Origin of the sequence: Cupriavidus pauculus (assembly GCF_022179805.1) — a bacterium.
In the GTDB taxonomy this organism is placed as follows: Bacteria; Pseudomonadota; Gammaproteobacteria; order Burkholderiales; family Burkholderiaceae; genus Cupriavidus; species Cupriavidus pauculus_E.
Genome location: NZ_BPUO01000016.1, coordinates 1 through 55,558, shown reverse-complemented (window position 1 = coordinate 55,558; position 55,558 = coordinate 1). Strand labels below are relative to the sequence as shown.

General features: G+C 65.5%; 54 protein-coding genes and 1 riboswitch (1 of these 55 cut by a window edge). Of the genes, 30 read left to right on the top strand and 24 right to left on the bottom strand.

All coding sequences use genetic code 11. The features are described from left to right. Positions 1-458: the 3' portion of an IclR family transcriptional regulator gene (locus MFF62_RS25415; protein ID WP_238265905.1), read on the top strand. 403 nt of this gene lie to the left of the window's left edge; 458 of the gene's 861 nt are visible here — the last part of the coding sequence; the start codon falls outside the window, past its left edge; its stop codon occupies positions 456-458. 24 nt (positions 459-482) lie between these two features. On the opposite strand, the gene MFF62_RS25410 is transcribed toward MFF62_RS25415, so the two are convergent. Then, entirely contained in the window at positions 483-974 is a 492-nt protein-coding gene (locus tag MFF62_RS25410; protein ID WP_238265904.1) for an MgtC/SapB family protein, read from the bottom strand. A 91-nt stretch (positions 975-1,065) separates the two neighbouring features. Between MFF62_RS25410 and MFF62_RS25405 the strand changes: the two genes are divergently transcribed. The 3 genes from MFF62_RS25405 (at position 1,066) to MFF62_RS25395 (ending at position 2,305) form a co-directional block, all read left to right on the top strand. Beyond that, on the top strand, positions 1,066-1,434 hold the full coding sequence (locus MFF62_RS25405) for a 5-carboxymethyl-2-hydroxymuconate Delta-isomerase (RefSeq protein WP_238265903.1): 369 nt from the start codon (positions 1,066-1,068) through the stop codon (positions 1,432-1,434). Positions 1,435-1,544: 110 nt separating this feature from the next. Continuing rightward, on the top strand, positions 1,545-1,784 hold the full coding sequence (locus MFF62_RS25400; protein WP_238265902.1) for a DUF2789 domain-containing protein: 240 nt from the start codon (positions 1,545-1,547) through the stop codon (positions 1,782-1,784). Between the two features lie 152 nt (positions 1,785-1,936). Beyond that, positions 1,937-2,305 (top strand): hypothetical protein, encoded by a 369-nt coding sequence (locus MFF62_RS25395; RefSeq protein WP_238265901.1) that lies wholly within the window; start codon positions 1,937-1,939, stop codon positions 2,303-2,305. Positions 2,306-2,345: 40 nt separating this feature from the next. On the opposite strand, the gene garD is transcribed toward MFF62_RS25395, so the two are convergent. After that, positions 2,346-3,935: a galactarate dehydratase gene (garD, locus tag MFF62_RS25390; protein ID WP_238265900.1), complete on the bottom strand. Its 1,590-nt coding sequence runs from the start codon at positions 3,933-3,935 to the stop codon at positions 2,346-2,348. Between the two features lie 16 nt (positions 3,936-3,951). Beyond that, a complete protein-coding gene (locus MFF62_RS25385; protein ID WP_238265899.1) occupies positions 3,952-5,319 on the bottom strand; it encodes an MFS transporter in 1,368 nt (455 codons plus the stop codon). A gap of 433 nt (positions 5,320-5,752) precedes the next feature. On the opposite strand from MFF62_RS25385, the gene kdgD reads away from it, so the two are divergent. Then, on the top strand, positions 5,753-6,667 hold the full coding sequence (gene kdgD, locus MFF62_RS25380) for a 5-dehydro-4-deoxyglucarate dehydratase (protein ID WP_238265898.1): 915 nt from the start codon (positions 5,753-5,755) through the stop codon (positions 6,665-6,667). Between the two features lie 374 nt (positions 6,668-7,041). After that, positions 7,042-8,034, top strand: a complete 993-nt coding sequence (locus MFF62_RS25375) for an isopenicillin N synthase family dioxygenase (RefSeq protein WP_238265897.1) — start codon at positions 7,042-7,044, stop codon at positions 8,032-8,034. Between the two features lie 30 nt (positions 8,035-8,064). Here the strand turns inward: MFF62_RS25375 and MFF62_RS25370 are convergent, their stop codons facing one another. The 3 genes from MFF62_RS25370 to MFF62_RS25360 all read right to left on the bottom strand — a co-directional run bounded on the left by MFF62_RS25370 (position 8,065) and on the right by MFF62_RS25360 (position 11,048). After that, a complete protein-coding gene (locus tag MFF62_RS25370; RefSeq protein ID WP_238265896.1) occupies positions 8,065-9,618 on the bottom strand; it encodes a hypothetical protein in 1,554 nt (517 codons plus the stop codon). A 187-nt stretch (positions 9,619-9,805) separates the two neighbouring features. After that, positions 9,806-10,267, bottom strand: a complete 462-nt coding sequence (locus MFF62_RS25365) for an HU family DNA-binding protein (protein ID WP_238265895.1) — start codon at positions 10,265-10,267, stop codon at positions 9,806-9,808. A gap of 283 nt (positions 10,268-10,550) precedes the next feature. Next, complete coding sequence (locus MFF62_RS25360) at positions 10,551-11,048, bottom strand: Mpo1 family 2-hydroxy fatty acid dioxygenase (RefSeq protein ID WP_238265894.1); 498 nt, start codon at positions 11,046-11,048, stop codon at positions 10,551-10,553. Between the two features lie 161 nt (positions 11,049-11,209). On the opposite strand from MFF62_RS25360, the gene MFF62_RS25355 reads away from it, so the two are divergent. The 3 genes from MFF62_RS25355 to MFF62_RS25345 all read left to right on the top strand — a co-directional run bounded on the left by MFF62_RS25355 (position 11,210) and on the right by MFF62_RS25345 (position 14,891). After that, positions 11,210-12,157, top strand: coding sequence for an arylamine N-acetyltransferase family protein (locus tag MFF62_RS25355; RefSeq protein ID WP_238265893.1), 948 nt, complete (start codon positions 11,210-11,212; stop codon positions 12,155-12,157). Between the two features lie 180 nt (positions 12,158-12,337). After that, positions 12,338-13,102, top strand: coding sequence for an SDR family oxidoreductase (locus tag MFF62_RS25350; RefSeq protein ID WP_238265892.1), 765 nt, complete (start codon positions 12,338-12,340; stop codon positions 13,100-13,102). 28 nt (positions 13,103-13,130) lie between these two features. Further along, entirely contained in the window at positions 13,131-14,891 is a 1,761-nt protein-coding gene (locus MFF62_RS25345) for a class I adenylate-forming enzyme family protein (RefSeq protein WP_238265891.1), read from the top strand. A 75-nt stretch (positions 14,892-14,966) separates the two neighbouring features. On the opposite strand, the gene MFF62_RS25340 is transcribed toward MFF62_RS25345, so the two are convergent. From MFF62_RS25340 to MFF62_RS25330, 3 genes are all read right to left on the bottom strand, one after another. Beyond that, positions 14,967-15,443 (bottom strand): CreA family protein, encoded by a 477-nt coding sequence (locus MFF62_RS25340; protein ID WP_238265890.1) that lies wholly within the window; start codon positions 15,441-15,443, stop codon positions 14,967-14,969. Then, positions 15,440-15,928 (bottom strand): acyl-CoA thioesterase, encoded by a 489-nt coding sequence (locus MFF62_RS25335; protein WP_238265889.1) that lies wholly within the window; start codon positions 15,926-15,928, stop codon positions 15,440-15,442. The genes MFF62_RS25340 and MFF62_RS25335 overlap by 4 nt, the downstream gene beginning before the upstream one ends. 179 nt (positions 15,929-16,107) lie before the next feature. Then, positions 16,108-16,389, bottom strand: a complete 282-nt coding sequence (locus MFF62_RS25330; protein ID WP_008651272.1) for an HU family DNA-binding protein — start codon at positions 16,387-16,389, stop codon at positions 16,108-16,110. Between the two features lie 561 nt (positions 16,390-16,950). Between MFF62_RS25330 and MFF62_RS25325 the strand changes: the two genes are divergently transcribed. Beyond that, positions 16,951-18,153, top strand: coding sequence for an ammonium transporter (locus tag MFF62_RS25325; protein ID WP_238265888.1), 1,203 nt, complete (start codon positions 16,951-16,953; stop codon positions 18,151-18,153). Between the two features lie 250 nt (positions 18,154-18,403). Then, a complete protein-coding gene (locus MFF62_RS25320) occupies positions 18,404-19,264 on the top strand; it encodes a mechanosensitive ion channel family protein (RefSeq protein WP_238265887.1) in 861 nt (286 codons plus the stop codon). Between the two features lie 8 nt (positions 19,265-19,272). On the opposite strand, the gene MFF62_RS25315 is transcribed toward MFF62_RS25320, so the two are convergent. Then, entirely contained in the window at positions 19,273-20,487 is a 1,215-nt protein-coding gene (locus tag MFF62_RS25315; protein WP_238265886.1) for a Bcr/CflA family multidrug efflux MFS transporter, read from the bottom strand. Positions 20,488-20,749: 262 nt separating this feature from the next. Between MFF62_RS25315 and MFF62_RS25310 the strand changes: the two genes are divergently transcribed. Then, positions 20,750-21,331: a hypothetical protein gene (locus MFF62_RS25310; protein ID WP_238265885.1), complete on the top strand. Its 582-nt coding sequence runs from the start codon at positions 20,750-20,752 to the stop codon at positions 21,329-21,331. 255 nt (positions 21,332-21,586) lie between these two features. Here MFF62_RS25310 and mdoH read toward each other — a convergent pair whose 3' ends face one another. After that, positions 21,587-24,193, bottom strand: a complete 2,607-nt coding sequence (mdoH, locus tag MFF62_RS25305) for a glucans biosynthesis glucosyltransferase MdoH (protein WP_238265884.1) — start codon at positions 24,191-24,193, stop codon at positions 21,587-21,589. Then, positions 24,166-25,755, bottom strand: a complete 1,590-nt coding sequence (locus MFF62_RS25300) for a glucan biosynthesis protein G (RefSeq protein ID WP_404990835.1) — start codon at positions 25,753-25,755, stop codon at positions 24,166-24,168. The genes mdoH and MFF62_RS25300 overlap by 28 nt, the downstream gene beginning before the upstream one ends. 489 nt (positions 25,756-26,244) lie before the next feature. Here MFF62_RS25300 and MFF62_RS25295 point away from each other — a divergent pair, with 489 nt between their 5' ends. Beyond that, positions 26,245-26,646 carry an RT0821/Lpp0805 family surface protein gene (locus MFF62_RS25295; RefSeq protein WP_238265883.1) on the top strand — a complete coding sequence of 134 codons (402 nt, stop codon included), beginning with the start codon at positions 26,245-26,247 and terminating at the stop codon, positions 26,644-26,646. A 31-nt stretch (positions 26,647-26,677) separates the two neighbouring features. Here MFF62_RS25295 and MFF62_RS25290 read toward each other — a convergent pair whose 3' ends face one another. The 3 genes from MFF62_RS25290 to MFF62_RS25280 all read right to left on the bottom strand — a co-directional run bounded on the left by MFF62_RS25290 (position 26,678) and on the right by MFF62_RS25280 (position 29,387). Continuing rightward, positions 26,678-27,289, bottom strand: coding sequence for a surface-adhesin E family protein (locus tag MFF62_RS25290; protein ID WP_238265882.1), 612 nt, complete (start codon positions 27,287-27,289; stop codon positions 26,678-26,680). 173 nt (positions 27,290-27,462) lie between these two features. Then, positions 27,463-28,149, bottom strand: a complete 687-nt coding sequence (ribB, locus tag MFF62_RS25285; protein ID WP_238265881.1) for a 3,4-dihydroxy-2-butanone-4-phosphate synthase — start codon at positions 28,147-28,149, stop codon at positions 27,463-27,465. Positions 28,150-28,276: 127 nt separating this feature from the next. Continuing rightward, a riboswitch (FMN riboswitch) is annotated at positions 28,277-28,440 on the bottom strand. A gap of 68 nt (positions 28,441-28,508) precedes the next feature. Continuing rightward, positions 28,509-29,387 (bottom strand): helix-turn-helix domain-containing protein, encoded by an 879-nt coding sequence (locus tag MFF62_RS25280; protein WP_238265880.1) that lies wholly within the window; start codon positions 29,385-29,387, stop codon positions 28,509-28,511. 270 nt (positions 29,388-29,657) lie between these two features. On the opposite strand from MFF62_RS25280, the gene MFF62_RS25275 reads away from it, so the two are divergent. The 5 genes from MFF62_RS25275 (at position 29,658) to MFF62_RS25255 (ending at position 33,607) form a co-directional block, all read left to right on the top strand. Continuing rightward, positions 29,658-29,849: a hypothetical protein gene (locus MFF62_RS25275; protein ID WP_238265879.1), complete on the top strand. Its 192-nt coding sequence runs from the start codon at positions 29,658-29,660 to the stop codon at positions 29,847-29,849. Then, on the top strand, positions 29,846-30,193 hold the full coding sequence (locus MFF62_RS25270) for a HigA family addiction module antitoxin (protein ID WP_238265878.1): 348 nt from the start codon (positions 29,846-29,848) through the stop codon (positions 30,191-30,193). Before MFF62_RS25275 ends, MFF62_RS25270 begins: the two co-directional genes overlap by 4 nt. 110 nt (positions 30,194-30,303) lie before the next feature. Next, complete coding sequence (locus MFF62_RS25265; RefSeq protein WP_238265877.1) at positions 30,304-31,617, top strand: hemolysin family protein; 1,314 nt, start codon at positions 30,304-30,306, stop codon at positions 31,615-31,617. 405 nt (positions 31,618-32,022) lie between these two features. Beyond that, a complete protein-coding gene (locus MFF62_RS25260; protein ID WP_238265876.1) occupies positions 32,023-33,360 on the top strand; it encodes an EAL domain-containing protein in 1,338 nt (445 codons plus the stop codon). A 115-nt stretch (positions 33,361-33,475) separates the two neighbouring features. Then, positions 33,476-33,607, top strand: a complete 132-nt coding sequence (locus MFF62_RS25255; protein WP_215531086.1) for an entericidin A/B family lipoprotein — start codon at positions 33,476-33,478, stop codon at positions 33,605-33,607. Between the two features lie 136 nt (positions 33,608-33,743). Here MFF62_RS25255 and MFF62_RS25250 read toward each other — a convergent pair whose 3' ends face one another. The 3 genes from MFF62_RS25250 to MFF62_RS25240 are packed head-to-tail and all read right to left on the bottom strand — an operon-like array spanning position 33,744 to position 36,672. Continuing rightward, a complete protein-coding gene (locus MFF62_RS25250; protein WP_238265875.1) occupies positions 33,744-34,394 on the bottom strand; it encodes a bifunctional 4-hydroxy-2-oxoglutarate aldolase/2-dehydro-3-deoxy-phosphogluconate aldolase in 651 nt (216 codons plus the stop codon). 58 nt (positions 34,395-34,452) lie between these two features. Then, the gene (locus MFF62_RS25245) at positions 34,453-35,388 is read right to left on the bottom strand and encodes a sugar kinase (RefSeq protein WP_238265874.1); all 936 of its coding nucleotides are present in this window, start codon (positions 35,386-35,388) and stop codon (positions 34,453-34,455) included. 15 nt (positions 35,389-35,403) lie between these two features. Beyond that, the gene (locus tag MFF62_RS25240; protein WP_238265873.1) at positions 35,404-36,672 is read right to left on the bottom strand and encodes an amino acid deaminase; all 1,269 of its coding nucleotides are present in this window, start codon (positions 36,670-36,672) and stop codon (positions 35,404-35,406) included. A 125-nt stretch (positions 36,673-36,797) separates the two neighbouring features. Here MFF62_RS25240 and MFF62_RS25235 point away from each other — a divergent pair, with 125 nt between their 5' ends. The 7 genes from MFF62_RS25235 (at position 36,798) to MFF62_RS25205 (ending at position 44,260) form a co-directional block, all read left to right on the top strand. Next, positions 36,798-37,703 carry a MurR/RpiR family transcriptional regulator gene (locus MFF62_RS25235; RefSeq protein ID WP_238265872.1) on the top strand — a complete coding sequence of 302 codons (906 nt, stop codon included), beginning with the start codon at positions 36,798-36,800 and terminating at the stop codon, positions 37,701-37,703. Positions 37,704-37,705: 2 nt separating this feature from the next. Then, positions 37,706-39,166 carry an N-acyl-D-amino-acid deacylase family protein gene (locus tag MFF62_RS25230; protein WP_238265871.1) on the top strand — a complete coding sequence of 487 codons (1,461 nt, stop codon included), beginning with the start codon at positions 37,706-37,708 and terminating at the stop codon, positions 39,164-39,166. A gap of 62 nt (positions 39,167-39,228) precedes the next feature. After that, on the top strand, positions 39,229-39,621 hold the full coding sequence (locus MFF62_RS25225) for a RidA family protein (RefSeq protein ID WP_238265870.1): 393 nt from the start codon (positions 39,229-39,231) through the stop codon (positions 39,619-39,621). 145 nt (positions 39,622-39,766) lie between these two features. Further along, positions 39,767-41,122: a GntP family permease gene (locus tag MFF62_RS25220; protein WP_238265869.1), complete on the top strand. Its 1,356-nt coding sequence runs from the start codon at positions 39,767-39,769 to the stop codon at positions 41,120-41,122. A 263-nt stretch (positions 41,123-41,385) separates the two neighbouring features. Continuing rightward, positions 41,386-42,567, top strand: coding sequence for an ABC transporter substrate-binding protein (locus MFF62_RS25215; protein ID WP_238265868.1), 1,182 nt, complete (start codon positions 41,386-41,388; stop codon positions 42,565-42,567). A gap of 125 nt (positions 42,568-42,692) precedes the next feature. Continuing rightward, positions 42,693-43,952, top strand: a complete 1,260-nt coding sequence (locus tag MFF62_RS25210; RefSeq protein WP_238265867.1) for a PQQ-dependent sugar dehydrogenase — start codon at positions 42,693-42,695, stop codon at positions 43,950-43,952. Then, positions 43,949-44,260, top strand: coding sequence for a c-type cytochrome (locus MFF62_RS25205; RefSeq protein ID WP_238265866.1), 312 nt, complete (start codon positions 43,949-43,951; stop codon positions 44,258-44,260). Before MFF62_RS25210 ends, MFF62_RS25205 begins: the two co-directional genes overlap by 4 nt. Positions 44,261-44,300: 40 nt before the next feature. Here the strand turns inward: MFF62_RS25205 and MFF62_RS25200 are convergent, their stop codons facing one another. The 4 genes from MFF62_RS25200 to MFF62_RS25185 are packed head-to-tail and all read right to left on the bottom strand — an operon-like array spanning position 44,301 to position 47,611. Then, a complete protein-coding gene (locus MFF62_RS25200) occupies positions 44,301-45,020 on the bottom strand; it encodes an ABC transporter ATP-binding protein (protein ID WP_238265865.1) in 720 nt (239 codons plus the stop codon). Continuing rightward, positions 45,013-45,765 carry an ABC transporter ATP-binding protein gene (locus MFF62_RS25195; protein ID WP_238265864.1) on the bottom strand — a complete coding sequence of 251 codons (753 nt, stop codon included), beginning with the start codon at positions 45,763-45,765 and terminating at the stop codon, positions 45,013-45,015. Before MFF62_RS25195 ends, MFF62_RS25200 begins: the two co-directional genes overlap by 8 nt. After that, positions 45,762-46,748 (bottom strand): branched-chain amino acid ABC transporter permease, encoded by a 987-nt coding sequence (locus MFF62_RS25190; protein WP_238265863.1) that lies wholly within the window; start codon positions 46,746-46,748, stop codon positions 45,762-45,764. Before MFF62_RS25190 ends, MFF62_RS25195 begins: the two co-directional genes overlap by 4 nt. Then, complete coding sequence (locus MFF62_RS25185; RefSeq protein WP_404990837.1) at positions 46,745-47,611, bottom strand: branched-chain amino acid ABC transporter permease; 867 nt, start codon at positions 47,609-47,611, stop codon at positions 46,745-46,747. Before MFF62_RS25185 ends, MFF62_RS25190 begins: the two co-directional genes overlap by 4 nt. 170 nt (positions 47,612-47,781) lie before the next feature. Between MFF62_RS25185 and MFF62_RS25180 the strand changes: the two genes are divergently transcribed. From MFF62_RS25180 to MFF62_RS25160, 5 genes are all read left to right on the top strand, one after another. Further along, complete coding sequence (locus MFF62_RS25180) at positions 47,782-48,702, top strand: aldo/keto reductase (protein WP_238265861.1); 921 nt, start codon at positions 47,782-47,784, stop codon at positions 48,700-48,702. A gap of 12 nt (positions 48,703-48,714) precedes the next feature. Further along, the gene (locus MFF62_RS25175; RefSeq protein WP_238265860.1) at positions 48,715-50,067 is read left to right on the top strand and encodes an NTP/NDP exchange transporter; all 1,353 of its coding nucleotides are present in this window, start codon (positions 48,715-48,717) and stop codon (positions 50,065-50,067) included. A gap of 100 nt (positions 50,068-50,167) precedes the next feature. After that, positions 50,168-51,274 carry an S-(hydroxymethyl)glutathione dehydrogenase/class III alcohol dehydrogenase gene (locus tag MFF62_RS25170; RefSeq protein WP_238265859.1) on the top strand — a complete coding sequence of 369 codons (1,107 nt, stop codon included), beginning with the start codon at positions 50,168-50,170 and terminating at the stop codon, positions 51,272-51,274. Positions 51,275-51,285: 11 nt separating this feature from the next. Then, on the top strand, positions 51,286-52,134 hold the full coding sequence (fghA, locus tag MFF62_RS25165; protein ID WP_238265858.1) for an S-formylglutathione hydrolase: 849 nt from the start codon (positions 51,286-51,288) through the stop codon (positions 52,132-52,134). 12 nt (positions 52,135-52,146) lie between these two features. Then, positions 52,147-53,628, top strand: coding sequence for an amidase (locus MFF62_RS25160; protein WP_238265857.1), 1,482 nt, complete (start codon positions 52,147-52,149; stop codon positions 53,626-53,628). A gap of 219 nt (positions 53,629-53,847) precedes the next feature. Here the strand turns inward: MFF62_RS25160 and msuE are convergent, their stop codons facing one another. After that, complete coding sequence (gene msuE, locus MFF62_RS25155; protein WP_238265856.1) at positions 53,848-54,411, bottom strand: FMN reductase; 564 nt, start codon at positions 54,409-54,411, stop codon at positions 53,848-53,850. A gap of 146 nt (positions 54,412-54,557) precedes the next feature. After that, a complete protein-coding gene (locus tag MFF62_RS25150) occupies positions 54,558-55,370 on the bottom strand; it encodes a MetQ/NlpA family ABC transporter substrate-binding protein (RefSeq protein WP_238265855.1) in 813 nt (270 codons plus the stop codon). Positions 55,371-55,558: the final 188 nt, after the last annotated feature.

The window sequence follows — 55,558 nt, the reverse complement described above, 5'->3', positions numbered from 1 at the left end:
CACTGATCGTGCGCGATCGAGGCCGCATGCTGATCTACGAGAACTGCCAGTCGGAGAGCTACCTGACGTTGCGCGTGCCGGTGGGCAGCCGCGTTTCGGGCCTGACCACCGCCGCCGGCCGCGCCTATCTGCTGGCCTTGTCGCCGGCCGAGCAGCGCCAGGCACTGACGGCGTTCCGGGGCGACGACAAGGTGAATGCCGCCCAGGCCGAAGGCATCCTGTCGAACAGCCGCGACGAACAGCGACGCCTGGGTTGCACCACGTCGTTCGGGGAATGGCTGCCGGATATCAATTCGATCGCGCTGGCATTCCGACCGGGTTCGTCGCTGCCGCCAATGACGCTGAGCTGCAGCGGCCCCAACGCGCTGGTGCCGCCCGCCCATCTGCTGGAAAAGGTCAGGCCGCTGCTGCTGCAACACATCCGGGGCATCGAAGCCGCCCTCGGGGTGGCCGCCTGATCCTGGCCCGGTGCCGCCACGCGCTTAGAGTGGCGGCAGGTCACCCTCATCGTCGCGCTCAGGCGGCAGCTTCTTCGTGAGCCGGCCGTCGAAGCGCGCGTGCAGGCTGGTTTCGAACCGGCCGCCCAGCCTTAGCAGCAAGATGCCAAGCACGAGCGAGATCACCACGATCGCGTAGTAGCCGGCGCCCGCCGCCGCACCCAGGATGGCGGACAGCCAGATGGCCGCCGCCGTGGTCAGTCCCTGCGGGCGATCATGCGCGCCATGCCGGGCAATGACCCCTACGCCCAGGAAGCCAACCCCCGTCAACAGCCCCTGCAGCACGCGCGACATGGCGTCGGACGGGTGTCCGTTCAGGGCCACCACGCAGACGGCGGCCGCCGCGCCCAGCGAGACGATCCCCAGCGTGCGCATGCCGGCCGCCTTGCCGTGCAGGTTACGGTCCAGGCCGATGATGGCACCGGCGGCAAGCCCGCCCAGCAGGCGCAGGAAGAGTTCGAGCGAGAATTGTTCCATGCCGCACAGCTTAACGCGTGGCACGCCGACATGACAGCCAGGATTTGCCGTACGATGCGGGATCTCCTGCCTTCCAACGAAAGCCGCCCCCATGCCGCATCTGATCATCGAAATCACCGAAAACACGCGCCTGACCTGCTCGCAGGAAGAACTGCTCGACGAAGCCAATGCGGCGCTGCTGTCGAGCGGCCAGTTCCAGGAGCCCGACATCAAGTCGCGCTGCGTCATGCTGCCGATCTTCCGCCAGGGCACGGAACAGGCCGATCGCGCCTTCGTGCATGCCACGTTGCAGATCCTGGACGGCCGCGAGCAGGCCGTGCGCAAGCAGCTTGGCGAACTGGTGGTCAACGCGATTTCGGAAATGGTGCGCCCGGGCGCCGCCGGACAAACCGTGCAGGTCACGGTGAACGTGGTCGAAATGGAACGCGCCACGTTCTCGAAGCAGATCATTGGCGGCTGATTTCGCGTACCCCGATTTCAGCGGCAGTCCGACTACCGACTCGCCCAACCTGGCCTAAGCTGGAAGCTGCCACGGCCGCACCGGCGGCCAGCCACCCCAAGGACGACGCCATGGATACGCCATTTCATCAGTTCTCGGACCTGTTCGCGCAGCTCGGCCTGCCGTCCGACGAGGCCAGCATCCGGGCCTTTATCGGCAGCCATTCTCCGCTGGCGTCCGACGTCGACCTCTGGGATGCGCCGTACTGGACGCCGGCGCAGGCTACGCTGCTGCGCGACGAGATCATGGAGGATGCGGACTGGGCCGAGGCAGTGGACCAGTTGAACCTGGCATTGCGCGCGCCGGCCTGAGCGGCCCGTACGATCCGCTGCGGCCGGCACCGATGGTCATGGACGGCCATGTGGAATCGGCGCTACCATCGTTTCAGCCACCAGACCGGTGGCCCGCAACCCGCCTTCCGCCGCACCGCAGCGGAACGCGAGTACGTGCCTGGGAGACTTTCATGCTGCTGCGCCGTCACGCATCGCAACTTGCGTTGCTTACCGTGTTGTTTGCTGGCCTGACGCCCCTGTTCCATGGGCACGCACAGACGCCGCAGCCTTCGTCGGCCGGCGACGCCGCCATCAACGATGCCATCAACGACGCAGTGCGCCAGGGATCGATCCGGTTCCAACCCACGCCGTCCACCCCGCCGTCGCTCGAAGATCAGTGCGACCAGCTGGCCCTGCAGATCGGCGAGACGCCAAGCCGCAGCTATCGGCCGTCGAACGCGCCGGTGGAAAACAGCCAGGGCAATGAAATTTCGACCGTCGAGCGTGACCGGACGCGCCGGCAGCTCCAGCGCGTCTATCGGGAAAAGTGCATGCAGTAGGCCGGGCTCCGGCCGCCCCAGGCGGCCGGGACGATAACGCTCAGGTCACCGGCGCCGGGTTGAACAGCGCCAGCGAGTTGTGCAGCCCGTGGTGCTCGGCCCAGGTCTTCTTGCGGCCGCTGGCCACGTCGATCATCAGGCGGAACAGCTCCCAGCCCACGTCCTCGATCGTGGCTTCGCCCGTGGCGATGCGGCCGGCGTTCACGTCCATCAGGTCGTGCCAGCGGCGTGCGAGGTCGCTGCGCGTGGCCACCTTGATCACCGGTACTTCGGCCAGGCCGTAGGGCGTGCCGCGGCCCGTGGTGAAGATGTGCAGGTTCATGCCGGCGGCCAACTGCAGCGTGCCGCAGATGAAGTCGCTGGCCGGCGTGGCGGCGTAGATCAGGCCGCGCGTCTTGACCTTCTCGCCCGGCGCCACGACGCCCGAGATCGGCGCGCTGCCCGACTTCACGATCGAACCCATGGCCTTTTCGACGATGTTCGACAGGCCGCCCTTCTTGTTGCCCGGCGTGGTGTTGGCGCTGCGGTCCACGCGGCCACGGTCCAGGTATTTGTCGTACCAATCCATCTCGCGGATCATTGCCTCGGCCACTTCGGGTGTGGCGGCGCGCGAGGTGAGCTGGTCGATGCCGTCACGGACCTCGGTCACTTCCGAGAACATCACCGTGGCGCCGGCACGTACCAGCAGGTCGGTGGCAAAGCCCACGGCCGGGTTGGCCGTGACGCCCGAGAAAGCATCGCTGCCGCCGCACTGCACACCCACTACCAGCTCGGAAACGGGCACCGTTTCGCGCTGGCGGGCGTTCAGCTTTTCCAGATGCGGGATGGCCATCTCAAGGATCGAATCGATCATCGAGCCAAACCCCACGTGCTTGTCGTCCTGCAGGCAGACCACGCCCACCTGCACTTCGCCCGCGCCGGTCTGGATCGGAATCGTGCCCGGCGGCATCAGGCGGTCCGGCTGCAGCTTTTCGCAGCCCAGGCTCACCATCATCGCGGTGCCGCCAAAATTCGGGTTCAGCGCGATATTGCGCAGCGTGCGGATCGGCACCACGGCGTCGGGTGCGTCGATGGCGACGCCGCAGCCGTAGGTGTGCTCCAGCCCCACCACGTCATCAACGTTCGGATACTTCGGCAGCAGTTCGGCCTTGATGCGCCGCACCGCGTGGTCGACCACGCCGGCCACGCACTGCACGGTCTGGGTGATGGCCAGGATGTTGCGGGTGCCCACCGAGCCGTCCGGATTGCGGAAGCCTTCGAACGTATAGCCGTCCAGCGGCGGCAGCGGCTCCGGCAGGCGCGTGCTGATCGGCAGGTCGGTCAGGCCCGGCGCCACCGGCATTTCGATCACGCGCTCGTTGACCCAGCTGCCGCGCGGCAGGTCCTGCAGCGCGTAGCCGATGGTCACGTTGTAGCGCGTGACGGCATCGCCCTTCTTCAGGTCGACCAGCGCCACCTTGTGGCCCTGCGGCACGCGTTCCACCAGGGTCAGGCCGCACGGAAACACTGTGCCGGCCGGCAGGCCGCCGTCGTTGGCGACGATGGCCACGTTGTCACTGGCGTGGATGCGGATGTACAGCGGCGGGCGTTGCTCCGCAGCCTGGGCGTTTTGTACCGACAGGTCCGACATGATGGGGATTCCTTCTTTATTGGGGGTGCTTCAGTTCGACGCGGCGGATGTCCTTGACGATCACCAGGTAGCTCAGCACGCAGACCAGGGCATTGACACCCACGAACACCAGCGCGCCGTTGAACGAGCCCGTGGTGCTCAGGATATAGCCGATCACGATTGGCGTCACGATGCCGGCGATGTTGCCGAACGTGTTGAAGATGCTGCCGGCCAGGCCGATCACTTCCTTGGGCGCCGTATCGGCCACCACGGCCCAGCCCAGCGCGCCAATGCCCTTGCCGAAGAACGCCAGTGCCATGATGGCCACCACCAGCCACTCGGCATCCACGTAGTTGCAGGCCACCATCGTCACGGACAGCAGCATGCCGGCCACGATGGGTACCTTGCGCGCCACGGTCAGCGAATGGCCACGGCGCAGCAGCGTGTCGGAGATCACGCCGCCCAGCACGCCGCCCAGGAAACCGCAGATCGCCGGCAGCGAGGCCACGAAACCGGCCTTCAGGATCGACATGCCGCGCGCCTGCACCAGGTACACCGGGAACCACGTCAGGAAGAAGTACGTCAGCACGTTGATGCAGTACTGGCCCAGGTACACGCCAGCCAGCATGCGGTTGGTCAGCAGTTGGCGGGCGTAGAACCAGCCGGCCGGGTTGGCGCTCTTCGCGGCCTTGCCCTCGCCTTCGCCTTCGCCCATCTGGATCAGGCCGCCGCCCTGCGCGATGTGGTCGAGCTCGGCCTGGTTCACGCCCGGGTGCGTGGCCGGGCTGCGCATGACCTTGAGCCACACCAGCGCCAGCAGCATGCCCATGATGCCCATCCACAGATAGACGTGGTGCCAGCCCCAGCTATGGACGATCCACGCCATCAGCGGCGTGAACACCACGGCCGCAAAGTACTGCGCGGCGTTGAAGATGGCCGATGCGGTACCGCGTTCGGCGGTCGGGAACCAGCTTGCCACGACCTTGGCGTTGGCCGGAAAGGCCGGCGATTCCGCCAGGCCCACGGCAAAGCGCAGGGCAAACAGCACGGTAATGGCCTGGCCGAAGATGGCCAGCGCGCCAATCCAGCCCTGCAGCAGCGTGAAGAACGACCAGAGGAAGATGCTGAACGCGTAGATGCGCCGCGCGCCGAAACGGTCGAGCAGCCAGCCGCCCGGAATCTGCGCCATCACGTAGGCCCAGCTGAAGGCAGAGAAGATATAGCCCATCTGCACGGCCGAGAAGCCGAACTCCTCGCGCATGGCGGGGCCAGTGATGGACAACGTGGCACGATCCGCGTAGTTGATCGTGGTCACGATGAAGATCAGTGCCAGGATCCAGTAGCGGACATTGGTGCGGCGGGCATCGGATGCCACGGCAGCGCTTGAAGTGGGTGTTGCGTTCATCTGGGTCTCCTCACAGCCGGTAGACCTGGATGCGGGAATGCGTCGGGACCGGCTTGTGATATGTCGTCGTACGACCGGAATTATAAGGACGGGGTTCCGTCCACCGCAGTGCGCGTTTACCCTGCCCTGGTGCAAATTGCCATGTTGCAGTGCATCGCAAAAATTCCTTTGCTTTCAATTGGCTTGCGGCTCTCCGGTCGTTCAGACCACCGCTCCGCCCTCACGTGTTGGCATGCCAGCGCTGGCCGGAACGCCACCTTCCAGACCCTCCCAACCGGGGTTTTCCCTCGGTTTCGTCCATACCGCTTGCATGGTCAAGTTGTTAGTTGTACGATGACTTATCTCGAAACATCCAGAACGATGGAGCGAGGTACTACCAGCCTTGTTCCACACCTAAACCATCATTCGCCATGTGGCGATCAGGAAGAGCGACATGACTACACCGCAAGAACTTAAGCAGATTATTTCCGAAGGCCTGCTCTCGTTCCCCGTCACCGATTTCGATGCGCAAGGCAACTTCCGCGCCGACACCTATACCGAGCGCCTGGAATGGCTGGCTCCGTACGGCGCCTCGGCCCTGTTCGCCGCTGGCGGCACTGGTGAGTTCTTCTCGCTGACGCAGCAGGACTATTCGAACGTGATCCGCACCGCGGTGGAAACCTGCCGTGGCAAGGTGCCCATCCTGGCCGGCGCCGGCGGCCCGACCCGCGTGGCCATCGAATACGCAAAGGAAGCCGAGCGCCTGGGCGCCCACGGCATCCTGCTGATGCCGCATTACCTGACCGAAGCCAGCGAAGACGGCATTGCCAACCATATCGAAGAGGTTTGCAAGGCCACCAAGTGCGGCGTGATCGTCTACAACCGTGCCAACTCGCGCATCGGCGCCGACCTGCTGGCCAAGGTGGTGGACAAGTGCCCGAACCTGATCGGTTTCAAGGACGGCGTGGGTGACATCGAAGCCATGGTGCGCGTGCGCCGCAAGCTCGGCGACCGCCTGGCCTACCTGGGTGGCCTGCCCACCGCCGAAGTCTATGCCGCTGCCTACAAGGCACTGGGCGTGCCCGTGTACTCGTCGGCCGTGTTCAACTTCATCCCGAAGACCGCGATGGACTTCTACCGTGCCGTGGCCGCTGACGACCACGCCACCATCGGCCGCCTGATCGACGACTTCTTCCTGCCGTACCTGGACATCCGCAACCGCAAGCATGGCTACGCCGTGTCGATCGTCAAGGCCGGTGCCAAGCTGGTGGGCCACGACGCAGGTCCGGTGCGCGCCCCGCTGACCGACATGACCGAGGAAGAACTCGGCATGCTGGACGCCCTGATCAAGAAGCTGGGACCCCAGTAAGCTGGCAGTAACCGTATCGAGTTGAAGCGTTGGGAGCCGACACAGTCGGCTCCTTTTTTTTGGCCCAACCGTTCGCGCCAACCCTTTGCACCAACGCCGGCGCTACGGTGCACCACACTGGGCATGCCGCGCGCCATCCCGGTGAAAGCCGGCGCCGTTTCGGGCACAAACGGCTGGCCTGAAACCTGCGTTGTCTCAACCCGAAGAGTAGAAGCGTTCAACCACCCCCCTGTTCCGCTCGGATCAGGCAGGCGGCAGGAAATTGCTCTTGATGTCCGCCATCGCCGCGGAACTCGAGCGCCCTGCTTCCGCCATCAGCCTTCAGTTCCACGGTCGGCCGGACCCGTTCAACCATTCCTGAACCCCGGAACGACATGACCGACACCACCCTGTCCCTGCACGAACTGACGCGCGAATCGCGCATGGGTGCCCACGGCACCGAAACCGACACGCGCGAGATTCGCCGTATCGACCTGTCCGACTTCGACCGCCGCAAACCCGAGATTGCCGATCAACTGTGGCAGGCCGCCGTCGATATCGGCTTCTTCCAGCTTGAAAACCACGGTATAGACCTGGCCGCCGTGCGCGAGGCGTTTGCGATGACCGAACGGTTCTTCGCGCTGCCCGAGTCGGTGAAAGCGCAATATCCGCTGCAGAAGGCCAATAACGCCGGATGGGAAACACGCGCCCAGGTGCGCCCGTCCACGGGCACGCCCGACCAGAAGGAGTCGTACCAGATCACGCGGCCGCATATGGCGCCGCTATGGCCTGCCGAGGCGGAACTGCCCGGGTTCCAGGCGACGATGCTCGCGTTCGAGCGGCAATGCTGGGACGTCGGCATGAAGGTGCTGTCCTGCTTCGCCGACAAGCTCAGCTTTGACGCCGGCTTCTTCGCGCGTGCCCACGACCCCGCCGCCCCCGACTACCAGAGCACGCTGCGCCTGCTGCACTACTACGCGATTCCGCCCGAGGCCCAGGACAAGCTCGATCTCTGGCGCGCCGGCGCGCATACCGATTTCGACTGCCTGACGCTGCTGTTCCAGCGGCAGGGCCAGGGTGGCCTGCAGGTCTGCCCGGGCAAGGAAATGGAAGCGCAGGCGTGGACGCCTATTCCGCCCGACGAGGATGTCATCACCTGCAATATCGGCGACATGCTGATGCGCTGGAGCGACGACGTGTTGCCGTCGAACTTCCATCGGGTACGCAATCCGGTGCCGGGCGAATACATGGGGCCGCGCTACAGCCTGGCGTTCTTTTGCCAGGCGAATCGCGAAGCCGTGATCGAGGGGCCGGGCAAGCGCTATCCGGCCATCGCCGCCGGAGAATTCCTGCGGCAGCGGGTGGCGGCGAACTTCAAGGCCTATTGAGTCCGTCCGGCCGCCCGCAGCCGGTGGGCCCTATCGCTTGAGCTGTGCCGGGTCCGGTTGGAGCAGGACCCGGTCATGCATGGCCAGCAACTGTTGTTCTTGCTTGTCATCATTGCGGCGCAAGCCGTCCTGTTGCTCGGCGGCCTTGACCAGCGCCAGCACGTCGACCGTGTTGGACTTCGATTCCGGTGTGGTCGTGTCGCTTTCCAGGCGGCCCATCATGTATTGCTGCGTGCGCCGCGACAGGTCGGCCGACTGGGTCAGCGTGGCCTTGGCCAGCTTGCCGTCGTCATACGAGAACTCGGCCCGGCTGCTGGCCTTGTCGTGGATCTGATCGTAGAAATAGCTCTGGGAGTACGGGCTTTCCGTCAGCCATAGCGTCGTATCGGCGTACAGCGAGCGGTGGTAGCTGGCATCGAGGGTCGACTCCTGCTGTTGAATCGCGCCGCGATCGGACTGGCCCGTGCCCTGCACCTGCGTGGCCTGGGAAACCGTGTAGTCGAACGTATCGCGTTCGTCGGACTTCAGCGGATTGACCGCCTCGGCGGTCTGCGAGATCGACGCCGAGAAGTCGGCCAGCCCGGTCAGCATGCCGTGATCGCCGGCGCTCAGCTTCACGGATGACTGCTGTGACTGCTGGGCACCGCCGGTGCCATACTGGCTGTGCAGCGCGCTGAACGCATCCTTGAACATGGACATCAGCGCGGCATCGCCCTGGCCGCGCCCTTTCGCATCATCGAACTGCTTCAGGTAGGCGCTGATGGCCTTGGCCTGCTGCTCCGCCGTGCCGAGAATGGCCGGCGACGTCGTATCGACCTTGAGCTTGACCGTGCCAGTGGGTCCCACGGCGGTCAGCGAACGCTGCTTGTCGTCGGCCTGGAAGTCGAGCGTCTGGAATTCGTGGTTGCCCAGCGCGATGCTGGCCTGCAGCTTCACGGACGACAACTGGGTGGCGTCGTACTGCATCAGGTCGCTGACATCGACGCGCGGCGGCACCTCCGACAAGGCATCGACTGACTTCTGGAACGCCGCCGACAGCTTGCCCACCGCCTCGCGCTCGGCGTCGGTCAGTTCACCGCCGGCCACAGACGTCTGCACACGCAACCGATCGCCATCGCTGCCCAGCGTGATGGCCACCGTCGCGCCGCTGCGCGTACCGATCGTCAGCGAAATCTGGTTGTCCGATTGGGCCTGGAAGCGCGACGACGCGATGCCCTCCACCGATCCGCCAGCCGTCGGCTGGATCACCGATTGCGAAAACGCGCCGCCGCCCTTGGCGATCTGGCCCAGCAATGCCTCGCCAAGTCCGCCAAAACGCGTGGCAAGCCCGGTCGCGGTGATGTTTCCCGCCATGCGCAGCGAGATGGCGTCGGATACCGCGTGCTCCCATAGCGGCGCGGATGCATCGCCCGGTACCGTGTATGTCGGCCAGTTGGGCGGCACCGATGCGTTCTGGCCCAGCGTGACGCTGGACGACTGCGTCGCCGTGTTCTGTGCCGGGGCGCCGGCAACAGTTGCCGTCGATGTCGAAGCGGCCTGCGCGCCGACGAAACCTTGCGAGCCTACGGAAGAGATAGCGACCATGCGATCCACCACGCGTTAAACGATGTGAACCATCAACGACATCCTGGCCGCGAACTTGAGGGAATCCGAGAGGGGTGCGACAACAAAAAACCCCGCGCTCTTTCGAGACGCGGGGTCTTAAGCCGCCCGCTGCCTGCACTGGGCAGACTGCGGACTGGCGACTACAAGACTACCAAAGGGTGTGCGATCAGGCCGCAGCGTCCTTCAGCTTCTTCAGCGGACGGACCTTCACCTTGACGCTGGCCGGCTTGGCCGGGAACCAACGCTCTTCACCCGTGAACGGGTCCTTGCCGAAGCGCTTCTTCTTGGCCGGCACTTGCTGTGCGGTCACCTTCAGCAGGCCCGGCAGCGTGAATTCGCCAGCGCCCTTCTTGTTCAGCGCGCTAACGATGGTGTTTTCCAGATGGGCCAGCACCGTCTTCACGGCCTTCGGCTCGAGCTGGGTTTGCGCTACCAGGTGAGCGACCAGGCTCGACTTGTTGAAGGTGTCCTTCAGCGGCTTCACGGTCGGAGCAGCGGCGGGAGCAGCCTTCTTGGCCGGAGCGGCGGCCTTCTTTGCGGCAGCCTTCACGGGTGCCTTGGTTGCTGCGGCCTTCTTGGCGGCAGGCTTGGTTGCAGTCTTCGCGGTCGGTTTCGCTTTGGTCGCCATATCGATATTCGAGAGTTGAAGATTGATGTCCCGGCCTCTCTGCAATCCCTCGCAAAGACAGCGTCTGCTTCGTTGCGATTCGTGCTGGCCGGCACGCACTGAATCATAGCGGAAACGGCTAGAAGTAAAGGGGTTTTCTCACATGCGGCAGGTCAAACCAAGTGAAAACCCGGGCTTTTTAGCTGCTTTGTCGCTGGTTTGCGTCAGCAAAAACGCTACGGAGTGCTACGTCCCCCCACTTTCGCAAGTGAAAGACGCCGTGCGCGCGCAAAAGTTTCCGCGTTCAGTGCGCGTGCGCGGCCACCGCATCGCGCGTTTCGCGCGCCAGTCCCAGCGCGAAAGCGGTCTCCGCCACCAGGAAAAGCGGGCCTACCAGCAGCCCGACGAGGTCATCGACAAACGCCGGCTTGCGCCCCTCGTAGTAGTGGCCGATGAACTGGATGATCCAGCCGGCCACGAACAGTCCGATGCCGCTGGCCAGCCACGCAGTGGTGGACAGTGCCGCGATCCACGCGCCCGCCCAGACGAACATGGCCAGGATCGCCGCCATCGCCACGCCGAATCCGAACGACAGCCGCAGGTAGAACAGGCACGACAGCAGGTAGACGATCACGGCCGGCGTCAGCATCAGCGCGCCGTCGCCCAGCGGCATGGCGGGCCGGCCCAGCAGCGCGGTCACGGCCAGTACGATCATCGGGATCCCGATGAAATGCGTGAACACGTTGCGGCCATCGCGGTGGTACGCGGCGTACTGCGACAGATGATCGATCAGGGTTTTCACGGGGCAGTCTCCTTGGTGTTTTTTTCAGCCGGCCGGCGACGTTAAACCACGCTGGCGGCCCGGATTTGATGTGGATTTATATTAGTGATGTGCCGCGTGCTCTGGAAGAGGACTTCCCCGCCATTCGAGCCGCCCCACTAATTTTCTTCGCCCCCACCGCCATGCGCACCGTCGACGAGATTCCCGCCCTGACCCCCGACCAGCGCGACGCCTGGTTGCACCGCATCGGCATCGACGCCGTACCGCCGCCCACGCTGGCCACGCTCGACCTGCTGATTGCCGCCCACCTGACGCATCTTCCGTTCGAGAACCTGACACCGCTGGTGGGCTGGCGCGTGGATATCGGCCTGCAAGCCGTGTTCGACAAGCTCGTGCTGCAGGGCCGTGGCGGTTACTGTTTCGAACTGAACACACTGTTCTGTGCCGGGCTGAAAGCACTGGGTTTCACGGTCACGCCGCTGGCGGCGCGCGTGCGCTGGAACGTGCCGGACGAGCGCCCCACGGGCCTGTCGCACATGCTGCTGCGCGTTGAAGTGGCGCACGAAAGCCATGTGGCCGATGTCGGCTTCGGCGGCCCGACGCCCGACCGCGCGTTGCCGCTGTCGCTGCCCGACCACGCCGATTCGCCCTACCGTTTGCTGCCAACCCCGCCCGAAGTGGCCGGTACCGGCTTCCACAGCTACGACCTGGCCGTGCGCAATCCGGAGGCCCCGCAGGCGACGCAGGGGGCGCAGTCGGCGAAAGGGACCATCGCTGATGATGCAGACACGTGGCGCGTGCTGTACCGGTTCGACCTGACACCCCAGCCGCAGATCGACTATGTGTCGCGCAACTGGTACGTATCGACACATCCCGACAGCCATTTCACGCAAACGCTGGTCGCCGCCCGTACCGAAGCCGATAGCACGCGCCTGTCGCTCGGCAATGGCAGCCTGACGGCACGCGCGCCCGACGGCACCGTGCGCAAGACCGAGCTGTCACTGAGCGACGATGCCGGCGCCGTCATCGACCTGCTGGCCAGCCGCTTTGGCATCCGGATCGACGACGACCTGCGCGCGGCCCTGGCCGCCCGGCTGCCTGCCTTGTCCGCACCGCCGGCGGCGCGCTAGGCATTCCGCGCTGCGGCACGATCCATGCATCGCGTGAATTGCCTACAGAAAGTTTCCTGATATCGGCCTTGCGGCACCAGTCGGGCTGTGGACTGAGGGGGTGGGCCTGCCCATAATGTCCCGGCCAATTCACGATTCGGCGGCGGCCAAGACCGTCGCCTACCTATATCAGGAGACACCATGTCATTGTTCGATCTGTCGGGCAAGGTTGCCATCATCACCGGGTCGTCGCGCGGCATCGGCCGGTCCATTGCCGAACAGATGGCCGTCCAGGGCGCAAAGGTCGTCATTTCGTCGCGCAAGATCGAGGCTTGCCAGGAAGTGGCCGACGCCATCAACGCGCAGCACGGCGCCGGCACCGCGCTGGCCGTGGCCGCCAATATCTCGTCGAAGGAAGCCCTGCAGCACCTGGTGGACGAAGCCAACCGCACGTTCGGCAAGGTCGACATCCTGGTCTGCAACGCCGCCTCCAACCCCTACTACGGCCCGATGAGCGGCGTGACCGACGACCAGTTCCGCAAGGTGCTGGACAACAACGTGATCTCCAACCACTGGCTGATCCAGATGGTGGCGCCGCAGATGATCGAGCGAAAGGAAGGCTCCATCATCATCGTGTCGTCGATTGGCGGCCTGCGCGGGTCGCCCACCATCGGCGTCTATAACGTATCCAAGGCAGCCGACTTCCAGCTCGCGCGCAACCTGGCCGTGGAGTTCGGGCCGCATAACGTGCGGGTGAACTGCATCGCCCCGGGCCTGATCAAGACCGACTTCGCCAAGGCGCTCTGGGACGACCCCGTGCGCTACAAGCAGTCCACCGAAAACGCCCCGCTGCGCCGTATCGGCGAACCAGTGGAGATCGCGGGCGCGGCGTGCTTCCTGGCATCGGCCGCCAGCACGTTCATGACCGGCCAGGCCATGGTGGTGGATGGTGGCGTAACGATCTGATCTTTCCAACTTGCGCGGGAGGCAACGCATGTCGCAGCATCCGCAGCAAACTTCGCAGGCCGGCCCGCAGTGGCCGGTCATGTCGATTGCCGAGGCGCATGCCCGGCTGACCGCGCCCGGCGCGCCGTTCGAAACCGAGACGCGCGTGATCCGGGGCATCCCCACCACGGTCTGGAAAAACGCGCCGCCCACGTTGCGCGACCTGTTCCTGGTGGCCGCAGCCTGGGGCGACAAGACCTTCGTGGTCTACGAGGAGGAACGCGTCAGCTATCGCGCGTTCGCGCAGGCCGCCACCACGCTGGCCCATCAACTGGTACGCGACGGCATCCGCAAGGGCGACCGTGTGGCGATTGCCATGCGCAACCTGCCTGAATGGCCGGTGGCGCTCTACGCGGGCCTGCTGACCGGGGCCATCGTCACGCCGCTCAACGCGTGGTGGACCGGACCCGAACTCGAATATGGCCTGACCGATTCAGGCAGCCGCATCGCCATCGTCGACCACGAGCGGCTCGACCGCATCCTGGAGCACCTGCCCAATTGCCCGGCGCTGGAACGCATCTACGTGTCGCGCGCGCCGGCCGATGCCGCGTTCGACGATCCGCGTGTCGTGCCGCTGGCCGGCGTAATCGGCGAATCCGATGCATGGCCGACGCTACCGTCGCAATCGCTGCCGCTGGTGCCGCTGGACCCGGAAGACGACGCCACGATCTTCTACACGTCGGGCACCACGGGCAAGCCGAAGGGCGCCGTGGGCACCCATCGCAATGCCTGCTCGGTGGCGGTCTGCGCGCAGTTCAGCCCGCTGCGCAACCTGCTGCGCCGTGGCGAACCGGTGCCGGAACCGGACCCCGCCGCGCCACAAAAGGCTGCATTGCTGGCCGTGCCGTTCTTCCACGTCACCGGCTGCATGTCCGTGCTGAACGGCGCACTGGCCAGCGGCGGCAAGCTGGTGCTGATGTATCGCTGGGACACGCTGCGCGCGATGGAACTGATCGAGCGCGAGCGCTGCACGTCGGCGGGCGGCGTGCCCACCATCGCATGGCAGATCATCGAGCATCCTCGTCGTGACGATTTCGACCTGTCGTCGCTGGAAAACATCCACTATGGCGGCGCGCCGGCATCACCCGAGCTGGTCCGGCGCATCAAGGAGGCATTTCCGCAGGCCGCGCCCGGCATCGGCTGGGGCATGACGGAGACGTCGGCCACGTTCACAAGCCATAGCGCCGACGAGTACATCCACCGGCCCGACGCCAGCGGCCCCACCCTGCCGATCGGCGAGATGAAGATCGACGATGGCTTTGGCAAGGCGCTACCCGTGGGCGAGGTGGGCGAGTTGATGGTGCGCGGGGCCAACGTCGTGCACAGCTACTGGAACAAGCCCGAGGCCACGGCCAAGACGTTTGTTGACGGCTGGCTGCATACCGGCGACGTGGCGCGCCTGGACGACGAAGGCTTTCTCTACATCGTCGACCGCATGAAGGACATGCTGATTCGCGGCGGCGAGAACATCTACTGCATCGAGGTGGAAAGCGCGCTGTATGCCCATCCGGCCATCATGGATGCGGCGGTGGTCGGCATCGCGCATCGCACGCTGGGCGAGGAACCCGGCGCCGTGGTGAGCCTGAAGCCCGGCGCGCATGCGACCGAGGCAGAACTGCAGGACTTCGTGCGCCAGCAACTGGCGGCGTTCAAGGTGCCGGTACGGATCATCGTCCGCGACGACATGCTGCCGCGCAACCCGAACGGGAAGATATTGAAGTCGAATTTGCGGAAGTTGTTCGAGGCGTAGCCGCAGCCGGTGTTTGGCTGTTTGGCTCCCCTCTCCCGCTTGCGGGAGAGGGGAGCAAACCAACAGGGATCGGTCTTACTTCACCGGAATCACCGTCTCCGCCGGCACCGGCACCGCCGTCACCGCGTTCTGCGGACTCCCACTGACGATGCGATCCGAATAAGTCAGATACACCAGCGTATTCCGCTTGCGGTCCACGGCGCGCACCACGTGCAGCGTCTTGAACAGCACCGACATCCGCTCCGAGAACACGTCTTCCTGCTGCTTGACCGGGCCCTTGAACGCGATCGTGCCCACCTGGCGGCAGGCAATCGATGCCTCGGGCGGGTCTTCGGCCATGCCGAGCGACCCCTTGATGCCACCGGTGCGGGCACGCGACACGTAGCAGGTCACGCCTTGCACCTGCGGGTCGTCGTAAGCCTCGATCACGACCTTGTCGGATCCGGTGACACGGAAGTTGGTGGAAACGCTACCGATTTCCTCGGCATGGGCGACGGCGGCCAGCGTGGCCAGCCCGCAGGCCGAGGCGATGCGCAACAGCCGGGCCGTCATTCGGTGGTTGCCCCTTTGATCTCGTCGTGGCGGCGCTCCATTTCCTGGCGCAGCGCACGGCGTTGCTTGGCCGCCTCGAAGCGCTGGCGCTCCACCTCGTCGCGCGGCTGCAGCGGCGGCACTTCGGCCGGCGAGCCGTTGTCGTCCACGGCCACCATCGTGAAATAGCAGCTGTTGGTATGACGCACGACCTTGCTGCGGATGTTCTCGGTCACCACCTTGATGCCGATTTCCATCGAGCTGCGGCCCGTGAAATTTACGGCGGCCAGGAACGTCACCAGTTCCCCCACGTGGATCGGCTGGCGGAACACCACCTGGTCGACCGACAGCGTCACGACATAGCGGCCGGCATAACGGCTCGCGCACGCATAGGCCACCATGTCCAGGTACTTGAGGATGGTGCCGCCGTGGACGTTGCCAGAAAAATTGGCCATGTCCGGCGTCATCAGCACGGTCATGGAAAGCTGGTGGGACAGATCGTTCATCGCAGAAAATCCAGAAATCGAGCCTGAGGCGCGGGCAGTTTAACCCGCTGCGCCGTGCAGCGGCATACCGGATGCGGCGATTTCTGTCGCGGTGGGCAAAACGGCCTGCATAACTGGCCCGCCCAAATAGAAAAGCGGCCCCGCAGGCCGCTTTCTAAACATGCTGAGACGCGATGCGCTTACTTCTTCTTGTTCACGGCGTCCTTGAAACCCTGACCGGCGGAGAACTTCACCGTCTTCGCGGCCGGGATCTTGATCGTTTCGCCGGTACGCGGATTGCGACCGGTACGGGCAGCACGCTTGCCCGAGCTGAAGCTGCCAAAACCCACCAGCGTGACGGAGTCACCCTTGGCCACTGCCTTCTTGATACTGTCCAGCGCAGCGTTCAGCGCGCGCTCGGCGGCGGCGTTGCTGAGTTCTGCTTCCGCGGCGATGGCCGATACCAGTTCACCTTTATTCATGGCTGATTTCCCTTGTTTGGTCGTCGTCACCGGACTTTTGCCACTTGGCAAAAGTCCGATCGGCGCAGTCTAATCTGCCCTTTGCGGCTTGGGCAATCCCCAGTGGCACCGATGCAACGAAAACCGCCGGAAATCGTTCTCTGGCAAGACTTAGCGGGGTTTTTACCCCTCTGTTTTTTGAATTGGCGCGTCACTTTTCAACCGCATGACGTATCGGACGGCGCACTTTATAAAACCGGCAGATTGTTGCCGTTTTGATCACTAATCGCGCAATTTCCTTGTCCGGCTTTCGCTACCGCAGCGCATTCGCACGATGCGCATTTACGGTGCGAAAACCGATGACGCACTGATACGGTGCCATTTTGCCCTGCAGCATGCGTCATTTTAGCGCAGCGATGCCCCATGTTTGCGCATCGACCAAAACGGGCGCTCGGCACGCAATCGTCACCCAAGCCAATATCGGTGCGATGCGCACTGTATTTGCGCGGCATTCCCCGTTTTGCAGCCAAAACTGGAACGCAAATTGCTTGCTCGTGCTCCCATTTTGAGCATGAGGTAACGATGGACAACCTGAAGACAGGCACGGATGCGCTGTTCATCCTGCTGGGTGCAATCATGGTGCTGGCAATGCATGCCGGCTTCGCATTCCTGGAACTTGGCACGGTCCGCAAGAAGAACCAGGTCAACGCGCTGGTAAAGATCCTGGTCGATTTCGCGGTGTCGACGCTGGCCTACTTCTTCATCGGTTATACGATTGCCTACGGCGTGCAGTTCTTTTCCGGCGCCGAGACGCTGGCCGAAAAGAACGGCCACGAACTGGTCAAGTTCTTCTTCCTGGCTACGTTTGCCGCCGCCATTCCGGCGATTATCTCGGGTGGTATTGCCGAACGCTCCCGATTCAATCCGCAACTGGTAGCCACTTTCATCCTGGTGGGTTTCGTCTACCCGTTTTTCGAAGGCATCGTCTGGAACAACCGTTTGGGCGTGCAGGACTGGCTGGCGTCGGTGACCGGCGCGCCGTTCCATGACTTCGCGGGTTCCGTGGTGGTGCATGCGGTGGGCGGCTGGATCGCCCTGCCCGCCGTGCTGCTGCTGGGCGCGCGCCGCGGCCGCTACCAGAAGGACGGCCGCATCAGCGCCCACCCGCCGTCGAACATCCCGTTCCTGGCGCTGGGCGCCTGGGTGCTGGCCGTGGGCTGGTTCGGCTTCAACGTGATGAGCGCGCAGACCATCGACAAGATCAGCGGCCTGGTGGCCATCAACTCGCTGATGGCCATGGTCGGCGGCACGCTGGCCGCCTGGGCGGCCGGCCGCAACGACCCGGGCTTTTCCTATAACGGCCCGCTGGCCGGACTGGTGGCGGTTTGCGCGGGGTCCGACATCATGCATCCGCTGGGCGCGCTGGTGACCGGCGCCGTGGCGGGCGTGCTGTTCGTCCATCTGTTTACGCTGGCCCAGAACAAATGGCATATCGACGATGTGCTCGGCGTCTGGCCGCTGCACGGGCTCTGCGGTGCTTGGGGCGGGATTGCCGCGGGCATCTTCGGCACTCGTTTGCTGGGCGGCATGGGCGGCGTGTCGCTGGTGTCGCAGGTGGCCGGCACGCTGCTGGGCATCGTGGTTGCCCTGATCGGCGGCACCGTGGTCTACGGTGCGCTGAAGAAGCTCGTGGGAATCCGGCTGGACCCGGAAGAGGAGTTCAACGGTGCCGACCTGACGCTGCACCGCATCTCGGCCACGCCGGAGCGCGAAACGAACTGGTAAGTCCCGGATTCGCAAGACGATTCCAGAAAAATCGCCCTGCAAATTGTGTGAAAAACGGCCGGCATATTGCCCGGCCGTTTTTACTTGGCGCCTCCAAAAGATTGTCTTGAACTTTCACGGGCGCGCGCCCAATAATGCCCTTGCCGCTTCTCTGAAACGCCGACACAGGCGTGCCTTGTGGTCCTGACATTATCGACAGCCGTTTTGGCTGCCTTGATTTTTCCTGCCCGTCAATCACAGGAGCATGTTCATGGATACCACCTCGCTGCAAAGCATCCGCGACGTCATCTACGGCTACGCCACCGTCTTCGGCATCAAGATCCTGGCCGCGCTGGCATTCTGGGTCGTCGGCCGCTGGCTGATCCATTTCGTCGTGCGGCTGGTGCAGGGTTCGCTCGCGAAACAGAGCGTGGACCCCACGCTGCTGCGCTACGTCGGATCGATCGTCACCGTGACGCTGAACGTCGTGCTGGTGATCGGCATCCTTGGCTACTTCGGCATCCAGACCACCACGTTCGCCGCGCTGATCGCCGCCGCCGGCGTGGCCATCGGCATGGCGTGGTCCGGGCTGATGGCGAACTTTGCCGCCGGGGCCTTCCTGGTGGTGCTGCGGCCGTTCAAGGTGGGCGACTTCGTGACCATCGGCGGCGTGACCGGCACGGTGCGCGAAATCGGCCTGTTTGCCACCTCGCTCGACACACCGGACAACGTGCTGACCACGATCGGCAACAACAAGATCTTCAGCGACACCATCCAGAACTTCACGGCCAACCCGTTCCGGCGCGTCGAACTGAAGGCGCAACTGGCCGGCACCACCGACGCGGCGGCAGCCATCGCACTGCTCAAGGAAAAGGTGGCGGCAATCCCAAACGTGCTGACCGATCCGCCGGTGGACGTCGAGATCCTGGAATTCACGCTGGTGGGGCCAGTGCTGGCGGTGCGTCCGTACTGCCATAACGACAACTACTGGCAGGTCTACTTCGACACCAACCGCACGATCCGCGACAGCTTTGGCGCGGCCGGATTTGCCGCGCCCATGCCGGCGCAGCTGGTGGTCATGCAGAACCCGCCGGCAATGCCGCTGACCCAGCCCGCCAACCAGGCGGCCTGACCCGGGATTTACCCGGGCTGGCGCATGCCGGCCCGGCCGTACAGGCGCAGCAGCACCGCGCCGCTGCCGCAGATCGCCATGACCACGGCCAGCGGCAGCGCCGTACCGTCGTGCCAGACGCTGACTGCGGCGCCAGCCAGCGTGCCGAAACCGAATTGCAGCGTGCCCATCAGCGCCGATGCGGTGCCGGCACGGTGGCTTTGATGCGCCAGCGCCAGCGCCGAAGCGTTGGGGGTGATGCAGCCCAGCCCGGCCAGGAACACGAAGAAGCAGCACAGCAGTACCGGCAGCGTGGCCACGCCCAGCAGCGCGGTTGCGGCCAGCGTCAGGCCCGCCAGGCATGGCGCGAACAGCGCGGTGCGCAGTACGTCGTCCAGTGCGCGCGCCCGCACCAGCTTTGCGTTGACCTGCGCCATGGCGATCAGGCCGAATGCATTGGCCCCGAAAACAAAGCCGTAGTGGGAGGGATCGATGCCATGCAGTTCGATCAGCACAAACGGCGACCCGGCGATGTAGGCGAACATGCCGCCCTGCACGCAGCCCGCGGACAGCGAGTAGCCCAGGAATTCCCGATCGCGCAGCAATTCCCAGTAACCGCCCAGCACCGTTGCCGGATGCAGCGTGCGGCGGCGCGCCGGGTCGAGCGATTCTTCCATGCGGGCGTGCACCAGCCAGAGCAGCAGCACGGCGGCCACGCTATGGATCCAGAAGATCGCGCGCCAGCCGGTGGCCGCCAGCACGGCGCCGCCGATCAGCGGCGCCAGGATCGGCGCCAGCCCCATTACCAGCATCAGCGACGAGAACGCCCGGGCCGACTCGCGGGCTTCCAGCCGGTCGCGGATGACCGCGCGCGACACCACCAGCCCCGTACACCCGCCCAGCGCCTGCAGGAACCGCCAGGCCATCAGCGATTCCACGCTCGACGCCAGCGCGCAGCCGGCGGCGGCCACGCCATAGATCGTCAGACCCGCATAGAGCGGCGCCTTTCGCCCGAACCGGTCGCTGATCGGGCCATAGAACGCCTGCCCGATGGCCAGACCCACCAGGAACGTGCCCAGCGTCAGCTGTACCCGCCCGATATCGGTATGCAGGTCGGCCGCCAGCGCCGGAAAGCTGGGCAGGTACATGTCGATGGAAAGGGGCGCAATGGCGGTCAGGGACGCGCAGATCAGCAGCCAGAGCGGAAAGCGCGCGTTGGAGTGCGTGCTTGCGGAGGACGTCATGAAAAGGTTCCGGTAGGGCAAGACGCAATTGTTGCATAGCGCCTAAGCGCTTGGCGGCGCAGGCGTCAAGTCACCAGAAGTACCGTGGAAAATCCGCCGCAAACCGGCTACGGGTGCGGCATCACGGGTGGCGCCGCTTTCACGTGCACCAAGGTGAAGGGTACAATGCGTGCCTGTCGGGACTGATGAATGCCCAGACCACGCAGTCAGACGCATCGCGGAAGACGGACCACGGGAACCGTCCCCGGCAACGTTATCCTGCATGACCATACGACATACGACGTTTATTGTTTCGCTGAGCCTGGTTGCGATGGCTGCCTTGCCGTCGTTGCCTGCATCGGCAGCGCCAGGCAAGCCATCTGCCGTGGCGCCGGCATCGTCGCCCACGCCCGTGGTGATCGACGAAGCCGAAGCCTTGTCACGCATGCTCAAAGGTGCGGCGACCGGACAGAACACCGGCGCGGCCGGCGTTCCTGAACTGCTGCGCAGCACCAACCGCCCGGACAGCGTGCTGGCACGCGCCTGCCGCCAGCTCAACGACGCCCTGCCCATCGAGATCGACGGCGAGACCCGGCTGCGCCGCTGCCAGTCGATCCCGGGCAAACACGTACTCTTCCAGCTCGAACTGACCAATTTCCGTGGGCCGATGCTGGACCTGGCCAGTTTCGAGGTGAATTATGCCGCGCCGCTCCAGCGCAATATCTGCGCCAACCGCGACGTGGAAATCCTGACCAAGATCGGCGTCAGCATGATGTTCCGCTACATGACCCGCAACGACCGCGGTGAACGCCGGGTTGGGGATGTTTATATCAATGCGCCGATTTGTGTGTCGGCGTTGCGGTGAGCGGAGGCGTTTGAAACACTGAGGGTTGCCTCCCCTCTCCCCACCTGGTTGGCTCCCCTCTCCCGCGTTGCGGGAGAGGGGTTGGGGGTGAGGGCATGAGGCTCTGCTTGCCGATCAGTCGCAATTTGGACCGCCCGGCCCTCACCCCCTGCCCCTCTCCCGCCTTGCGGGAGAGGGGAGCTAAATCAGGGAAGCAGGTAGCAATAAAAAAACGGCAGGCCCTTCGGCCTGCCGTTTTTCATTCCACCACCACCCTCAAGCCGTACGTGGCCGCAGCGGCAGTACGTTCGGCGCCCGGCGCATCAAAATCCGCGTTTCCTTCCAGGCAGCATCGGCCAGCGGCGAACCCCAGACCAGTTCATGCAGCTTCGACAGCGCGAACGGGTCGCCCAGCAGCACGTGCTTCTGCGCCGGCGACAGCGAGCCCGGACCATGGGTCAGCGCATGCTGCACCAGCGACGCGTGCTGCATGCGTGCCGGTTCGGGCTGGACCGTGCGCGCCGTGGCGGTGGCGCACATCAGCGCATTGGTAACCGGGTCGACCACGGCGTCGACAAAGCGCGGCGTTTCCTGGGCGCTTTCCACGTGCTGCTGCGTCTCCACGATTTCCCGTGGCACGAAGGTTTCCTCGGGGATCATGAACAGCCCCGCGCGGCGGGCGCCTCGGCCCAGCGACACCCGCGACAGCATCACCGACAGCGGAATCGACATCGCCAGCGAGCCGACGATCGGCAGCAGCCACCAGATAAAGCCCGGGCTCAGCCAGTACACGCCCGCGCCCCAGCCCAGGCCCAGCACCGTGTGCCAGCCGTGGCGGCGGAACGCCTCGCCCCAGGTGGTCTCGGCATCCTCGCGCGGAGGCGATTTCCAGGAAATGCCCCAGCCGCTGTAGGCCGCGATCACGAACTTGGTGTGGAACAGCATGCGCGTCGGCGCCAGCAGCGCGGACAGCATCATCTCGATCACCATGCTCAGGAACAGGCGCACCACACCGCCGTACTGCTTCGCGTCCTTGAGCAGCAGGATCACGCTGGCCAGCTTGGGCAGGAACAGCAGCGTGGCCGTAGCCGAGAACAGCGCCAGCGCCTTCTCCGGATGCCATTCCGGCCAGGTCGGGAAGAGCTGGTATTGCTTGGTGAAGTACTCGGGTGGCACCAGCGCATGCTTGGCCAGCGCGGCGGTGGACAGCACCAGGAACAGGAACCAGAGCGGTGCCGACACATAGGCCATGATGCCGGTCAGGAATACCGCGCGATGCACCGCATGGAAGCCCTGCTTCATCCACAGCCGGAAGTTCATCAGGTTGCCCTGGCACCAGCGGCGGTCTCGCTTCACCTCGTCCAGCAGGTTCGGCGGCAGTTCCTCGAACGATCCCGGCAGGTCGTACGCAATCCATACGCCCCACCCCGCCCGGCGCATCATGGCCGCCTCGACGAAGTCGTGCGACAGGATTTCGCCAGACAGCGGCCCCTTGCCGGGCAGCGGCGCCAGGCCGCAATGCTCCATGAACGGCTTGATCCGGATGATGGCGTTGTGGCCCCAGTAATGCGATTCGCCAAGCTGCCAGTAATGCAGGCCGGCGGTGAACAGCGGCCCGTAGACGCGCGTCGAGAACTGCTGCACGCGGGCGTACAGCGTCTCGCGGCCCACGGCCAGCGGTGCGGTCTGGATGATGCCGGCGCCGGGATTGGCTTCCATCAGCCGCGTCAGCGTGGCCAGGCAGTCGCCGCTCATCACGCTGTCGGCATCGAGCACGATCATGTAGCGGTACTTGCTGCCCCAGCGGCGGCAGAAATCCGCCACGTTGCCGGTCTTGCGCTTCACGCGATGCCGGCGCCAGCGATAGAAGATGCGGCCAAACCCGCCGACGGCGCGGCAGAGTTCGATCCAGGCATCGTGCTCGGCGGTACGCAGGTCGGGATTACCGCTGTCCGACAGCACGAAAAAATCGAAGTGCTGCAGCTCGCCGGTACGTTCGAGCGATTCATAGGTGGCACGCAGGCCGGCAAAGACCCGCGTCACATCCTCGTTGGCGATCGGCATGATGATCGCCGTGCGGGCAGACGGGTCGATGGGCGCATCGGGCGCCGCCGTGCGTGAGATCAGGTGCTTGTCGCCGCCCTTGGCCAGTACCAGGAAGCCCATCATCGCCGTCCAGAAACCGGCGGACACCCAGGCGAACAGGATTGCGAACAGCGACAGGATGGCCACTTCCAGCGGATCGGCGCCGTGATACGGCAGCACGTTCGACATGAAGTAGGTGGCCGTGATGGTCTGCACAATGACCAGCGCCAGCAACACCCAGCGGCGATGCGAACCGGCCGGGTGCCATTTGCCCTCGGCGTCGGGGCCGTCGTGCAGCGTGTCCCAGGTTTCCGGCACTTGCGGGCGGCCCAGCAGGCGGCGCCAGGTATTGCGGATGCCGCCCCAGATGATGTGCGGCGGCCACTGGCGCGGCACCATCGACGCGCGCTCGGGCTCGGGCCCGGTATTGACGCGCACGGTGCCGTCGTCGTGCCGCTGCAGCAGCGGCTCGCCATCGACCTGCGGGTTGCCATAGGCCATCGCAAAGCGACGGCCCACCGATGCGTAAGTTGCCCCACCGGGGGCGCTACCGTAATTCAAATCGGAAGCTTCCTTGTCCTTCGGGTCGCGGCCAGCCAGGCGCGTCTGCAATTCAATCATGGCCGATGGCACTTCGATACCCTCGGCCGGCACGCTGGATATCAGCGACTTCGGGGTATCGGCCAGCAGCTCGCTACGCATTTCGGGCGAGGCCGGCAGGCGATCGACATAGCGCTCGCATGCCGCCGCGGCCTGCGCGGGTCGCTGCTTCAGCCTGGAGGTAGGATGTAGCTCCATGTCTCGGATAGGGTTGTATTGCCGTTGCGAAGATAGCCGCGCAACTCAACCGGCTTGTTCTCGTCCTTGCGCCGCATGAACATCGTCATGCGCCAGCCACCCGTGGCCTCGTTACGCTGGACTGTTGTCTTGAGCAGTTCGCCGTTGGCGTCCGCCGATACCACCGGGTCCAGTCGCGCCTCCTCGGGCAGCTTCTTGAACGCCGGTCCTTCGAAATCCACCACCAGCGAGAAGCTGGTGTCTTCTGGCTTGCGCGTCAGGCCCTGGCCGCGGCGGGTCTGCGTGACCCACGACAGCGGCGGCAGGTTCTCGCCGTCCTTCTGCCATTTCAGGCGGTATTCGTAGTCGAATGCCTGCTTCGGCTTGGGCGGGCTGTCCGGCACCCAGAACGCCACGACGTTGTCGTTGGTCTCGTCGGGCGTGGGAATCTGCACCAGCTCCACGCGGCCCGAGCCCCAGTTGCCCTTCGGCTCGACCCATCCGCTCGGGCGCCGCTCGTACCAGCTGCCGATTTCCTGATAGTTGTCGAAGCTGCGGTCGCGCTGCATCAGGCCATAGCCTTGCGGGTTGTTCGCGGCGAACGACGTCACCAGCAGGCGCTTGGGATTGACCAGCGGGCGCCAGATCCATTCGCCGGTGCCAAGCTGCACCGACAGTCCGTCGGAGTCGTGCACCTCGGGGCGGAAATCGGCGCTGGCGGACGGCTGGTTCTCGCCGAACAGGTACATGCTGGTCAGCGGCGCCAAGCCAAGCTTGGTCACGTTTTCACGCAGGAACAGGCGCGACTTCACCTCCATCACCGTCTCGTTGCCGGGCTTGATGATGAAGCGATAGGCCCCGCTCATGCGGCGCGAATCCATCAGCGCATAGATCGTCAGTTGCTTGTCATTGGCCGACGGCCGCTCGATCCAGAATTCGGTGAAGCGCGGGAATTCCTCGCCCGAGTTCAGCGCGGTATCCACGGCCAGGCCGCGTGCCGAAAGGCCGTACCACTGGTCCTTGCCCAGCGCGCGGAAATAGCTGGCGCCCAGGAACGAAGCCAGTTCGTCCTTGCGCTTGCCCTGGCTTAGCGGATACAAAAGCCGGAAGCCGGCAAACCCAAGTTGCTTGAGCTTGGCGGGGTCTACCTTGTGCGAACCGTAGTTGAACGCGGCCGGGTCGAAGCGGAACTCGCGCACGCTGTTGTTCACCACCTCGTTGATCCGCACCGGCTGGTCAAAGACCATGCCTTCATGGAAGAACGAGATCTCGAACGGCAGGCGCGCGCCGCGCCAGGCAAAGCGCTCGGGCTTGTACTCGATCTCGCGGTAGCGGTCGTAGGAGAGTTCTTTCAGTTCGCGCGGCAGTTCCTGCGCCTTGGGCGGCTTGTACGGCGATGCCGACAACTGGCGTGCCCGCGCCGCCACGGTCTCGAAATCGAACGCGTGCGCGGTCAGGGCCAGCACGGCCAGCATGCCGCCACCAATCCAGCGCCCCAGCCCTGACATCCTGCCGGATAAGCGTCGCGTGGGTGCGGCGGTCGGGCTTTGGATCGGGCGGAACGACGTTGGATAGGCGGACATGAAAGCCGTAGGCAGGGTTGGCGGGAACGCGGGCGGCGGACCGATGCGGTCGCGCCCGATGGCGTCGGAGTACTTCAACGAATGGTTACAGCAAAAGACGGACCAGCGTGCGGCGCAACGGGCACGGCAATCAGGTAACGACACCGGCACATCGATGCAAGACGTCAAACACGCTTGTCGGGATTGTTGCAATGCGATGCGAAACCTTAACAATTCGAGACTTAAAAGTCACGTTTCGGCGCCGCAACGTTTGCAACAAAATGTCTCACCTGTCGATGGAAAGCCGCTCCGCGCGTGCGCTCCAAGGCTGAAGTCGAGCATAGACCATGCGATGGCCGAGCGATGGAAGACCTTTCAGGTGCCAGATCGCGGCCCCGGAATCAGGCAGGCTGCTGCGCTGTTGTGCATCGCGATGCACCGCAGTGCGCATGACGCGCTTACAATCGCCAACGTCACTCAACCGATGTTTTCAGCCGCGAGGAAATCGTCATGCACGCTCGACGCCAAACCCGTCTGGCCCTGGCCGCCAGCCTTGGCTGCGCCCTGCTCCTGGGTACCGCGCAACCCGCGTTCGCTTATTTTCAGACTTATCTGTCAGGCAGCATCATCGGCACGCTGACCAAGAAGGAAGCGGCCTCGCTCCAGCAATCGGTAGCCAAGGCGCTGAACGACACGGAAGACAATCAGGTGGTGGAATGGCATTACCCGGCCGATGGCCGCCGCCAGGCCATCGACGGTACGATCAGCCCGGTGGCTACCAAGACCGACCAGGATCAGAAATGCCGCCGGCTGAAGTCTGACCTCAAGCGTGGCAGCGCCACGGAGGCGTGGTCGGGGTGGTTCTGCAAGCAGTCGAACGGCACCTGGCGCGCGCGCCACGTGGCTGACTGAGAATCTTGAGCAAGCGCCGGGACACCGACGCTCAGTGACAGAGGCGGTTCATCAGTTCGCCCGGCAAGGTCCCCGAACTCACGGGCTGGGGCATGCCGGCCTGCGGGCCGCGCATCGTATAGAGCGACTCGCCGCGCGCGTAGCGCTTCGAGTAAAGCGTTTGCTCGACCACCGCGTACATCGACGTGGCGCAGTTCAGCACCATCCGCTTCAGCGACGAGCGGATCGTGTCGCCGCTGGTGGTCTTGATCACGCCCGCCGGCGCATTGTGGACCAGCGCCACGCCTACCTCCGGGCCACGGCGGCGGATCGAAGTCTGGTCGAGATAGGAAATCACGCCATTCATCCCCATCAGCGGCGACCAGCGTTGCGGGTCTGGCGCGGAGGGATCAGGCGTTGTCACAAGCGTGCAGCCCTCGCGCGGCGAGGCACGGAAGATGGTGCCACCGTTGGGCCCCTGGCACTGGTACAGGGCACCCGCCGCAACCGGGCGGACGCTGGCGCCGACGTTGGCGCTGACGTTGGCAGCCGGGTTGTTGAAAGCCGGCGTGCCATTCGATTCGGCATGCGCTGCGACACTGAAACACGCGCCGGCGAGCAGGGCCGTGCGTGCGAGAAAGCGGGAAAACTTCGGGGAAAACATCGGGAATGACCCTCGTAAGGACGGGAAGAGCCCGCGCATTCTCGCACAGCGCAACCCCATGACGACAGCCCCATGACGCGCGGATTTGCCTGACAAGACAAATGCGCACGTCATTTCTGCGCGATATTCGCGCGCGGCTTGCCCGGGATCAGGTTGTTTTCAACCCCTCGCCTTCAGCCCTGCTGCTCGCGCCAGGCCACCAGGTCGGCGATGGTCAGCACGGGCAACTGGTACATCCCGGCGAATGCCAGCGCCTCGGGGCGACGCGCCATCGTGCCATCGGGATTCATCAGTTCGCAAAGCACCGCCGCCGGCGCCAGGCCAGCCATGCGGGCCAGTTCCACCGAGCCCTCGGTATGGCCCCGGCGCTGCAGTACGCCACCATCGACAGCCACCAGCGGGAACACATGGCCTGGGCTGACCACGGCATCGGTACCCGCGTCGTCGGCAATCGCCGCACGGATCGTGGTGATGCGGTCGGCCGCGCTGACGCCAGTGGTCACGCCCTCACGCGCCTCGATGGACACCGTGAACGCCGTGCCGTACTGGCTGCGGTTGTTCTCGACCATCGGACGCAGCCCAAGCTGGCGCACCTTGTCGGCGGTCAGGCACAGGCAGACGATGCCGCTGCATTCGCGGATCATCATGGCCATGTTGGCGTTGGTCAGGCGTTCAGCGGCCAGGATCAGGTCGGCCTCGTTCTCGCGATCGTCATCGTCGAGCAGCACGACGGGACGGCCCTCGCGCATGGCGTCGAGCGCCTGCGCGATGCGCTCGGCAAGCGGACGCGGGTCGGCTTCGGTCACGGCGCAATCGGCGGCAACCAGGTCGGAAGTGTGGCTTTGATTGAGAGTCAGCATTGATGAAACGCTCCGTGCAATGAATTTTCATGGGCGTTTCAGGGGAACGATCAGCGCAAGCCGGCACAACGCTCCGCCAGCGCGGACGGCAAGCGCCGTTCGCGCATGGGGTTGCCATGCGGATTCCGCCCATCTTCTTTCATCCGGACTATGACCGTCGGCCCTGGCTTCTCACCAGGTCTGCTGACCCCGCACACAAGTGCGGGCGCTCGCGGGCTCGTGGCGCCCCTGTCCTGGGGACAGTTGCCACATACCGCCGGTGGGGACTTTCACCCCGCCCTGAAGACGTAACGATGCCGTTGCGGATCAAGTCCACAACGGCCCGGCGATGTTAGCACGACTGTTCTTTTTTGGCCGAACTACCATTTCGAGGGAGTGGTCGGCGCCGCCGCCATCGCCTCGAACAGGTGCTTCGTGGCGTCATCGGCCGGATAGAAGCACTCGATGCGCAGTTCCTGCAGCGTGACGTCCTGCGGATTACCCAGCGTGGTCAGCGTGGAAAACAGCGAGGCGCGAAAGCGTCCGGCGTGCACGACCACGGGCAGCACGGGCGGCGGCGAGCCCTCGGCGGGATCGTCCTCCACCAGCAGCACGCCGCCCGGCCCCACCATGTCCGGATGCCAGGCCGCGATCCGGCTGAAGATCTCGCGCGCGGTCTGGTCGTGGGCGTGTACCTGCAGCTCCTGCCACACGCGGCGCAACAGGTAGCGCCCCACCTGCCGCGCGTTCTCGATCAGGGGCCACAGGCCATTGGGATCGAACACGGCCAGCATCAGGTTGATCCGGCCGCCCTCGCCTTCCAGCGTGGCGGGCCGGCGGCTGCCCATCAGGGCATCCAGCATGAGGCAATAGGCGTCGTTGGCTTCGATCAGGTGCCAGAAGCGGTCGAGCACCACGGCCGGATAGGGTTCCTGCTTGGCCAGGATCAGCGAGATCGCATGGCGCACCATCTGCATCGCGGGTGCCGCCAGCGTGTTCTCGCTGTAGGCCGGCGCGTAGCCGCTGGCCAGCAGCAGCCGGTTGCGCTGCCGCAGCGGCACGCCAAGCCGCTCCGCCAGCGCCAGCACCATCTCGCGGCTGGGCCGCGCGCGGCCCGATTCCAGGAAGCTGATATGGCGTTGCGAGACACCGGCGGCCAGCGACAGTGCCAGTTGGCTGTAGCCGCGCTTGCCGCGCCAGTAGCGCAACAGTCCAGGGAAGTCGAGGGCAGCTTCGGAGGCAGGGGTCAGCGTTTCCATGTGGCGCATTACAGCACAGGGCCGGCGGCGATACGACTACCTCGGAGGTAATGACGCCGATTCCGACTCCCGCCCTCCAGCTTTCAGAATCGTCGCATTCCACTGGCCGCGATGCTTGCCTACGATGGCCCTGTTCGTTCCATCAGGGAGTTGAAACCGTGATCCGATCCATCGCCAACAAGACCACCGCCGCCGTGTTTTGCGGCCACTACGTCCACACGCTGCCCGCCGGCATCCAGCCCGGCGCCCTGCGCCCTGCGCAAGCTCACCATGCTGGACGCGGCATCCTCCGCGCCCGACCTGCTGGCCGCGCCCACCAACAATTTCGAGCCGACGCCGGGGCGCCGCCGCGCGCTATGGCGGGTGCGGATCCGGGGCGACTGGTACGTGCGCTTCCGCTACGTCGATGGCGAAGCCTGGGACGTGGAGATTGCCCATTGCCCGCCGGAGGTAGTGGCATGAGCATCAAGCGAGACGACTTCGAAAGCGAGGACTACAGCAGCGTGACCACCGGCGTGGACCTTGCGCCAGTGGCGCCCGTCGCCGTGCTGCTGCACGAATTCATGACGCCCAACGACTTGTCGGCGGGATCGCTGGCCGTGGCGCTGCGGGTGCCGGTGACGCGCATCGAGAGCATTCTCTGGCGCGAACGCATCATTTCGCCGGAAACCGCATTGCGGCTGGCCCGCTTCTTCGGCACCACGGCCGAGTTCTGGACCCGCCTGGAAGCCAACTACGCCTTGCGCATTGCCCGCGCACAGGCCGGCGCCACCATCGATCGCGACGTGAAGCCGCATACGGCATGATTCGTGCACATGCATCTAGGTGACGTTGACGCCACTACGGCGATGCAACGTCACATGCGGATGGTATGCTCTGATTTTTCAATTCCCGCGCGCACAGGGCGCGCACCCTGATGGAAATAGCCATACTGCTGGCGCTTATCTTGCTGAACGGTCTGTTCGCCATGTCGGAAATCGCGCTGGTGACCGCCCGCAAGGCCCGCCTGCAACGCCAGATCGAGGCCGGTGACCGCGGCGCAATAGCGGCCGTAAAGCTGGGCGAAGACCCGACCCGCTTCCTGTCCACCGTGCAGATCGGCATCACGTCCATCGGCGTGCTCAACGGCGTGGTCGGCGAGTCCACGCTGGCCGCGCCCCTTGCCACCTGGCTGCAAGGCTTTGGCATTTCCACCACCACTGCCGGCTACATGGCCACGGCCATCGTCGTGGCAGGCCTGACCTATTTCTCGATCGTGCTCGGCGAGCTGGTGCCCAAGCGGCTGGGCCAGATGGCGCCCGAGACCATCGCCCGCCTGGCTGCGCGTCCGATCTCGTTTCTCGCCGTTGCCTCCACGCCGTTCGTCAAGCTGCTGTCCGGCTCCACGCGACTGGTGCTGCGCCTGCTGGGCGTCGACGCCAATCGCAGCCCGGCCGTGACCGAGGAAGAAATCCACGCGCTGCTGGTGGAAGGCTCGGAAGCGGGCGTCATCGAGCACCACGAGCACACGATGGTGCGCAACGTGTTCCGGCTGGATGATCGCCAACTGGCATCGCTGATGGTGCCGCGCGGTGACGTGGCATACCTCGACATCGAACTGACCGAGGAAGAGAACCTGCGCCGCATCGAGGCATCCGACCATTCGCGGTTTCCGGTGGTGCGTGGCGGCATGCACGACATCCTTGGCGTGGTCAGCGCACGCCAGTTGCTCGCCCGCCGCCTGCGTGGCGAGAAAGCCGACCTGACGGCGGTGCTGCAGGCCGCCGTATTCGTGCCGGAGAGTGTCACCGGCATGGAACTGCTGGAAAACTTCCGCTCGTCGGGCGGCCAGATCGCCTTTGTCATCGATGAATACGGCGAAGTGCTGGGCCTGGTGACGCTGCAGGACCTGATCGAGGCGATTACCGGCGAGTTCAAGACCGAGACGGCTGGCGAGGAGTGGGCGGTGCAGCGCGACGACGGTTCCTGGCTGCTGGACGGCCTGATTCCGATTCCCGAGCTCAAGGACCGCACGGGCCTGCGCGCCGTACCAGAGGAAGACAAGGAGCGCTACCACACGCTGTCCGGCATGCTGCTGCTGTTGCTGGGCCGGCTGCCGCAGACCGCCGATACGGTGCGGTGGGAAAACTGGAAGTTCGAGATCATCGACATGGACGGCAAGCGCATCGACAAGGTGCTGGCATCGCGCGTGCCGCCGGAGGATGGCCCGGAGGCAGACACCACGGGCTGAGTAGTGGGTTGAGCAACAGGTTGAATCCCAGCAAGACGGGCGCTACGGCGCCCGTTTTTCATTGGTGAATCACGGCATTGCACCCAGCATTGCAACCCGCCCTATCGTCATTGGCGCCCGGTGGTCAAGACGACAATCGTGGCGACAAGACAGAGCGTTGTTTGAAATCAAACACGAGCGACGCCCGCGCCACGTCGACATAGTCGTTTAACGAAATTGTCTGTGGCTGCCGTATGATCTGACCTGTGCGACTTGACAACTACGTACTACTACATAGTCGCACTGCAACAACTGAAAACGAGTCGCGCCAGCTAGAGCGCGCCGAATCACGCTTGAACGGGAATGCAGTCCGGGTATCGCGGGCGGCCAATGCAGACATGAAATCGCTGCCAGCACGGTTAATCGATGGATCCTGACACCAACGACACGCCAGCTCCAGGGGTCGGTGACAGTGGGTCACCTGCCGACGCACCAACCACCGCCCTCCAGCCGGTGTCCTTTCTGGCCGCGCTGGAAGAACATCGCGCCCATTTCGGCGCCGCGCTGCTGCTGGCCGTGCTGGTGGTGCGGCTCGACCGCTTTGCCCACACCTGCGACAGCATCGGCCCGCAGCGCGCGCACCAGTTGCGCGCCCACGTCAAGACACGCGTCACCACAGTGGCATCGATGCCGGTGGCCATGCAATGGCTCGGGCCGGCGGATCTTGGCGTGGCCTGCGTGCTGCCCGAAGGCGCGGAAAACGCCCATGCGTTGAGCCAGGCCATTGCCGCCGCGCTCAATCGGCCATTCCAGGTCGACGGCTACGAAGCCTTTCTTTCGTGCAGCATCGGCAGCGCCGTGGACCTGCACGATACCGGCACGGAACGGCTGCTGCAGCAGGCGTTCGACGCAATGCTCCAGGTGAACCGGCGCGGCGGCGCAGGCATCGGCACGGCCAGCCGGCCGTCCACGCCGCGCATGGCCACGTTGCTGGCGGCATTGCCCAGTGCGATCGAGCGTGGCGAACTGAGCCTGCAGTTGCAGCCCCGCGCCTCGATGGCCACCGCCGCGATCACCGCCTACACGGTGCGGCTGCGCTGGCAGCATCCGGTGCTGGGCCGCGTGGCGCCGCAAGACTTCCTGCCGGTCGCCGAGGCGCTCGGGCTGATGAATGCCATCGGCGGCTGGACCCTGCACCAGTTGCTGCAACTGATGCGCGAAGCCGCACCGTTGGGGCCGCTGCAATTTACGCTGCTGGCCACCAGTTCGCAGATGCAGGCGGACGACACGATCTGCATGCTGCGTCGCGCCATCGATCACCATCACGTCGGCGCCGGACAGATCTGCGTCGAGGTGCCCGTCGACATCGTCCCCGATGCCATGGAAACCACCGACAAGGCCCAGCGCCTGCGCGACGGCGGCGTGGATATCGCCCTGGCCGATTTCACCGACGCCGGTGCCAGCCGGAAGGCCCTGGCGCTGGTGCGGCCAGACATGGTCACGCTCGATGCGCGCCATCTCGGCCATGCCAGCCAGAAGCCCGATATGGCGACGAGCCTGCGCAACGCTTGCAAATGGGCCAAGGGGCAAGGTGTGGGCGTCTGCGTCAAGGGCATCGAGACACAAGCCCAGCTCGACGTCGTGCGCGGCTGGCAGTGCGACACGATGCAGGGCTTCCTGCTAGCCCAGCCCTTCCCTGCGCCATGGCTGCTGCAAACCCACGCCGCGATTGCCCAGCGCGCCCGCCTTCTACTGAAGGGTTAGGACGCTGCCTGTCAGACATTGTCGTACTGACAAATGGGCACATATCCTGCATCGACGGAGGTTGGGGCGACGATAAAATGTGCCCACTTCCTACTGTCCCTGAAAGGAGCCTCTGATGAAAAAAGGATGGATCTGGTGTGTACTGGTTGCCTCGCTGCTCGCAGGTTGCAACACGATGTCCGGTCTTGGCCAGGATGTGCAGAAGGGCGGACAGAAACTGGAAAACTCGGCCGAGAAATCCAAGTAATCTCCAGCTGATCTTCCGCAATCGCGGCTAGACAAAGCACAAAGGGCGCCCATCGCGCCCTTTGTGCTTTTGTGACTCTCCATCCGGGATGTCATCCGGACGGAAAATTGTAATTCTTACTCGCTCTTACTTGCCCTTACTTGCGCGGTTGACCACGCAGTTGCGCAGCTTCCTCGGCGAGCTTGCGGATGCGCCCCCAGTCCTTGGCCGCCACCGCATCCTTGGGCACCACCCACGATCCGCCCACGCACACCACGTTCGGCAGCGCCAGGTAGTTGGCTGCGCGGGCCAGATCAATACCGCCCGTGGGACAGAACTTCAGCTGCGACAGCGGGCCATGCAGCGACTTCAGCATCGGCACGCCACCCGCCGCCTCGGCCGGGAAGAACTTCAGGAACGAAAACCCGCATTCGAGCGCGAACATCGCCTCGCTGGCCGTGGCCACGCCCGGCAGCAGCGAAATGCCGGCATTGCGGGCGCCATCGGCCAGCTTCTGGGTCAGCCCCGGCGACACGGCGAACTGGGCGCCGACATCGCGCACCGCGTGCAGTTGCTCGACTGTCAGCACCGTGCCGGCACCGACCACGGCCTCCGGCAGCGCCTTGGCTACAGCTTCCATCGCCTGCAGGGCCACCGGCGTACGCAGCGTGATTTCCAGCATGGGCAGGCCGCCCGCCACCAGCGCTTCACTGATATGCAGCGCGTCGTCGACCGAGTGGTATTCCAGCACGGGAATCACCGGCACGTTGGTCAGGCGTTCGATCAGCGGAGAAGGTTGGATTTGCATGTCAGTCTTCTGAAAATTCGTGGTCTCGACCGTTGGGACGCCCAGCGTCCCACACGGTTCAGGCAATCACCGAAACGCCTCGCTCCAGGCGGGCCAGGACGGTTTCGGCAGTAGGAATCGGCGCCACCGCGCCATAGCCGGTGGTGGACAGCGCCGCCGCCACGTTGGCATAGCGCGCCGCCTCGAACGGATTGGCACCGGCGGCCAGCCGTGCGATGAAACTGCCGCCAAAGCAGTCGCCCGCACCGGTGGCGTCGAGCGGGCGCACCGGATACGGCTCCACCAGCGCGCGCGATTCGGGCGTGGCCACATAGCTGCCCTCCTCGCCCAGCTTCAGCGCCACGATGCTCACGCCGCATGACAGCAGGTAGTCCACGATCGCGTCGCGGTCGTCGAGCCCGGTCAGCACCGTGATGTCGTCCCAGCTCGGCAGGCAGATGTCGGTCAGCGAGAATGCCTCGCGCATGATGCCGCGCGCCCGGGCCAGCGACCACAGCCGCAGCCGCAGGTTGGTGTCGAGCGACACCTGCACGCCGGCCTTGCGCGCATGCTCCATCGCCGCCAGCCCGGCATCGCAAGCCGATGTGCTGATGGCCAGGCTGATGCCGGACAGATGCAGGTAACGCGCCTGCGCGATGGCCTGCAGCGGCAGTTGCTCGTGGTGATACCGGCTGGCCGCCGAGCCTTCGCGCAGATAGTCGAAGCGGTGGCCGTGGCTGTCGTGCGAGACGAAGTACACGCCGGTGGGCGCCGCGGCATTGATGCTCACATGGCGCGTATCCACGCGCTCGTGCGTCCACAGCGCCAGCAGCCGCTCGCCAAAGCTGTCGGCACCCACCGCGCTGACGTAGCCGGTGCTCGCGCCTTGGCGCGCTGCCGCAATCGCAAAGTTTGAAGTGTCGCCGCCAAAACCCTGCAGGTAGCGGGCGGAATCATCGGGCTGCTGGTTGAATTCGACCAGCGGCTCGCCGTAGGCAAGGATATCGATACTCATGAATGCGCGCCTCTCTCAGAAGTACGTCTGCACGATGTCGATGACGCGCAACTGGCTGTCCAGCACGGGGATGTGGCGCCACTTGTCGAACGTCAGGCAGGGATGCGAGATATCAAAGGCAATCATATCGCCGACCCGCACGTCGTCGCCAGCGTCGATCTCCAGGTACGCATGCTGGTCCATCATGCCGGTCACCTTCCAGCCGGCCGGCACCGCCACCGGGGCTTCCGTGCCCGGCCGGTACAGCTGCGCCGGGATCGGCATGCCCGCGTCGAACGCCGCGTCACGCTTGCCCAGGCCGATGATGGCGCGGCGCGCCTCGGGAATCGACTGCACGTAGGCCCAGAGCTGCAACGCCGGCAGCAGCCCTTCGCGCATCTTCTGCGCCACGGGATTGCTGGACAGGATACGCTCCTGCGCCGCGCGATAGATGCCCACGTCGTGGGTCAGGTAGCAACCGGGCCGCAGCACGATATCGATCGGTGCGCCGATATCGGTGCGCGCGAATTCCTCGGCCACCACGTCGTACCAGGCCGATCCCGCGCCCGACATCACCACCGGACTGCGCCCGAAGCGGCCGGCGGCGGCCAGTTCGCGCGTCACGGCCACGGTGCGGCGCAGGAACTGGCGGATATCGGCCTCTTCCTGCAGCACGCCTTCATAGATCTCCACGCCGGCCAGCGACAACGCGTCGGGCCAGCGCGACAACGCGTCCAGCACATCGGCCTGCTGCGCGGCGTCGCGCACGCCGGTGCGGCCGCCCGTCACGCCCAGTTCCAGCAGCACCTGCAGCGTCTGGCCGCGCTCGCGGAAGTACGCGCCAAGCTGGTCCACCAGCGCGGCGGAATCCACCAGCGTGAAAAATTCGAAGCCCGGATCGCGCAGCAGATCGGCAACGATCTCCATGTTGCGGCGGCCCACCAGCTGGTTGGCCATCAGCACCCGCTTCACGCCATGCGCGGCCGCTGCCGCGGTTTGTTGCGCAGTGGCCAGCGTGATGCCCCACGCGCCCTCGGCCAGTTGCCGGGCAAACAGCTTGGGCGCCATGGTCGTCTTGCCATGTGGCGCCAGCTGCACGCCGTATTCGCCCATGAAATTGCGCATCCACTGCAGGTTGTGCACGAGTCGATCTTCGTACAGCACCGCCGCCGGCAGGCTCAGTTCCTCGCGCAGCAGTTGCCAGCCCGGCTGACCGGCCTCGGCGGGTGCCAGCGGCGCCTCCAGACGACCCAGCGCCTTGTTCAGCGGATCGATGATTCCTGTCTGGTACTTTATTTCACGCATGGCCGACATCACCCTGTAAAAATTCGATTGACGTAATCATAGCCTTGAAACTACGATATTTCATCCTTGTTAGAAAGTAACACGCTGTGTCAGCCCAAGGGCCGGACAGCACGACGCCGCCTGCCATGACCGCGCCCTTTGACATCCTGACCCGCATCGCCGAGCGCGGCCCGTCGCTGCGTCTGGCCGAGCAAAAGGTGGCGCAGGTGATTCTTGAGGATCTTGGCGGCGCGGCGGCGGCCAGCATCAACGAACTGGCGCGCAAGGCGGCCGTCAGCGAAGCCAGCGTGACCCGCTTCGCCAAGGCCATCGGCTGCCGCGACGTGCGCGACCTGAAGCTGCGACTGGCGCAGGCCACTGCCGTCGGCACGCGCTTCCTGCAGCCCGCACCGGCCGCGACCGATTCCGATTCGCCGGCCTCGCTGGCCGAGCGCATCCATGCCGACGTCCTCACCACGCTCGAAGTCAACCGCAAGCTGATCGATCCGGAACGCATCGCCGAGGCGGCGCGCCTGTTGCTGGGCGCACGCATGGTCTACGCTTTCGGCATGGGCGGCGGCTCCACGCTGATGGCCGACGAGGCGCGCTACCGCCTGGCACGGCTGGGCGCGCCGGTGGCGACCTATCACGACGCGCTGCTGCAGAAGATGGTGGCGGCCACGTTGTCGCGCGATGACGTGGTGCTGGCCTTTTCCGCCAGCGGCAACGTGCCGGAGATGCTGGCCAGTTGCGATACCGCGCGTGAATACGGCGCCCGGCTGGTTGCCGTGACCGCGCTGGGATCGCCGCTGGCGGCACGCGCCGATGTGCTGCTGCCCGTGCGGACGCTGGAGACCGATTTCATCTTCAAGCCATCGGCCTCGCGCTACGCGATGCTGCTGGTCATGGACGTGCTGGCCACGCAATGCGCCATGCTCCAGCAGGAGCAAAGCAAGGAAAAGCTGCGCCGGCTGAAATACGTGCTCGACGCCCATCGTGGCGTCAGCCATGACAGCGACGGGCCCGACAGCCGCCAGCCGCTCGGAGACTGACCATGCCTCACCTGTTCGATACCCTGATTCGCGGCGTGATGCTGCTGGACGGCTCCGGTGCCGCCGCCCGCATGGCCGACGTCGGCATGCGCGACGGCCGCATCACCCGCATCGACGCGGCCGGCTCGATCGACCCCGATACCGCATCGCACGTGGTGGAAGGCCACGGTCTGGCGCTGTCGCCGGGCTTCATCGACGTGCACACGCACGACGACACCAACGTGGTCCGCGACCCGGCCATGACGCCCAAGATTTCGCAGGGCGTGACCACCGTGGTGGTGGGCAACTGCGGCATCAGCGCCGCGCCCGTGACGCTGGCCGGCGATCCGCCCGACCCGATGAACCTGCTGGGCCGCGCCGACGCGTTCTGCTATCCCGATTTCAAGACCTACGTCGACGCGGTGAACGCCGCGCAGCCGTCGGTCAACGTGGCCGCGCTGGTGGGCCACACGGCCCTGCGCAGCAACCATATGAGCCGCTTCGACCGTGCCGCCACGGCCGACGAGATCGCGGCCATGCGCGCGCAACTGGAAGAAGCGCTCGCGCATGGCGCGCTGGGCCTGTCCACGGGCCTGGCCTACACCAACGCGTTCAGTGCGCCGACCGATGAAGTGCTGGCGCTGGCCGAACCGCTGGCCGATGCCGGCGCGCTCTACGCCACGCACCTGCGCAGCGAGTTCGCCGAGATCCTCGACGCCATGGACGAGGCCTACCGCATCGGCCGCCATGCGCGCGTACCCGTGGTGATCTCGCACCTGAAATGCGCCGGCGTGCCCAACTGGGGCCGCAGCGGCGAAGTACTGCAATCGCTGGAGGCCGCGCAGCGCTGGCAGCCGGTGGGTTGCGACTGCTACCCCTACACCGCCAGTTCGTCGACGCTGGACCTCAAGCAGGTGACCAGCGATTTCGACATCCAGGTCACGTGGTCCGAGGCCCATCCCGACATGGGCGGCCGCCTGCTGGCCGATATCGCCGCCGAATGGCAGGTGGACCTGATGGAAGCCGCGCGCCGCCTGCAGCCGGCCGGCGCGGTCTATCACTGCATGGAAGATGCCGATGTGGACCGCATCCTGTGCCACCCGGCCACGGTGGTCGGCTCGGATGGCCTGCCCAACGACCCGCTGCCCCACCCACGTCTGTGGGGCGCGTTCCCGCGTGTGCTGGGCCACTACGCCCGTGATCGCGAGCTGTTTCCGCTGGCCGTAGCCATCAACAAGATGACCGGCCTGTCGGCCGAACGCTTCGGCCTGGGCGATCGCGGCTTTGTGCGCGAAGGCTACTGGGCGGACCTGGTGCTGTTCGACCCGGCCACGATCCGCGACGCCGCCAGCTTCACCGACCCGATGCAGCCGGCCGAAGGCATCGCCGCGGTCTGGGTCAATGGCGAGCTGACCTGGCAGCACCGCGCGGCCACCGGCGTGCGCGCCGGCCGCTTCCTGCCGCGCCAGGCGCGCGCCGCCTGATACCGCGGTCCAGCCCCACGCAAGACCCAACACAGCAAAACACAGCAAAAACAGGAGTTCCCATGGATATCAAACGATTCGGTGTCGAAGGCGGCACGGGCCAGGGCGGCTCGCACATGCCATTTGCACGCGCCGTACAGGCCGATGGCTGGTTGTACGTATCGGGCCAGGTGCCGATGGTCGACGGCGAAGTAGTCGAAGGCAACATCGTCACGCAGACCCACCAGGCCATCCGCAACGTGCTGGCCATCCTGGCCGAAGCCGGCTATGGCCCTGAACACGTGGTGCGCTGCGGCGTCTGGCTGGACGATGCGCGCGACTTCCCGTCGTTCAACAAGATCTTCAAGGAATACTTCGGCGCCAATCCGCCGGCGCGCGCCTGCGTGCAGTCGAGCATGGTGGTGGATTGCAAGGTCGAGGTGGACTGCATCGCCTACCGCAAGCCCACGGCTTGAAGGGCCGTCATCGGCGAGCCAGCCGATGCCCACAACAGTTTCATCAACCTGCCGCTTTTCGCACCGGTGACCCTGGGCAAGGCGGCATTTACATAGCGGAAGCGGACCGCCCTGTCGGGTGGCAACCGCCAAAAGGAGACGAGACATGGGTGCCGTTACGGGAACCACGCTCTTGATTTACGCGCTGATCGCCGTGATCGCGCTGGTGATTCTGATCGCCAAGTTCAAACTCAATCCCTTCATCACGCTGGTGGTGGTCTCGGTGGCCCTGGGCTTTGCCGTGGGCATGCCGATGGGCGACATCGTCAAGTCGTTCGAAGCCGGTGTCGGGGGCACGCTGGGCCATATCGCACTGGTCATCGGGCTGGGCACGATGCTGGGCAAGATGATGGCCGAATCGGGCGGCGCCGAGCGCATTGCGCTGACGCTGATCAACTTCTTCGGCGAGAAGAACGTGCACTGGGCCATGGTGGTCATCGCGTTCATCGTGGGCCTGCCGGTGTTCTTCGAAGTGGGCTTCGTGCTGCTGATTCCGATCGCGTTCAACGTGGCCAAGCGCACGAACACGTCGATGATCCTGGTGGGCATTCCGATGGTCTGCGGCCTGTCCGTGGTGCACGGCCTGATCCCGCCGCACCCGGCCGCGCTGCTGGCCGTGCAGGCCTACGGCGCCGACATGGGCCACACCATCCTGTACGCGCTGATCGTCGGCATTCCCACCGCGATCATCGCCGGCCCGCTGTTCGCCAAGCTGATCGACAAGCACGTGAAGCTGCCCGCCGTGAACCCGCTGGCCGAGCAACTGACCGAGGAATCCGACAGTGCAAAGGGCAACCTGCCTGGTTTCGGCATCACGGTGCTGACCATCCTGCTGCCGGTGTTCCTGATGCTGATTGGTAGCTGGGCCGACCTGATCGCCACGCCGAAGACGTTTGCCAACGACGTCCTGAAGCTGATCGGCAACTCGGTGATGGCACTGCTGATCGCCACGCTGTTCAGCTTCTACACGTTCGGCAAGTCGCGCGGCTTCAACCGAGAGATGATCCTGAAGTGGACCAACGAGTGTGTGGCGCCGACCGCCATCATCACGCTGGTGGTGGGTGCCGGCGGCGGCTTTGGCCGCATCCTGCGCGACTCGGGCATCTCGACGGCCATCGTCGACGTGGCCACGCACGCCAACGTGTCGGTGCTGGTGCTGGGCTGGCTCGTTGCCGTGATGATCCGCATCGCCACGGGCTCGGCCACGGTGGCCATGACCACGGCAGCCGGTATCGTCGCCCCGATCGCGGCCAGCGTACCGGGCACCCGCCCGGAACTGCTGGTGCTGACCACCGGCGCCGGCTCGCTGATCCTGTCGCACGTGAACGACGGCGGCTTCTGGCTGGTCAAGGAATACTTCAACATGACCGTCGCCCAGACCTTCAAGACCTGGTCGGTGGCGGAAACGATCATCTCGGTGGTGGCGCTGCTGTTTACGCTGGCGCTGGCAACGGTGGTTTGATGGTTTGATTGGCTGATGGTTTGCTCCCCTCTCCCGCTTGCGGGAGAGGGGTTGGGGGAGAGGGCTTGAGGCTCTGCTTGCCGACAAGTCGCAATTTGGACTGCCGACCCTCTCCCCCGCCCCTCTCCCGCCATGCGGGAGAGGGGAGAAAACAAGAGGCCCCCCCGGGGAACCATACAAACCCGGACTAGCACAAACCCCCTCCCCCTCCTACACTCCCTGATCGATGCAGCCGTCCGATGCTGCACTTTCGGGAGAAATCCATGACGTTCAGTCCGCTGCGGCGCGCCATGATGGCGTGCGGCGCCCTTGCCGTCCTCACGCATTCCCCGCTGTCCAGTGCTGCCGATCCGGTCAAGATTGGCCTGATCGCGCCGTTCTCGGGCAGTTTCGCCGACTATGGCAAGCAGATGGAAGGCGGCATCAAGGCCTGGCAGAAGCTGAACGGCGACACCGTGGCGGGCCGCAAGATCCAGATCATCGTGAAGGACACCACCGGCCCCGTGCCCGAGGTGGCCAAGCGATTGGCGCAGGAACTGGTGGTGCGCGACAAGGTGGACATCCTGGCCGGCTTCGGGCTGACACCCGAGGCGCTGGCCGTGGCGCCGGTTGCCGAACAGGCGAAGAAGCCGATGGTGATCTTCAATGCCGCGTCGTCGATCATCACCACGAAGTCGAATTACATCACCCGTGTGTCGATGACGCTGCCGCAGATCTCCGCGCCCATGGCCACGTGGGCCGTGCGCAACCAGATCAAAAAGGTGGTGACGCTGGTGGCCGACTACGCGCCCGGCATCGACGCCGAGACCGCGTTCAAGACCAACTTCCTGGGCGGCGGCGGCCAGGTGGTCGAATCGATCCGCGTGCCGCTGCGCAACCCCGAATTCGCGCCATTCATCCAGCGCATCAAAGATGCCCGTCCAGAAGCGGTGTTTCTGTTTCTGCCGGCCGGCGAGCAGGGCGTGGCCTTCATGAAGGGCTTCCGCGAGCGCGGCCTGGCCGATGCCGGCATTCGCGTGATCGCCACCGGCGACCTCACCGACGACCACGTGCTGCCGGCCATGGGCGATGCCACGCTCGGCGTGATCACGTCGTTCCATTATTCCGCAGCGCACGATTCCAAGGAAAACAAGGCCTTCCTGAAGGCGTTTGCCGAGGCCAATCCGGGCGCCGGACGCCCCAACTTCATGGCCGTGGCCGCCTATGACGGCATGGCCGCCATCTACGAGGCGCTCAAGAAGACCGGCGGCGCCACCGACGGCGACAAGTTCGTGGGGGCGCTGAAGGGCATGAAGCTGCAAAGCCCGCGCGGCCAGATCACGATCGATCCGGCCACGCGCGATGTGATCCAGACCGTCTACATCCGCAAGGTGGAAAAGGTGCGCGGCGAGCTCTACAACGTCGAGTTCGACAAGTTCGACGGGGTAAAGGACTCGGGCAAGTAGCTTCGAAATCTTTCATCGAGATGTCAGGATTGTGTAATTCCCTTGGCGGAAAAGCTGTCCTAACCTTGTCTGGCGGCGTGTGCGCGCCGCCAGCAGCTTCACGAAAAGAACCAGGAGACATCACGATGAAGAGCTCAGCCATTGCCCTGGCCGCGTCGCTGTTCGTGGCCGCCCCCCCCCTGTTCGCCGCCCCCACCGACAACCTGCAGAAGCTCCAGAACTTCAAGCAGACCGGTGCCGCGCCCGCCGAGAAGATCCAGCAGGACGGCAAGAAAGCCGACGCGCTGCGCGAGAACCTGAAGGCCATCAAGCTGCCCCCGGGCTTCAAGATCGAGTTGTTCGCGGTAGTGCCCGAGGCCCGCCATATGGCCGTGGAGCCGTCGACGGGCGTGGTCTTCGTCGGCACGCGCAAGAACCGCGTCTGGCAGGTCACCGACCGGACCAAGCGCCGGGTGGCCGATGACGTGGTGCAGTTTGCCAGCGCCATCACCTTCAAGGTACCGAACGGGGTCTGCTTCTCGCCGGACGGCATCCTTTACGTGGCCGAGCAGAACCGCGTGCTGGCCTTCCCGGCCGCGCAGTTCTTCGGCGAGGGCGGGTCCGACGTGGCCGCCGCCGTGGTGGTGCCACAAGGCAAGCTGATTCCCGTCGAATTCGAGAGCTTCAACCATGGCGCCCGCGCATGCCGGGTCGGCCCGGACGGCAAGCTCTATATCGCGCTGGGGCAGCCCTGGAACGTACCGCCCAAGGACAAGCTGGCCGCGCTGAACAAGAATGGCCTGGCCGGCATCATCCGGATCGGCCAGGACGGCAAGAACCGCGAGAACTACGCGCTGGGTGTGCGCAATTCGGTGGGGCTCGATTTCAACCCGGCCGACAAGACGCTGTGGTTCACCGATAACCAGGTGGACGGCATGGGCGACGACCAGCCACCCGGCGAACTGAACCATGCCACCAAGGCGGGCCAGAACTTCGGCTTCCCGTGGTATGGCGGCGGCAAGGTGCGCACCACCGAGTACAAGGACCAGGAGCCGCCCAAGGACGTGGTCTTCCCGGTGGTGGAATACGCGGCTCACGCAGCGGACCTGGGCATGTCGTTCTACACCGGCAAGATGTTCCCGGCCAAGTACCAGGGCGGCGTGTTCGCGGCCGAGCATGGTTCCTGGAACCGCACCAAGCCGATTGGCGCGCGCATCGTCTATACCGCCGTGAAGCCTGACGGCAGCGTGGGCGAGTCCGAGATCTTCGCCGAAGGATGGTTGACGCCGAACGGCGAATACATGGGCCGCCCCGTGGACGTGCAGCAGTTGCAGGACGGTTCGCTGCTGGTCTCGGACGATTTCGCGGGCGCGATCTACCGCATCTCGTACTCGGGCGCGAAATGACGGGCGTACGCCGTGGCACTGCACTGTTGTTGGCGGCGGCCTGGGCCAGCGCACCGGCGCTGGCCGGCGACGTGCAGGCCGGCCGCGCCAAGGCAATGCAGTGCCAGACCTGCCACGGCCTCGACGGCAAGTCGAAGCTGCCCGAGGCACCCCACCTGGCGGGCCAGGTCGAGCAGTACCTGGTCAAGGCGCTCAAGGACTACAAGACCGGCGCGCGCAAGGACGAGATGATGAGCATGATGGCCAAGCCGCTCAGCAATGCCGACATCGAGAACCTGGCGGCCTTCTACAGCAGCCTGAAGCCGTAGCGCGCCTCAAGTCCCAAGCCTCAAACCCCAGCCCCCATCCCTAGGCCACCTCGTCGCCCTGCCGCACCGTCATCAGGCGGTCCAGCAGCGGCGGGTCGGCCAGCAGGCTGGCGCTGTCCGAGCGGTGTACCACGCGGCCCCGATCCAGCACCAGCGCCTGGCGCGTCATCGACAGCGCAAGGCGCGCGTGCTGCTCCACCACGATCACGGCCATGCCGCTTTCGGCGATCAGGCTGGCAATCACGCGCTGCAATTCCTGCACGATGATCGGCGCCAGGCCCTCCATCGGCTCGTCCAGCAGCAGCAGCGCCGGGTTGACCATCAGCGCGCGGGCAATCGCCAGCATCTGCTGCTCGCCGCCCGATAGCTGGTTGCCAAGATTGCGGCGCCGTTCCTCCAGCCTCGGGAACGTGCGGTAGATCCTGGCCACATCCCACTGCCCGGGCCGGGCCACGGCCGACAGATGCTCGGCCACGGTCAGCGACGGAAAGATCCAGCGCTCCTGCGGCACCCAGCCAATGCCCGCCTGCGCACGGCGATGTGACGGCATGCGCAGCAGGTCGCCACCCAGCCAGGCCACCTGTCCCGCGCGCACGCGGGTAAAGCCCATCAGCGTGGCCAGCAGCGTGGTCTTGCCCACACCGTTGCGGCCCAGCAGCGCCAGGCTGTCGCCGGCATCCAGTGACAGATCCACGCCGTCCAGCACCACGGCTTCGCCGTACCCGGCGCTCAGGCCCTGCACGCGCAGCAGTTCAGTCATGGGTGGCCTCCCCCAGATACACCTCCTTCACGCGCGGGTCGGCGGCAATCTCGGCGGGCGTGCCCTCGGTCAGCACGCTGCCGCCCACCAGCACCGAGATACGCTCGGCAAAGCGGAACACCAGGTCCATATCGTGCTCGATGAAGAGGATGGTGATATCGCGCGGCAGGTTGGCGATCACCGCGAACAGCTCGGCACTGTCGCCGGCCGGAATGCCCGCTGCCGGTTCATCCAGCAGCAGGATCGACGGTCGCGTGGCCAGTGCCAGCGCCATTTCCAGCAGGCGCTGCTTGCCGTAGGGCAGATGCCGCGTTTCGGCGTCGGCGTCGCGGTCCAGCCGCAGCAGCGCCAGTACCGACATGGCCTCGTCCACCAGCGCCGCCTGCGACGCCACGGTGCGCGCCCAGATGCGCGACGCGCCGGTGCGCTCGGCCACGGCCAGCACCACGGACTCCAGCACGGTCAGCCCTGGAAACAGCGTATTGATCTGGAACGTGCGCGTCATGCCCAGCTTCACGCGTGCATGCTGCGGCAGCGCGGTGATATCGCGCTCGCCCAGCCAGATGCGCCCCGCCGACGGCGGCAAGGCGCCTGTCAGCAGGTTGATCAGCGTGGTCTTGCCCGCGCCGTTCGGCCCGATCAGCGCGTGACGCGCGCCCGGTTCAAACGTCAGCGAGATATCGGTATTGGCGGCAAACGCGCCCCAAGACTTGCACAGCCCCTCGGTACGCAGCGTGGCGGTCATGCGTCGGCCCTCCGTTCGATCGCCGCCGCGCGCCGCCGTGCGGCCCAGGCACCGATCGCACCCATCACGCCGCCCCGCGCAAACAGCACCATCAGCACCAGCAGCAGGCCTATCCAGAACTGCCAGTAAACCGGGTTGATGCCGGCCAGCACGTCCTGCGCGATCATGAACAGCGCCGCGCCGATCAGCGCGCCGTAGAGACGCCCCGTGCCGCCCAGCACCAGCATGACCAGCAATTCCGCCGAGCGCGGAAAGCCCAGCACATCCATGCCCACGAACTGCGTGGTTTGCGCCAGCAGGCCACCCGCCACGCCGGCAATGGCCGCCGCCACCGTGAACACCGTCCGCAGGCGGCGCGGCACATCGGCGCCCAGCGCGGGCATGCGCCGCGCGCCTTCGCGCAGGCCGCGCAGCGACAGGCCGAATGGCGACGCCACGATGCGCCGCACCAGCACGAACATCAGGAACAGCACCACCAGGCTGTAGACATAGGCGGTCTTGCCATACAGGTCGAACTCGAACATGCCCAGCAACGGCTGCATCGTCACGCCGGACAACCCGTCGACACCACCGGTCAGGAACGCCGCCTTGTTGGCCGCCTCGAACAGCATCAGCCCGATGCCCAGCGTGACCATCAGCCGCGTGAGATCGCCGCCGCGCACCACCAGGAAGCTGCAGAGCCAGCCGGCAAAGGCGGCCACGGCCGCCGCCGCGACCAGCCCCGACAGCGGCTCGCCCCAGCCGTGCGCGCCCAGCAGGCCCGCCGTGTACGCCCCCAAGCCGAAGAAGGCGGCATGGCCCAGCGAGACGATGCCCGCGTAGCCAAGGATCAGGTCCAGCGACAACGCGAACAGCCCCACGATCAGGATCTGACTGCCCAGGATCAGGTAGTCGGGCAACGCGAAGAACAGCGCCACCGGCAGCAGCCAGAACACGATTTCGGCCGGGTGCCAGCGGCCGTCAGGTAGTTGATGCGGCATCATGCGGCGCGCCTCCCGTAGAGACCGGCCGGAAACGCCACCAGCAACAGCACCATCATCGCGTAGATGACAAAGGCGCCAATCGCGGGCACGTAGTACTTGCCGGCCACGTCGGCCACGCCCAGCACCATGGCGGCCACCAGCGATCCGCGGATGCTGCCCGCCCCGCCCACGGCCACCACCAGCAGAAAGTAGACCATGTACTTGAGCGGAAACGTGGGATCGAGCCCGAGCACGTCGATGCCCAGGCCGCCGCCCAGCCCTGCCAGCCCCGAGCCCAGCGCGAACGTCAGGCTGAACACGCGGCCCACGTCGATGCCCAGGCCGGTGGCGGCCTGCTGGTTGTCCACCGCCGCGCGTATCTGCGCGCCAAAGCGCGTGCGGGCCACCAGCCAGCCCAGCTTCAGCGTGATGACGATCACCACGGCCAGCAGGAACAGGCGGTAGGCGCCCACGTCGAGCCCGGCCACCCTGACCTGTCCGATCAGGAAATCGGGCAGCACCACCGGCTGCTGTCCGGGCCCGAAGAACCATGTGGCCCCAGCCATGGCCATGAAGGTCAGGCCGATCGAAAACAGTACCTGGTCCAGGTGGCTGGCCCGGTAGAGGCGCCGATACAGCGTGCGCTCCAGCAGCCAGCCGGCCAGCGCGGCACCCAGGAATGCCACCGGCAGCGCCGCCAGGAACGGCACGCCGAGCCGGTTCATCAGCACCACGGCCACGTAGCCGCCCAGCATCGCGAAGGCACCGTGCGCTAGGTTGACGAAGTTCATCAGGCCCATGGTCACCGACAGGCCGATGCTGATCAGGAACAACAGACTGCCGTATGTCACGCCGTCGAACAGCACGCCGGGCAAGCTCGATATCACGATCCGGTCCTCTTTCTGGGTGGATGACCGCTGGTGGATGGACAAAGGTCGGCCGATTGTTCAGTGGGCGCCGCTTTTTTGCAATCGGGCCCGACCCGCGCCGTGGTTTACTTCGCCTGCCGCACGCGCTAACGTCTGCTGGGACCACCGCCAAGGGACGAGACGCCATGCCGATCGACCGCCGCACCTTTCTTGGGCTATCCGCCACGCTGGCCGCGCTGCCAGCCGGGTCCGCGCTGGCCGCCGCCCAGGCCGCCACCGTGGAAGCCCCGATGCGCCGCAAGATCCCGGGCACGAGGGAGCAGTTGCCCGTGATCGGCATGGGCACCGCCGACACGTTCAACGTCGGCCGCGACTCCGCCGAGCGCGCGCCGCTGACCGAGGTCATGGCCATGCTGCTGCAGCGCATTCCCAATCCCGTGATCGACACCGCGCCAAGCTACGGCGCCGCCGAGGCCGTGACGGGCGACCTGCTGCAGTCCGCCAACGCACTCAGCAAGGCCTTCGTGGCCACCAAGATATCCACCAGCGCTGCCAATGCGATGACCCAGTTCACACGCTCGCGTATGGAATTGCACTCGGACAGCGTGGACTTGCTGCAGGTGCACAACCTGATCGACTGGCGCGACAACCTGAAGCTGGTGCGCCAATGGAAGGACCAGGGCAAGACGCGCTACGTCGGCATCACGCATTACCGTGAAGACGCGCACGAGGAACTGGCCAAGATCCTGCGCGCCGAAAAGCTCGACTTCCTGCAGGTCAATTATTCGCTCGGCGAGCGCAATGCCGAGAAGGTGCTGCTGCCACTGTGCGAGGAGCGCGGTGTGGCGGTGCTGATCAACCGTCCGTTCCAGGACGGCCGGCTGTTCTCGGCGGTGCGCGGCAAGCCGGTGCCCGACTGGGCCGGCGAGGTCGACTGCACGTCGTGGGCGCAGCTGTTCCTGAAGTTCATCGTCAGCCATCCGGCCGTCACCGCCGCCATACCCGCCACATCCAAGCCGAAGAACATGGCCGACAACCTGGGCGCCGCGTTCGGTCGCATGCCCGATACACGCGAGCGCGCACGCATCGCGGCGGCCCTGGCCTGACCCGCCGCCGCCATGCATACGCCGGAGCCCAATCCCGACCCGCCGCGCACCGGCCGGCTGCTGGGTGTGCGCGCCGGCGAGATGCCGGCGGTGGCGGCCGCGTTCCTGTTCTTCTTCTGCCTGTTCGCCAGCTACTTCATGCTGCGGCCCGTGCGCGAGACGATGGGCATCGCCGGCGGCGTCAAGAACCTGCAGTGGCTGTTCACAGCCACGTTCGTGGTAATGCTGGCCGCCATCCCGTTCTACGGCGCGTGCTGCAAATGGTTGCCGCGCCGGCGCTTCGTGCCCTGGGTCTACGGTTTCTTCATCGCCAACCTGCTGGCCTTCGCGTTCGCCACGCGGGCCGTGCCCGACAACGTCTGGCTGGCGCGCGTGTTCTACGTATGGCTGTCGGTCTTCAACCTGTTCGTGGTGTCGGTGGCGTGGAGCCTGATGGCCGATGTATTCCGGCCCGAGCAGGCACGGCGGCTGTTCGCGCTGATCGCGGCCGGGGCCAGCGCGGGCGGGCTGGCCGGCCCCGTGCTGGGCGGCTGGCTGGTGGGCGGCATCGGGCTGACCGGCCTGATGCTGCTGTCGGCCGCGCTGCTGGCCGCCACGCTGCCCGGTGTGGGCTTCCTGTTCCGCTGGCGGCGCCGGATGGGCGCCGGCCTGGTCGATGGGCCATCGCCGGCCGGGCAAGATCCCGCGCAGCCCGTGGGCGGCGGCCTGTGGGCCGGGCTGGTGCTGGTCATGCGGTCGCGCTATCTGCTGGGTATCAGCCTGTTCGTGATCCTGCTGGCCACGGCCAGCACCTTCCTGTACTTCGAGCAGGCGCGGCTGGTGTCCGAAGCGTTTCCCACGCGCGCGCAGCAGACCCAGGTGTTCAGCGCGCTGGACGCCACGGTGCAGGGGCTGACCATCCTGGTGCAGATCTTCTTCTCGGGCCGCGTGGCCAGGCGCTACGGCGTGGCCGCGCTGCTGACCGCCGTGCCGCTGGCGGTGACTGTCGGCTTCCTGGTGCTGGCGATGTGGCCCACGTTCGGCGTGCTGGCCGCCGCGATGATCGTGCGGCGCGTGGGCGAGTACGCGCTGCTGCGGCCGGGCCGCGAGATGCTATTCACCGTGGTGGACCCCGAGACCAAGTACAAGGCCAAGAACGTCATCGATACCGCGATCTATCGTGCCGGCGACGCGGTGAGCGCCTGGGTCAAGACCGCCATCGATGCGCTGTCGGGCCATCCGGCCACTGTGGCGCTGGCCGGCGCCGCGCTCGCCATCGCCTGGGCGTGGCTTGGCTGGTGGCTCGGCCGGCGGCATGAAGGACAGTTGTCCGCGCAGCCGCCGCGCGACGCCGTGATGCCGGGCAGCGCGCGCGGCAGCCGATAATCGCGCGCCGGTCTGGCCGCATCGCGCCGATGCCCGTATAGTGCTTGCCGTGTCGGCGGCCCGCATGCCGCCCTACCTCATTCGCACAGGAGCCTGCCTCATGAAAACCAAAGCCGCCATCGCCTGGAAAGCCGGTGCCCCGCTCACCGTTGAAGAGGTGGACCTCGACGGTCCTCGCGCCGGCGAAGTGCTCGTCGAAATCAAGGCCACGGGCATCTGCCACACCGACTACTACACGCTGTCCGGCGCCGACCCCGAAGGCATCTTCCCGGCCATCCTGGGCCATGAAGGCGCGGGCATCGTCACCGACGTAGGCCCCGGCGTGACGTCGTTGAAGCCGGGCGACCACGTGATCCCCCTCTACACGCCGGAATGCCGCCAGTGCAAGTTCTGCCTGTCGCGCAAGACCAACCTGTGCCAGGCCATCCGCTCGACGCAGGGCAAGGGCCTGATGCCCGACGGCACGTCGCGTTTCTCGATCGACGGCAAGCCGATCTTCCACTACATGGGCACGTCGACGTTCGCCAACCACATCGTGGTGCCGGAAATCGCGCTGGCCAAGATCCGCCCGGACGCCCCGTTCGACAAGGTCTGCTACATCGGCTGCGGCGTGACCACGGGCGTAGGCGCCGTGCTGTTCACGGCCAAGGTGGAAGCCGGTGCCAACGTGGTGGTGTTTGGCCTGGGCGGTATCGGCCTGAACGTGATCCAGGCCGCCAAGATGGTGGGCGCCGACAAGATCATCGGCGTTGACCTGAACCCGGGCCGCGAAGCCATGGCGCGCAAGTTCGGCATGACGCATTTCATCAACCCGAAGGACGTCCCGAACGTGGTGGACCACATCGTGCAACTGACCGATGGCGGCGCCGACTACTCGTTCGAATGCATCGGCAACACGCAGGTCATGCGCCAGGCGCTGGAGTGCTGCCACAAGGGCTGGGGCAAGTCGATCATCATCGGCGTGGCCGAAGCCGGCGCCGAGATCTCGACGCGTCCGTTCCAGCTCGTGACCGGCCGCGAATGGAAGGGCTCGGCCTTCGGCGGCGCACGTGGCCGTACCGACGTGCCGAAGATCGTCGACTGGTACATGGAAGGCAAGCTCAACATCGACGACCTGATCACGCACACGCTGCCGCTGGATCGCATCAACGAAGGCTTCGACCTGATGAAGCGCGGCGAGTCGATCCGCTCCGTCGTCCTGTACTGAGGCACCGGCCCATGGAACTGCTGTCCGAACACGGCTGCCACGGCGGCGTGCAGCGCTTCTACCAGCACCAGTCGGCGGCCATCGGGCTGCCGATGCGGTTCTCGGCCTACGTGCCGCCGCAGGCGCTGGCTCCCAACGCCAAACCGCTGCCCACGCTGTTCTACCTCGCCGGCCTGACCTGCACCGAGGAAACCTTCATGATCAAGGCCGGCGCCCAGCAGTACGCCGCCGAGCACGGCCTGATCCTGGTGGCACCCGACACCAGCCCGCGCGGCGCACACGTGCCGGGCGAGGCTGACGCCTGGGACTTCGGCGTGGGTGCCGGGTTCTATGTCGACGCCATCGAGGCACCATGGCGCATGCACTGGCGCATGGAAAGCTACGTGGCCGACGAACTGTTCCACCTGGTCACCAGCGAACTGCCCGCCGACGCCGCCCGCGTCGGCATCTTCGGCCATTCGATGGGCGGCCACGGCGCGCTGGTGCTGGCACAGCGGTATCCGCAACGCTTCCGCTCGGTCTCGGCGTTCGCGCCCATCGCTGCACCGTCGCAATGCCCGTGGGGCGTAAAGGCGTTCACCGGCTACCTCGGCGAAGACCGCAACCGCTGGGCCCAGCACGACGCCACCGCCCTGATGGCCGCGCAGGCATCGGCACCATTCCCCGCCGGCATCCTGGTGGACCAGGGACTGTCCGACAAATTCCTGGCCGAACAGCTCCACCCCGAAGCCTTCGAGGCCGCCTGCGAAAAAGCCGGACAACCGCTGACGCTACGCCGCCACGCGGGCTACGACCACGGGTACTACTTCATCTCGACATTCATGGCCGACCATGTCCGGCATCATGCCGAGAGGCTTTGAGGGTAGACGTTCATGACTGCCACCACCTACCGCCCCCACCCCCTCGTCATGCTGTCTGCGCGGCAGCTTTCCGAATCGATCCATACGAAGCAGGTGTCGAGCCGCGAGGTCATGGCGGCCTATCTGGCGCACATTGCCGCCGTGAATCCGGGCTGCAATGCCATCGTGGCGCTGCAGGACGAAGATGCGTTGATTCGCGAGGCCCAGGCCGCCGACGATGCATTGGCGCGGGGCGAGTCAAAGGGCTGGATGCACGGCATGCCGCAGGCGCCGAAGGACCTGGCGATGACGCGCGGCATTCGCACGACGTATGGGTCGCCGATCTTCAAGGACAACGTGCCGGCCAGCGATTCGGTCATCGTCGAACGCATGCGCAATGCCGGGGCAATCCTGATCGGCAAGACCAACACGCCCGAGTTCGGGCTGGGTTCGCACACGTTCAACCCGGTATACGGCGCCACGCGCAATCCGTACGACCCCACGCGATCGGCGGGCGGCAGCAGCGGCGGCGCGGCGGCGGCGCTGGCCACGCGCATGCTGCCCGTTGCCGACGGCAGCGACTTTGGTGGATCGCTGCGCAATCCGGCGGCGTTCTGCAATGTGTACGGATTCCGTCCGTCGTCGGGACGCGTGCCGTACGGCCCGGCGCCCGAGCTGTTCATGCCGCAACTGGGCTGTGAGGGCCCGATGGCCCGCAATGTCGCGGATCTGGCGCTGTTGCTGGCTACGCAGTCAGGCCCCGATCCCCGCACGCCGCAGGCGCTGCCCGAAGATCCGGTGCTGGGCACGCTGACGCCGCAGAACGTCGGCGGCGTGCTCGATGCCGACCTGTCTAGCAAGCGCGTGGCGTGGCTGGGCGACTGGGGCGGTTATCTGCCGATGGAAGACGGCATCCTGGCGCTGTGCGAGCAGGCCCTGCGTTTCTTCCCCGATTTCGGTGTGAAGGTCGACGCAATCCAGCCGCCCTATCCGCCGGAGAAGATCTGGCAGACATGGCTTGCGCACCGGCACTTCCTGACCGGCAATGCACGGCTTGGGCTCTACACCAATCCGTCGACACGCGCGCAACTGAAGCCCGAGGCGATCTGGGAGATCGAGGGTTCGCTCGACCTCAAGGCGTCGGACCTGTACGCGGCCAGCACGCAGCGCAGTGCCTGGTATCAGGCGTTGCTGCGCATGTTCGAGCAGTTCGACTACATCGCCGTGCCCACGGCGCAGGTGTTTCCGTTCGATGTGAACGAGCACTGGCCGAAATCGATCAAGGGCCGGCAGATGGACACCTATCACCGGTGGATGGAAGTGGTGGTGGCGTGGACGCTGTCGGGCTGCCCTGTGATCAGCGTGCCGGTGGGATTCAATGCGGATGGCTTGCCGATGGGCATGCAACTGATCGGCCGGCCACGCGATGATCTGAGCGTGCTGCGCCTGGCTGCGGCGTATGAGAAGACGCGGGATTGGGTGAATGACCGGCTGCCGGCGGTGATTGCGGGGTAAGAGTTAGTCCGCACCGCTTGTTTTGGCTCCCCTCTCCCGCGTCGCTTGTTTGCTCCCCTCTCCCGCGAAGTGGGAGAGGGGCGGGGGTGAGGGCCTGGCGGTTCAAATTGCGATCAGTCGGCAAGCAGAGCCGCATTGCCCTCACCCCCAACCCCTCTCCCGCATTGCGGGAGAGGGGAGCAAATCAAAATCAGAAAATCAAAACCAAAAACCAAACCCTCAAGCCACGCGTCGCAACTGCCTTGCTGACGCCCCGAACAGCGGCGCGGCCCGATCCGCGACCAGCTTGATGCGCTCGGCCAGCGCGCCGTTGCCAACCTGATACCCATCGAAATCGGCCGTCGCGGCATACACGCCGATCGGCAGCGTCAGCGCCTGCAGGAAGCTGAACAGCGGTCGCAGCTGATGCTCCAGCACCAGCGCGTGGCGGTCGCTGCCACCTGTGGCGGCCAGCAGCACGGGCTTGTCGACCAGCGCGTTCATGCCGACGAGGTCGAACAGATGCTTGAAGTGTCCGGGGAACGATCCGCGATAGACCGGTGCGGCGGCAATCACGAGGTCAGCCGATTCGATGGCTGCGATCTGCGCCTCGATGTCGGCCGGCAGCTCGTCGCGCGTCAGGGCGGCGCCCAGCGGGCGTGCAATCTCGCTCAGGTCCACGATCTGCGCATCCAGCACCAGACGCTGGTCCAGCTCGGCCAGCAGCGCCTGGATCAGCACCAGCGTGCGCGAAGGTTGATGGGCGCTGCCATTGACGGCGACGACTTTGAGCGGTGTGGACACAATGAATCTCCGGGGCGTGTAGCGATGACATACCTTAGCGTCGTGCCACCGCGATGCGAACGAACCAATTCGAATATGAATAGATGCAAAAACGGCAGCCCTGAGGCTGCCGTTTCGCTTGCTGCAAGAATGCGTGTCGACGTTGCTTAGAACGACGGCACCATCGCGCCCTTGAACTGCGTCTTCATGAACTGGCGCACTTCCTCGGACTGATACGCAGCCACGAGCTTCTTCACCCAGGGCTTGTCCTTGTCCTGCGTGCGCACGACGATGACGTTCGCGTACGGGCTGTGGATGTCTTCCAGCGCAATCGAATTCGCGGTCGGCTGCAGGCCGGCGGCCAGTGCATAGTTCGTGTTGATCACGGCGGCGGCCACGTCGGGCAGCGCACGGGCCAGCTGGGCGGCGTCGAGTTCCACGAACTTGAGCTTCTTCGGGTTCTCGGCGATGTCGAGCGGCGTGGCGTTCACACCGTTGGTGCCTACGCCCGGTTTCAGCTTGATCACGCCTTGCGCGGCCAGCAGCAGCAGCGCGCGGTTTTCGTTCGACGGATCGTTGGGCACGGCCACCTTGGCGCCTTGCGGCAGGTCCTTCGGCGACTTCAGCGACTTCGAGTAGATGCCCAGCGGCGAGATGTAGGTGTAGCCCACGCTGACCATCTTGTAGCCGCGCTGCTTGATCTGGCTATCCAGATACGGCTGGTGCTGGAAGCTGTTGGCGTCCAGGTCGCCAGCATCGAGTGCCGCATTCGGCTGCACGTAGTCGTTGAATTCCACGATCTTCACGTTCAGGCCGTTTTTCTTGGCCACTTTCTGCACCACTTGCCAGACTTCGGCATCGGGCCCGCTGACGGTACCCAGACGAACGGTCTGTTCCTGTGCCGATGCGTTACCGGCAGCCACCACGCCCAGTGCCACGGTAGCGGCAACCAGGCTCTTCGTGATCGAGAGCATTTTCATAGCTTTTATTTTTCCTGGGAATCGAGGAGCGGCCACACCGGATAGGCGCGGCCGAGGCGCAAGGGGCCCGTCAGAAATTTTGTGTTTAGGGCATAACATGTCGCCAAGGAGCATGTCATGCCACGTAGAACCAAGACGAGCCAGGCCGCCGATCGTGAGCTGCCGACCATTCCCGAAGATCTGATCGC

Bases quoted from the DNA above. Each gene is read 5' to 3' on its own strand.
- MFF62_RS25150 (WP_238265855.1), bottom strand. From the start codon at position 55,370: ATGAAAATGCTCTCGATCACGAAGAGCCTGGTTGCCGCTACCGTGGCA.
- MFF62_RS25235 (WP_238265872.1), top strand. From the start codon at position 36,798: ATGACCGCGCCCTTTGACATCCTGACCCGCATCGCCGAGCGCGGCCCG.
- garD (WP_238265900.1), bottom strand. From the start codon at position 3,935: ATGTCGGACCTGTCGGTACAAAACGCCCAGGCTGCGGAGCAACGCCCG.
- mdoH (WP_238265884.1), bottom strand. From the start codon at position 24,193: ATGGAGCTACATCCTACCTCCAGGCTGAAGCAGCGACCCGCGCAGGCC.
- MFF62_RS25160 (WP_238265857.1), top strand. From the start codon at position 52,147: ATGACTGCCACCACCTACCGCCCCCACCCCCTCGTCATGCTGTCTGCG.
- MFF62_RS25355 (WP_238265893.1), top strand. From the start codon at position 11,210: ATGCGCACCGTCGACGAGATTCCCGCCCTGACCCCCGACCAGCGCGAC.
- MFF62_RS25410 (WP_238265904.1), bottom strand. From the start codon at position 974: ATGGAACAATTCTCGCTCGAACTCTTCCTGCGCCTGCTGGGCGGGCTT.
- MFF62_RS25300 (WP_404990835.1), bottom strand. From the start codon at position 25,755: ATGTCCGCCTATCCAACGTCGTTCCGCCCGATCCAAAGCCCGACCGCC.
- MFF62_RS25175 (WP_238265860.1), top strand. From the start codon at position 48,715: ATGCATACGCCGGAGCCCAATCCCGACCCGCCGCGCACCGGCCGGCTG.
- MFF62_RS25405 (WP_238265903.1), top strand. From the start codon at position 1,066: ATGCCGCATCTGATCATCGAAATCACCGAAAACACGCGCCTGACCTGC.
- MFF62_RS25265 (WP_238265877.1), top strand. From the start codon at position 30,304: ATGGAAATAGCCATACTGCTGGCGCTTATCTTGCTGAACGGTCTGTTC.
- MFF62_RS25340 (WP_238265890.1), bottom strand. From the start codon at position 15,443: ATGACGGCCCGGCTGTTGCGCATCGCCTCGGCCTGCGGGCTGGCCACG.
- MFF62_RS25260 (WP_238265876.1), top strand. From the start codon at position 32,023: ATGGATCCTGACACCAACGACACGCCAGCTCCAGGGGTCGGTGACAGT.
- MFF62_RS25210 (WP_238265867.1), top strand. From the start codon at position 42,693: ATGAAGAGCTCAGCCATTGCCCTGGCCGCGTCGCTGTTCGTGGCCGCC.
- MFF62_RS25290 (WP_238265882.1), bottom strand. From the start codon at position 27,289: ATGTTTTCCCCGAAGTTTTCCCGCTTTCTCGCACGCACGGCCCTGCTC.
- MFF62_RS25365 (WP_238265895.1), bottom strand. From the start codon at position 10,267: ATGGCGACCAAAGCGAAACCGACCGCGAAGACTGCAACCAAGCCTGCC.
- MFF62_RS25280 (WP_238265880.1), bottom strand. From the start codon at position 29,387: ATGGAAACGCTGACCCCTGCCTCCGAAGCTGCCCTCGACTTCCCTGGA.
- MFF62_RS25240 (WP_238265873.1), bottom strand. From the start codon at position 36,672: ATGCGTGAAATAAAGTACCAGACAGGAATCATCGATCCGCTGAACAAG.
- MFF62_RS25255 (WP_215531086.1), top strand. From the start codon at position 33,476: ATGAAAAAAGGATGGATCTGGTGTGTACTGGTTGCCTCGCTGCTCGCA.
- MFF62_RS25345 (WP_238265891.1), top strand. From the start codon at position 13,131: ATGTCGCAGCATCCGCAGCAAACTTCGCAGGCCGGCCCGCAGTGGCCG.
- MFF62_RS25385 (WP_238265899.1), bottom strand. From the start codon at position 5,319: ATGAACGCAACACCCACTTCAAGCGCTGCCGTGGCATCCGATGCCCGC.
- MFF62_RS25325 (WP_238265888.1), top strand. From the start codon at position 16,951: ATGGACAACCTGAAGACAGGCACGGATGCGCTGTTCATCCTGCTGGGT.
- MFF62_RS25370 (WP_238265896.1), bottom strand. From the start codon at position 9,618: ATGGTCGCTATCTCTTCCGTAGGCTCGCAAGGTTTCGTCGGCGCGCAG.
- MFF62_RS25335 (WP_238265889.1), bottom strand. From the start codon at position 15,928: ATGAACGATCTGTCCCACCAGCTTTCCATGACCGTGCTGATGACGCCG.
- MFF62_RS25205 (WP_238265866.1), top strand. From the start codon at position 43,949: ATGACGGGCGTACGCCGTGGCACTGCACTGTTGTTGGCGGCGGCCTGG.
- MFF62_RS25200 (WP_238265865.1), bottom strand. From the start codon at position 45,020: ATGACTGAACTGCTGCGCGTGCAGGGCCTGAGCGCCGGGTACGGCGAA.
- MFF62_RS25275 (WP_238265879.1), top strand. From the start codon at position 29,658: ATGCTGGACGCGGCATCCTCCGCGCCCGACCTGCTGGCCGCGCCCACC.
- MFF62_RS25295 (WP_238265883.1), top strand. From the start codon at position 26,245: ATGCACGCTCGACGCCAAACCCGTCTGGCCCTGGCCGCCAGCCTTGGC.
- MFF62_RS25225 (WP_238265870.1), top strand. From the start codon at position 39,229: ATGGATATCAAACGATTCGGTGTCGAAGGCGGCACGGGCCAGGGCGGC.
- MFF62_RS25330 (WP_008651272.1), bottom strand. From the start codon at position 16,389: ATGAATAAAGGTGAACTGGTATCGGCCATCGCCGCGGAAGCAGAACTC.
- MFF62_RS25395 (WP_238265901.1), top strand. From the start codon at position 1,937: ATGCTGCTGCGCCGTCACGCATCGCAACTTGCGTTGCTTACCGTGTTG.
- MFF62_RS25215 (WP_238265868.1), top strand. From the start codon at position 41,386: ATGACGTTCAGTCCGCTGCGGCGCGCCATGATGGCGTGCGGCGCCCTT.
- MFF62_RS25170 (WP_238265859.1), top strand. From the start codon at position 50,168: ATGAAAACCAAAGCCGCCATCGCCTGGAAAGCCGGTGCCCCGCTCACC.
- MFF62_RS25315 (WP_238265886.1), bottom strand. From the start codon at position 20,487: ATGACGTCCTCCGCAAGCACGCACTCCAACGCGCGCTTTCCGCTCTGG.
- MFF62_RS25230 (WP_238265871.1), top strand. From the start codon at position 37,706: ATGCCTCACCTGTTCGATACCCTGATTCGCGGCGTGATGCTGCTGGAC.
- MFF62_RS25350 (WP_238265892.1), top strand. From the start codon at position 12,338: ATGTCATTGTTCGATCTGTCGGGCAAGGTTGCCATCATCACCGGGTCG.
- MFF62_RS25195 (WP_238265864.1), bottom strand. From the start codon at position 45,765: ATGACCGCCACGCTGCGTACCGAGGGGCTGTGCAAGTCTTGGGGCGCG.
- MFF62_RS25190 (WP_238265863.1), bottom strand. From the start codon at position 46,748: ATGATGCCGCATCAACTACCTGACGGCCGCTGGCACCCGGCCGAAATC.
- MFF62_RS25220 (WP_238265869.1), top strand. From the start codon at position 39,767: ATGGGTGCCGTTACGGGAACCACGCTCTTGATTTACGCGCTGATCGCC.
- ribB (WP_238265881.1), bottom strand. From the start codon at position 28,149: ATGCTGACTCTCAATCAAAGCCACACTTCCGACCTGGTTGCCGCCGAT.
- MFF62_RS25180 (WP_238265861.1), top strand. From the start codon at position 47,782: ATGCCGATCGACCGCCGCACCTTTCTTGGGCTATCCGCCACGCTGGCC.
- MFF62_RS25245 (WP_238265874.1), bottom strand. From the start codon at position 35,388: ATGAGTATCGATATCCTTGCCTACGGCGAGCCGCTGGTCGAATTCAAC.
- MFF62_RS25250 (WP_238265875.1), bottom strand. From the start codon at position 34,394: ATGCAAATCCAACCTTCTCCGCTGATCGAACGCCTGACCAACGTGCCG.
- MFF62_RS25400 (WP_238265902.1), top strand. From the start codon at position 1,545: ATGGATACGCCATTTCATCAGTTCTCGGACCTGTTCGCGCAGCTCGGC.
- MFF62_RS25320 (WP_238265887.1), top strand. From the start codon at position 18,404: ATGGATACCACCTCGCTGCAAAGCATCCGCGACGTCATCTACGGCTAC.
- MFF62_RS25270 (WP_238265878.1), top strand. From the start codon at position 29,846: ATGAGCATCAAGCGAGACGACTTCGAAAGCGAGGACTACAGCAGCGTG.
- kdgD (WP_238265898.1), top strand. From the start codon at position 5,753: ATGACTACACCGCAAGAACTTAAGCAGATTATTTCCGAAGGCCTGCTC.
- MFF62_RS25310 (WP_238265885.1), top strand. From the start codon at position 20,750: ATGACCATACGACATACGACGTTTATTGTTTCGCTGAGCCTGGTTGCG.
- fghA (WP_238265858.1), top strand. From the start codon at position 51,286: ATGGAACTGCTGTCCGAACACGGCTGCCACGGCGGCGTGCAGCGCTTC.
- MFF62_RS25375 (WP_238265897.1), top strand. From the start codon at position 7,042: ATGACCGACACCACCCTGTCCCTGCACGAACTGACGCGCGAATCGCGC.